Source organism: Nocardioides sp. (assembly GCF_014360585.1).
GTDB lineage: Bacteria > Actinomycetota > Actinomycetes > Propionibacteriales > Nocardioidaceae > Nocardioides.
Genome location: NZ_JACIXG010000005.1, coordinates 57,216 through 112,919 on the forward strand (window position 1 = coordinate 57,216; position 55,704 = coordinate 112,919).

Below are 55,704 nucleotides of genomic sequence, written 5' to 3' on the forward strand. Positions count from 1 at the left end.
GAGCGGGATGACCATCACCAGCTCTGCGGTGGCGGCGCCTCGTTCGTCTCGCCGCGGAGGGATCACGGTTCAGATCCCCAGGAGACTGAGCACGTGCTGGAACAGCCTGTTGAGCAGGTCGTTGCCGAGGCCGCCGGTGAGCAGCTTGTAGAGCAGACCGGCAAGCCCTGCACCGGCCGCCGTGCCCACTGCGTACTCAGCCGTCGTGATCCCCTGCTCGCCCTTCTGAAGATGTGCCTTGCTCATGATGGTCCTCTCTGGTCGATGGCCGTCCGTACGGCCGTCCAAGGACGACGATGGCCCGCGCCATCGACATTCGCGACCGCCATTCCGCGACCTGTGGACAACCCCGTCCCGAACCTGCCCTGTGGACACCAATCGGCCCGCTGACCAGGGCATACAGCAGCCGGCCGAGGCGTCATCTGACGCCTCGGCCGACGCGGGTGACGTCTCGGCAGGCTTCTCTGCGGTCAGATGCCGATGTTGGCGAGGAGGCCGCCGACGACCGGCACGACGCCCAGCAGCAGGAAGGCAGGGAGGAGGCAGATCCCGAGCGGGACGGCGGCCTTGACGCCCACTGCACGGGCGCGGTCCTCGACCTCGGCGCGGGCGTTCCTGGTCAGGTCGTCGGCGAGTCGCTCGACCGTTGTGGCGACCGGGGCGCCGGTGGCCTGAGCTCGGGCCAGCGCCCGACCCAGGGGCGCCAGGGCCGGGTCGTCCACCAGGGTGCGCCAGGTCTTCTCCGGATCGGCTCCCAGGCGGAGCCGAGAAGCCGCCGGCAGCAGCCGGGCAGCTGCCGGTCCGGGCAGCGCCGCCGCCACGGCGACCAGGGCCTCGGCAGGCGCCGCACCGGAGGAGAGCGCGGCGGAGAGGAGGCGAACCAGGGCGGGCAGCTCGGCCTTGGCCGCCTCGCGCTCGCGCCGTACGTCGGCAGGCTCGACCCGGCCGATGACCAGCCAGCAGACGGCGCCCGCCGGGGCGGCGAGCACAGCACCCACGGCGCCTCCGACGAAGGAGTAGACAGCGCCGGCGGCAAGCAGCGCCAGGAGCGGCCGCCAACGCATCATCCAGCCGCCCGGATCGTCGCGGGTCTCCTCGACGACCGCGCCTACGCCAGGAAGACGCGGGGTCGGCGCCGGCAGCAACGCTGCTGCCAATCCGAGCGCGATCGCGGCAAGCCATGGAGTCATGCCGCTTCGACCCCACGCGCGAGGCCCTCGATCCACCACAGCCCCAGCCAGCCGAGCAGCAGCCCGAGGCCGAGGCAGGCCAGGCCGACCGGCGATCCGAAGAGGAATGCCAACGGATCACCGCCGACCCCGCTGCCCATCGCCAGAGCGGCCACAGGCAGGCCGGCGATCAGACGAGCGGTGGAGCGGGCCGATCCGAGCTCGCCGTCGACCACACGCTGGGTGGCGGCGGCGGCTCGCAGGTCGAGCGCGACCCGGTCGAGCGCGTCCGCGAGACCGCTCCCGGTCTGGTGCGCGATCTGCCAGGCCGCGGCGACCACACGAAGCGATCCCGCGCCAGGAACCTCGGCGACCTTCCGCCAGGCGGCGGGGACGTCCGAACCCATCCGCTGCGCCTCCGCGACCGGCTCGATCATCGGCCACTCCGCGGCGAGCTGTGACAGCGCCGGTCCGGGAGGGTGTCCGGCTGCGAGCTCGGCCGCCATCTGCTCGCAGGCCTCGACCACGCGGTTGGCCGTACGCCCCGCCTCGATCCGCTCACAGCGGCGCCGCCACAGGGCGACCCCGCCGAAGCTGGCGATCCCGAGCAAGACAGCCGCGACGACCGCCTTGCCCGGGAAGACGATGGGGATCAGGGCGACCAGGAGGAGCGTCCACCGCGGCACCCGCCACGCGGGCGACCGCGATCCGACCGCCGCGGGTGGACGGAGCATCAGCGCGGCGGCGGCACCTGCCAGCAAGGCGACCAGCCCGAGACTCGCCCCGCTCACCGGTCCGCTCCCAGCAGCGCCTCGAGCCGCCCCGAGGCAGCCCCCGCGATCACGTCGCCGTCAGCGGTCACCGAGCAGGCGGTCTCCATCCGGACCAGCCCGTCGGCTCCGCGACACGGGACCGCGATCTCGGTCAGCACCCGGCGGCCGTCACGCCGACGCAGATGCACGACCACATCCACACCGGAGGCGAACTGGCTGTGCGCCGCCTCCCGCCCCAGCCCGGCAGCGAGCGCAAGCGCCTCGACCCGCGCCGGGACGTCGGCGGCTGAGTTGGCGTGCAGCGTGCCGCAGCCGCCCTCGTGCCCGGTGTTCAGCGCAGCGAGCAGGTCGACGACCTCGGCACCACGCACCTCCCCCACCACCAACCGGTCCGGTCGCATCCTGAGGGCCTGGCGGACCAGGGTGTGGAGCTCGACCGCGCCGGCGGCCTCGATGTTGGCCGGGCGCGCCTCCAGTCCGACCACATGCGGATGGTCCGGGCGCAGCTCGGAGGCGTCCTCCACCAGCACCAGCCGCTCCTCGGGCGGCACCAGCGACAGCAGCGACGCCAGCAGCGTGGTCTTCCCGCTGCCCGTTCCTCCCGAGACCAGGAAGGCGGAGCGCGCCAGCACCAGCCGTCGCAGGAGATCCGCGACGGTGGGAACGACCATCCCGGACGACTCCAGCTCGTCGAGCGTGAACGCCCGCGCCGAAGGGACCCGGAGCGAGATCACCGTGCCTGGTCGGGCCAGCGGAGCGAGCACCGCGTGGAACCGGCTGCCGTCACCCAGCCTGAGGTCGACGTAGGGCGAGGCGTCGTCCAGACGACGTCCGGCGCCGGCCGCCAGCCGCTGCGCCAGGCGCCGGACAGCATCGTCGTCGGGAAAGGCGACCGGCGCGGGCTCCAGGCCGGAGCCGCGGTCGATGAAGACCTGATCGGGCCCGTTGACGAGGACGTCGGTCACCCCGGGCAACCGCAGCAGCGGCTCCAACGGACCGGCGCCGACCACGTCACGACGCAGCATCTCGAAGACGCCCAGCACGGTCGCGTCACCGACGATCCGCCCCTCGGCGCGGAGCGCTTCCTGGACCCGGTGCGGGGTGAGCTCTCCCGGCGTACGCGCCAGGTGGTCGCGCACCAGGTCGACGACCTGGGGTGCGATGTCGACTGCCCCGAGAACGCCCGTCATGCCGCCACCGCCCCTGCGCGAAGGCGGCAGCGGGTCAGCACCTCGGCCGCAGCCCGGGCCAGCGGCGCCCGCTTGGAGCGGATCGGCCCCAGCCCCAGGTCGATGGCCTCGGACAGCCCGCGCTGGTCGGACAGCGCGGCGATCACCGGGACCCCGAGCGCTCGTCCGACCGCCTCCGGTTCGGCCGCGCGGCCTCGGACGACGATCCGCACCCGGTCCCGCTCGGGAAGACGGGAGATCAGACGCGCAGCCGACGCCGTGCCGGTGACGTCGGCGCGGACCACGACGAGGACGACGTCGCACCCGGTCAGCAGCGCCTCGATGCCCTCGTCCGACTCGCGTGGCAGGTCGACCACGACGAGGTCATGGCCTCGCCGCGCGGCGGCCAGCACCTCGCGCGCGACCTCCGGTCGCGGTGGGACGGCGTCGCCACCCGGCCAGCCCAGCAGGCCGAGCGAGCCGATGTGCGGCACCGCCTCGCGCAACGCCCGGGCACCCAGTCGGCCGGCGGTCTGACCGAGATCACCCCAGGTCACACCCGGGATCTCGTCGAGACCGAGCACCCGGCCGGCCCCCGGCCCGAGCCGGTCGGCATCGACCAGCAGGGTCGGCCCCCGCTCGGCGCCCAGGCTGGCCAGGGCCGCGGCGTACGTCGTCGCACCGGCGCCACCCGACCCGGCCAGGACACCGACGACCATGCCGTCGCCGCCTTCGCCGTCGCTGACGTCGGCGAGCAGGCCGGCGACCACGGTCTCGGCCGAGGGCAGCTCCAGCATCGTCTCGGCGCCGACCTCCAGCGCGGCCCGGAGCAGCGGCTCACCGGTCGCGCCCCATCCCACGACGTACACCCCATCTCTCCGGGGCGGACGCAACGACGCCACCTCCACCAGGAGATCGGCCCCCACGAGGATCAGCGGTGGTCGTTGCCATCGGCGCAGGGCGCCGACGGCGTCGCCGCACTCCTCGACGGTGACGCCGGAGGCAGCGGCCAGGCGAGCCGCCTCAGCGGCCAGCAACGAGTCCGAGGTGATGACAAGAGGTTCCGAGGTCATGACAGCAGGATCCGTCTGGGCGCCGACATTTCCACCCGCATTTCCAGAGCCTGTGGATAACCCCGTCCCGGACCCGCCCTGTGGATGGCGAACGGCCCACCCAACGGGCGTCTACGATGAGCCCATGACACGCATCGCTGCGTTCTTCGACCTCGACAAGACGATCATCGCGAGGTCGAGCACGCTTGCGTTCTCCAAGCATTTCCAGGCCGGTGGCCTGATCACCCGGGCGGCCATGATCCGCTCGGCCTACACCCAGTTCGTCTACGTCGTCGGCGGAGCCGACCACGACCAGATGGAGAAGATGCGCAAAGCGCTCTCCGAGATGGTCACCGGGTGGGACGTCGCCACGGTCAAGGCGATCGTCGCCGACACCCTCCACAACGTGGTCGACCCGCTCGTCTACGAGGAGGCCGTGCAGCTCATCGAGCAGCACCACGCCCAGGGCCACGACGTCATCATCGTCTCCGCGTCCGGCACCGAGCTGGTCGAGCCGATCGGCGCGATGCTCGGCGCCGACCACGTCGTCGCCACCCAGATGGAGATCGAGGACGGCCGCTACACCGGCGAGATCGCGCTCTACGCCTACCGCGAGGAGAAGGCCCGCGCGGTCCAGGAGCTGGCCGAACGCTTCGGCTACGACCTGGAGCAGTCCTACGCCTACTCCGACTCGGTCACCGACACCCCCATGCTGGAGGAGGTCGGGCACGCGTTCGCCGTCAACCCCGACAAGGATCTCCGCAAGATCGCCAAGGAGCGCGGCTGGGACATTCTCGTCTTCGACAAGCCGGTCGCGCTGCGCAGCCGGGTGCTCACCCCGTCGACACCGACCCTGGCCGCTCTGGCTGTCGGCGGCGCCGTGGCGATCGCCGGCGGCGTCATCTGGGCGGGCACGAAGCGTCGTCGCCTGGGCGCCTGACCCGCCCGGCACCGAGGTCGCGCAGGAGCGAAATCATCCTCCTGATCCCGCAAAAATTCCAGCCTTGAATCTCGCCGCCGATCGGCGTAGAAACGATGTCGTAACAAGACGTACACGAGCGCCAAGGCACCCACGCGGCGATCAACCCATCTGATGGGGTGCTGTAGCCGGGGAGAAATCCCGGCGCAGTGACCAGACCCTGCACGCTTGGTAACCAGACGGCCTCGTGTCCGTGGTGGCATCCGGTGTTCACAACCCACCGGGTGCCACCTTCATTTCGCCCGAGAGCTCGCGCCTGACCTACTCGGCGGCGTCCACACGCAGCGGCGAGGCCTCGGCCCCGGCGGCGTACGCCTCGGCCGCATAGAGCAGCCACGAGTGCGCCCCCGCCTGGCCGCCCTCGCGGAAGCCACGCAGGTTCGACTCGTAGGCGGCACGCAGCGCCAGGTGGCCGGCCTCCGGCACGACCAGCGACTTCTCGTCCACGCCGCGCGCGACCAGGACGAGCCGCTCTGCGGCACGCGCGACCAGACCGTTGTGGGAGGCGAACGGCGCCGACGTCGCCAGGTCGGCGTGCACGAATGCCGCCACGGCCAACGCCGGAGCCGACGTCGGGGCGAGCAGCAGGTCGGAGAGACGCCGCAACCGCTCGGCCGCGGACGAGGACCGCGGCCGCCCCAGCTCCTCGGCCTCGAGCGACGCGCCCGCCACCAGCGCGTGCATCCGCGCGAACGCCTGCATAGGCGTCTGCTTCACCACCGGCACCAGCGCGAGCAGCTCGGTCGAGAGCCGCACCGCGTCCTGGGCGATCGCGTCACCGCCGGAGGCACGCACCTCGCCGAGCGTCGACCCGGAGCCCTCCAGCACGGCGGACGCGTGTGCACCGCGCAGCAGCGATTCGGCGGTGGTCTCCGGGGACGTACGCCGCAGTCCCCGGTCACGCAGCATCACGTCGATGCCGTCGCGAGCAGCGGCGAACCCCGACGCCACGCCTTCGAGCGACACCAACCGGGCAAGCGGATCGTCCTTCACGCGTCAACCTTAAGCGCGCGTTACCCTGACCGAGATGACGGACCCAGCGAACCCCGACCCGGCACGCTCCTTCGGAGGCGTGGCGGACAGCTATGACCGCGGGCGCCCGTCCTACCCGGAAGCTGCGGTGAAGTGGCTGGTCGGCGAGGAGCCGTGCTCGGTCCTCGAGCTCGGCGCCGGCACCGGCAAGCTCACCGAGGTCCTCGTCGGCCTGGGCCATGACGTCTTCGCGACCGACCCGGACGACGCGATGCTCGACATCCTCTCCGGGAAGCTCCCCGACGTACGTGCCACCAGCGGCACCGCCGAGCAGATCCCGACCGGTGACAGTCTCTACGACGTGGTCGTCGTCGGCCAGGCCTTCCACTGGTTCGACCACACCAAGGCGCTCGCGGAGATCGCCCGAGTCCTGAAGAGCGAGGGCCGGCTGGCGATCATCCAGAACGACCGGGACGACCGCATCCCCTGGGTCCGCAGGCTCGGCAACCTTCTGGGCCACCTCGACCACGACTTCGACCACACCCAGGCCCTCGACGACTCCGGTCTCTTCTCGGCGGTCGAGTCCCAGACCTTCCGGCACTGGCAGGTCGTCGACCGCCGCACGATCCAGGACCTGGCCGTGTCCCGGTCCAACATCGCCTCGCTCGAGCCGGAAGCCCAGGACCGGAAGCGGCGCGAGGTGCTGGCCTTCTACGACGACTACGGCCGCGGCATGGACGGCATGCAGCTGCCCTACAACTGCCGCGCCTGGCACGCCCAGGTGCTCCCGCACGCCCAGGTGGTCTCGACAGGCTCGACCACCGGCGCGCACGAGGTCGACGGGGCAGACGAGGGCGACGAGACCGACGGGCCGGCGGTGCCGCTGGCCAAGCGCACCGACACCGCCGTACGCCTCCCCCGGGTCGTCACCGACCCGGAGAACGGCGACGACGACCTGCTCATCGACTTCCGGTGAGGCCCGCGCTCAGGGCAGGGGCCGCTGACGCGTGGTGAGCGCATCGCGCGTCGGGTCCATCAGGTCGAAGCTCTGGAGGATCCAGAAGATCGTGAAGCAGACCAGCAGCGAGACCTCGGTCGCTAGCAGCCAGTAGTCCCAACCGGCCAGTCCCAGCACGATACCCACCGCCAGCAGCACCACCATCGCCACGACCAGCGCCCAGTAGGTCTTGTCGAACCGCGTACGCGCCTTGTCGGCCTCCTGCGCGATCTTCCGCACGCCCCAGTCGGTGTTGAGCACCACGGCGAGCGCGAACGGCGTGAACGTGAACACGGCCGCGAGCCCGTGCGCCTTGCTCGCGAAGCCGTCCTGGTCGATCAGCAGCCAGACCACGCCGACCACCCACGCTCCGGCGACGGAGCCCAGTCCGATGGCGGCCCAGCGAGAGGGCCAGGCTCCGGCGACGGAGCGCTTGCGCAGCCCGAAGATCAGGACGACGACCCAACCGATCGCCATCACCGCCAGGTAGCTCCAGGCGTTGTTGACGATTGCCGCCTTGTCGATCTCCTGCCCGATCTCAGGCGTCGGGACGAAGCCCACCATCGGGGCCGAGAGCCCGGCGAGGTTGAGCGCGGTGTCCTCGGCGTCGGTGTAGCCCCGCAGCACCACCAGACACACGCCGAGCGCGCACAGCACAGCGGTGAAGACCGGACCTGCGGGGGTGTAGTAGTACGACGAGATGGAGGTCTGCCACTGGCCGCTCGCGACCGTCTCGGCGCCCACCGAGATCGCCAGGCCCGCGAGCAGACAGCACAACGCGAAACGGACATAGCGGTACGTCGTCACCTCGGTCGTCATGCTTCCTGAACGTAGCGGGATTCGGGCACCCCCGCGCCGCTATTCACCCGCGCGTCCGAGACCCACGCCAACCGTTCACCAAGCATTCTCAAGCACGCTCAACGTGATGAATGCCACACTCGACAACGTAAATCGATCGGGATACCTCGCCATATCGGTAAATCGTCCGTCTCCTCTCCGATATGCGCGTGAAGATGACGATCACGTGAAATCCTTCGCCCTGGGCCGCAGATGCCTTGGGATGCGCTGACGGACGCATTAGCGTCCGGAGAAAGCCGCATATCTCTGCCGTAGCCCCACCACCATCACCGCTCGGGGGATGCCTCCTGCGGAAAAGTGAGGTCGACATGTCCACCGTGACGTATCTCGAGGACGGCCCCTCCGTCCTCTCCCTGTACGAAGGTTTCTTCGCCGGTGGCGCGCGGATCCTGCACACCGCAGTCGTCCGCTCCCTCGACGCCACCACGGCTCAGCGACACAGCGTGCTGAGCCTGAGCGACCGCGTGCAGCGTGAGTTCACCGCCCAGCGGATCTCCTCGGACAACTCCTACCGGCGCCTGACCTCGGCCGGCGTGCCGGTCAGGGCGTTGAGACGTACGCCGACCGGCCCCATCACCACCAGCCAGCTCAAGCGGGTGGCGCAGTCGGTGGCGAAGGCGGACGTGGTGCTGTCCCTCAAGGAGCAGCCGCTCACGGTGCTGGGCAAGGTCGGCACGTCGGGGACCCCGCTGATCACCTGCTTGCACCGGTCCGACCCGGAGCACCAGGGGGCCGGTGTACAGGAGCTCATCGACCTCGACCGGGCCGGACTGCTGACCGCGGCGGTGTGCTGCGCGGAGTCGACCCAGCGCGCGTACCACGAGGCGACCGGCATTCCGCTGAAGCGGCTGCCGGTCTTCCCCAACGGGGTCGATCTCGACAGGTTCCGCACCGACGCCGACCTACGGACGGGCAAACGGGCCGAGCTCGGCGTGATCGGCGACGCGCCCGTGGTGATGATCGCCGCGCGCTTCGACGCGATGAAGAACATCCCGCTCTTCGTCCGCGCCGCGCGTCGGTTCGTCCAGGAGCACCCCGACGCCCACCTCGTCATGTGTGGCGCCGGGATGACGGCCGAGAACCCGGCCTTCGCGGCGCTCGTCGCCGAGGAGCTCGGCTGGTGGCCGGCTCTGGAGACCAACCTGCACGCCCTCGGGATCCAGAGTCAGATGGCGCCGCTCTACAACGCCGCCGATCTGATCACGCTCACCTCGGCGTTCGGCGAGGCCGCTCCGCTCTGCCTGCTCGAGGGCATGGCCTGCGGCGCGGTCCCGGTGACCACGCCCGTCGGGGACGCCCCGGCGATGGTCGGCGACCTCCGCCTGGTCGCGGGCTTCGACCCGGTCGAGATGGCCGAGTCCTGGAAGGCCGCCTTCGCCCAGCGCGAGGAGCACTTCGAGCGCATCTTCCGCAACCGCCATCGCCTCTCCGAGCAGCGGCTCTTCGACGCGTACGCCCGGCTCATCAAGGAGTCCGCGGACTCGGCCCTGATCCCGGTGGCGGTCTGACCCACCGCCGTCTGGCGGTCTGACCCACCGCCGTCGGTTGAGCCCGGCGAGCGCCAGCGAGCCGGTGTCGAAACCAACACGGTCCCCTGGAGCGCGACAGAACCGTGTTGGTCTCGACACGCCTCCGCCTAGCGGCTCCGGCGGCTCGACCAGCGGAGGGCTCGACCGACGGAGAGGCTCAGTAGATGTTGACGCCGTAGGCGTTGACGGCCTCGCGGACCGGCTGGAAGAAGGTGGTCCCGCCGGAGGAGCAGTCGCCGGTGCCGCCGGAGGTGATCCCGAGAGCGGTCGAGCCGGCGTAGAGCGGGCCGCCGGAGTCTCCCGACTCGGCACAGACGTCGGCCTGGATCATGCCGTGGACGGTGCCCGACCCGCGGTAGCGGACCGAGACGTCGAGTGCCTCGACCCGGCCGGAGCGTACGCCGGTGGACGAGCCTTCGCGGGTGACGCGCTGGCCGACCCGAGCGTCACCGACGGTGTAGCCGCCCGAGTGGGTGAGCGAGGAGTTGCCGTAACGCACCAGGGCGTAGTCGTTGCCCGGGAAGCTCGACTTGGTGGTCGGCCCGATCCGGGTGGTCTCGCGGGAGTTGGTGTACCACGTCCCCACCTCTTCGGCGCAGTGGCCGGCGGTGAGCAGGTAGTGGGTGCCGCCGCTGCGTACGTTGAAGCCCAGGGAGCATCGGATGCCACCGCCGTAGATTGCGTCACCGGCGCCGAGGAGCGGCTTGAACTCGCCCTTGGCGCGCTTGACCGTGATCGCGTCGGCATCGACCCCGATGGTTCGGGTCAGCCGGTTCAGCGCGTCGTCGGGGACGGCAGAGTCCGCGGTCACGACCACCTTGCCGGTGGCCTCGTCGGTGTACCACGCGATCCCTGCGAGGGCCGACCTGCTGACCGCGGAGTCGACCGCGGAGTGGACGGCCGCGAGCGCCTTCGCGCTGAGTTTCTCCTCCGGAGGTGCGGATGCCGCCGGCGCGGCTGCGGCGGTAGCCGCCAGCCCTAGCCCGACCGCTGCCGCAAGCAGACGGCTGCGTGACCTGGTGTACCCCATGCGTTCCTCCTGCGTGCCCGAACACGATCACAGTGAGTATGTCGTTGTCGGCACCTCCTCGCCAGTGCTGGGCAAAAAATCTTTCGTAACTGCAACGAAACCAGGCAACGCCACGGGGCGGAGTGGATCGATCGACCCACCCCGCCCCGCGGCATACCCGTGCTCTATCAGTAGATGGTGGCACCGTAGACGCTGAGCGCCTCGGTCACCGGCTGGAAGAAGGTCGTCCCACCGGTCCTGCAGTTGCCGCTGCCGCCCGAGGTCAGGCCCAGCGCCGTCGACCCGGAGTAGAGCGCGCCGCCGGAGTCACCGGGCTCAGCACACACGTTGGTCTGGATCAAGCCACTGACGGTCCCCTCGGCGTAACGCACGCTCGCGTTGAGCGCCGTCACGTAGCCGCTGTGGACACCGGTGGTCGAGCCGTCACGAGTCACGTACTGGCCTACCCGAGCGTTGCCCGCGGTGAAGCCGCCGCTCTTGGAGATCGACGAGCGGTGGCGGACGATGCCGTAGTCGTTGCCCGGGAAGCTCGAGCCGGCGGTCGAGCCGAGCAGCGTGGTCTGGGAGGAGTTGGTGTACCAGGTCGAGACGCCGTTGGTGCAGTGGCCCGCGGTCAGGAAGTAGTCCGCGCCGCTGACCTTGACGTTGAAGCCGAGCGAGCAGCGGGAGCCGCCGCCGTAGATCGCGTCACCAGGGCCGATGAGCGGGGTGAACTCGCCCTTGGTGTGCTTGACGGTCACAGCCTGGTCGCCCTGGCTCGTCTTCTCGGCAGCAGCCTTCTTGACCTTCGCGATCTCGGACGCGGAGACCGTCTCGTCGACGGTGACGACGACCTTGCCGGAGGCCGGGTCGGTGTACCACGACGAGCCGACCGGGGCGGACTCGTCGACAGCCGACCTGACCGAGGCGACCTCGGCCTTGCTGAACTCTGCCTTGCCGGATCCGGCATCCGCGGCAGCAGCCGGCACGGCCACAGCGGCGGAGGCCGCGAGACCCACACCTGCTGCGAGAGCGGCGATCGTGCGGGGACGGAAAGTGGTGCGATCGAACCTCATACGTCTCCTCCTGGGGGAATGGCCCGCTTGTTGCGGACTCCTGCACCCGAACCACGGGTTCCGTGGCTTACCGGGTACGGGTAACTGAGTTTCGTGTTCTTTCCTCGGCTGCGCAGCACATTCGAATCCCCAAGATTCTGCATTGCAACGACTGGCTCTTCGGCTTCTTGCAATGCAGCAACACGCACTTCTCCAGACTGCTTTCAGCATTTGCCCACCGAAGAGGATTGCGAAAGCATTGCGAAGTTGTAGGTGCCCGAGTCCTGGGCCGCGTACGGTAGGTATTTCGTGTTCATCTCGCTGCTCGAGCGAGGGATTCGGGCAGGAGATCGCCCGTCTTCCAAACCTTCGGCGTGGCGACCGGATAGATGGTAGACAAACCCCATGCCGTATCCGCCGCCCTCAGGCTCCCCCGGTTCGGGCGCGCCTGACGAGGAGCCGCAGAAGCAGCCTGCACCGTTCGACTACAACGAGCGCCTGATCGGGCTCTCCGTGGACGACGGCGGCGACCGGCCCGCGTTCAACGCCCGCAAGGAGCGCGCCGCGCGCGGTGGCCCGCTGGGCCAGGTCATGACCATCGCCGTGTCCCTCGCTCTCGTGGTGGTGTGCGGCGTGGTCGTCTACACGCTCTTCAACCGCGGGGACGACGCGGCCACGACCGCCGGAATTCCGACGGTGAGCGACGCGCCCTCGACCGGGGACGGACCGACCGACTCGGCGAGCCCCGACGGCGGGCGCTCCGACATCAGCGGCGAGTCCAGCGGCAAGCCCGGCTGGCCCGGGACGAGCTCACCGGGCGACCCCAGCGACGGCGCCACCTCGCGTTCGACCATCGGCCCCGAACGCCTCTCCAAGGCCGACGTCCCCCGCCCGTGGGAGTTCACCTACGGCGACGTCACGCTGAAGGCCCGTTACCTCAGCGGCAAGGACTACGCAGGCTGCAAGGCGACGCTCAAGCGCGTGGTCCGCGACCTCGGCTGCGACTACGCCGTCCGGGTCTCTTACAAGGCTCAGCAGAACAACGTGCGGATGACCCACTTCGTCTACGACTTCAGCACCGTCGAAGCCGCAGGGGCGGCCGCTGCGAAGATCGAGCCCAAGCACGTGATCCCGCCCACGGAGGCGTACCTGCCGGGCTACACCCAGGGCTGGTTCAAGGTGAAGGACTACGGCAAGTACGTCGTCTACACCATGGTCACCTCCACCGGCGCCATCACCGAGGCCAGGGGCAAGGAGTACACCTCCTACGGCAACACCGACCTCGGCGCGGAGATCCTCTTCCGGATGTGAGGCCGGATCAGGGGCTCGGCTGATCCGCTCCCGGCGGCGGCGCCTCGCTCGAGCCGCTCTCACCGGTGCCCGGCTGCTCCGTAGGCTCGGCGCTCGGCGTCTCCGACGCCGGGGCGCTCGGCTCCACCGGCACGGCGGGCTCAGACTGCTGTGGGGCCTGCGAGGGCTCGGTGGACGGGGTCGACGACGGCTCCGAGGTCGCGGTCTCGCCCGGCGCGGGATCCTGGCGCGGCTTGCGGTCGCGCTCGTTGGAGCCACCGCCGGTCACACCTGAGATCGTGGTTCGCTTGTCTTCGCCACCCACGATCGAGCTGACGCTGCGTCCGGCGACCAGCTCGACGATCGTGATCGCGGCGACCACGACCACGAACATCGCCAGCGAGGCCAGTCCGATCCGCTTCCAGGGCAGCGCGCGGAGACGCTCTCGCCACCCAGACCCAACCTCCGTGTCGCTGGACTCGTCGGGCGCGGCGGCAGCGATGCTCTCGGAGACGGACTCAGGAGTGGGCTTCGAACGGCCACGTGCGCCGGCGAGCCCGGCCGATCGCCAGCGGGCCAGCGCCTGGGCCCGGGCCACCTTCTCGCGGCTCTTCGCCAACCCCTGCGAATAGAGGTTGGTGCCGATCGTGGCCGCGATGCTGCCGACCGCGGCGCCCGCCAGGGTGCCCACGGCACCGAGCGTGGAGAGCAGCAGCGCGGAGGTGACCGCAGCGAGCGCGCCAGCGGTGGTCGCGAGCCAGTCGATGCCGGACCGCCTCGACTCCTGGAGATCGCTCCGATGATCACCGGAGGGTGCGCTGTCACTCATTCACTCCAGGTTAACGGGTGCCACCCGACGCAACCGGAGTCGCGTTGACGCAGGTCACCCTTGGCTCAGGTCACGCTCCAGAGCCGCGGCGCCGGACATCAGGGTCGAGACGAGGCTCGGCAGCGACGCCTTGTCGTAGCGGACGCTGGGCATGGAGATCGACATCCCGGCGACGACGTCACCCCCAGCGCCTCGGACGGGGACCCCGACGGCGACCACTCCACGCTCGGTGCGGCCGTCGTTGAAGGCGAATCCGCTGCGGCGTACCCGCTCGAGCTCGGTACGCAGCGCGTCGAGGTCCGGGCGGTCGGCCGGCTGATCGGCGTACCTGTCCCGGGAGTAGATCGAGGCGAGCTCCTCGTCTGCGATCTGAGCGAGCAGCAGGAGGCCGGCGGTGGTGCGGTGCGCGGGGAAGACCATCCCCTCGCGAGAGCCGACCTTGAGCGACTGCGGCGACTCGACCGAGGCGATGAACCGGCAGGTGTCCCCGGCGCGTACGGCGACGTTGGCGGACTCGCCGAGCAGGTCGACCAGGCGCTGCAGATGCGGCAGCGCCACCTGACGGAGCCGGGACGCGGTCGAGCGGGAGTGTGCGGCCAGCTCCAGCACGGGGCCTGCTCGGTAGACCTTGTCCTCGTCCTGGACCGCGAAGTCGCGGTAGACCAACATGGCGAGCAGCCGGTGGGCAGTGGAGCGGGCCACGTCGAGCCGAGCCGCTGCCTCGGAGACGGTCAGGCGACCTTCGACCTGAAGGATCGCCGCCAGCTCGAGCGCGTGGTCGACGCTGGTGATCGCGTACGGGGGCCGGGTCTTGATCGGCTTGTCCATCCCACCTCTTCCTGATCACACCAAACCAAGCATCTATCGCCTGGCTTCGCAGGAGATTCACGGACCTAGTTGTTCTATTGCACAGAATCATTTGTTCTGTCGGCACTGAACCAGCACTCTGTGACCATGACCATCCTGATCGACGCCACCCCGGCGCGTACGTTCGACGATTCCCGCCGCTGGATCACCGAGGGCACCGCCCTGCTGACCGGTGGCATCGACCGGCTCGAGCTCGCCGATTTCGACGGCGCCTCGCAGCTGCCGGGCTGGACCCGCAAGCACCTGATCGGCCACGTCGCCGCCAACGCCGACGCCCTCGGCAACCTGGTCTCCTGGGCGGAGACGGGCGTGGAGAAGCGGATGTACGCCTCCCCCGAGCAGCGCAACGCCGACATCGAGGCGGCTGCGACGCGACCTGCCGACGAGCTCCGGGCGTGGTATCTCCGCGGAGCCGAGGAGCTCGAAGAGGCCATGGACCGGCTGAGCCCCGAGCAGTGGGAGCACGAGGTGATCACCGCGCAGCTCGTCACCCGGAAGGCCGGCGACGTCCCGTGGATGCGTGTTCGGGAGGTCTTCGTCCACGCCGTCGACCTCGGCGTCGGGATCACCTTCGCGGACCTTCCCGACGACTTCCTGCTCGCGCTGGCCGACGAGATCCGTACGAAGCGGGCTCTCTCCGACGACGACCTGCGCGGCGTCACGGGGCCTCTGCCCGAGGTCGCCGCCTGGCTCGCCGGACGGCCGCACGGCCTGGTCGACGCGCCGGAGCTCGGCCCCTGGCTGTGACCGACGCCGGGATCAGCGCCAGCCGCCGAGCTTGTCCGGGTTGAGGACGATCCAGACGTCGGTGACCCGGCCATCGACGACCCGGAGGTTGGCGACACCGCGGTGAACGTCGCCCTCGACGAGCGTGAACCCGAGGCCGTCGGCGGTGGCCTCCGTACGGATCGTCCAGGTCGGCCGCTTCGTGAGCACGCCCAGCAGGAACCGGGCCACCTTCTCCGGCCCCTCGATCGGATTGAGGGCGGATCTGACTCGGCCACCACCGTCGGATCGGAGAGTGACCGACGGGTCCAGCAGCGACACCAACCGGCCGAGGTCACCGCCCGCGGTCGCGGAGACGAAGGCACGGACGACGTCGTCGTGCTCGGGCAGCGGGGCGACCTCGCCGCGCTGCTCGGCCACCCGGCGTCGCGCCGAGGAGGCGAGCTGCCGCACCGCCGCCGGGGAGCGACCGACCACACTGGCGATGTCACCGAACGGGACGGCGAAGATGTCATGGAGCACGAACGCGACCCGCTCGGCCGGGGTCATCGCGTCGAGCACGACGAGCAGCGCCGTGCTCACCGTGTCGTCCAGGGTCGCCCGGTCGGCCGGATCCTCGGGGGCGGCGAGGAACCCTGGCCTGACCGGCTCGGGCAGCCAGGACCCGACGTACCTCTCCCGGCGCGAATGCGCCGACTTGAGTACGTCGAGACAGATCCTGCTGGCAACGCGGCTCAACCAGCCGGCGGGGTTGTCGATCGCCGCTCGTTCGTCCTCCGAGAGGCGGTACCACCGCAGATAGGTCTCCTGGACCGCGTCCTCGGCCTCCTCGAGGGTGCCGAGCAGCCGATACGCGAGCGCGATCAGGCGACGACGCTCGACCATCGCGTCGCCCAGGTCGTCCATGTCGGTCATCGTGGCATCTCCTCCGGGTTCGTCCTGTGTGACGAGCCAGGCAGCGCGAATGTGAGGCTGCGACCTCACATTCCCCCGAGCCACCTCGTCAGTCCGGTGAGTGCCCGCGCTGTGGCGGGCCCGACCCGAAGGAACCCGATGCTCGCCCACGTGAACCTCACCAAGCTCTTCCCCGCTGCGTACCAGGCCCAGATGGCGGTCGAGGAGGCGGTCGAAGAGGCCATCACCGTCGCCGGCCTCGACCGGCTGACCGTCGATCTGGTCAAGCTCCGCGCCTCCCAGATCAACGGCTGCGCCTTCTGCCTGCGGATGCACACCGAGGACGCTCTCAAGAACGGCGAGACGACCGACCGCCTCGCCCTCGTCGCCGCCTGGTGGGAGTCGCAGTACTTCACCCCCGAGGAGCAGGCCGCGCTCACCATCGCCGAGCAGATCACCCGCATCGGCGACCTGCACACCGCAGCCGCTCCGAAGGTCGACGTCGAGAGCATCCTGGACGAGAAGCAGATCGCCGCCCTGACCTGGGTCGCGATCACGATCAACTCCTGGAATCGGATCGCCATCTCCAGCCACTACCCCGTCGCTCCCTGAGCGAGACGGGTTCGGAGGCGTAGGAGAGAATGGGGAATCACGTGGGAGTCTTTCTCCCACGTGATTCTTCACTCGCGCAGGGGGACCGATGAATACGCCGACACCGCCACCACCGCCGCCGGACGGCTATGGTGCGATGCCGCCAGCGCCGAACCTGCAGCCCGCGATCCAACAGCCTGTCCACCCGCCGAACGAAAATTCGTTCGGCCCAGCCGGGCCGCCGCCGCCCAGGCCCCGGTCGCACAACCCGTGGCCCCTCATCATCGGGATCGGCGCGATCGCCGGCGTGCTGATCATCGGCGTGATCCTCACGGCCGGCATCGTCCTCCTCAGCGGCGAGGACGATCCCACCGCCGGGCCGGGACCGCTGACCGTGACGGCGACACCGAGCACATCGCCTGATCCGTCGGCCACCGATCCCGCAGCCGGTGGGCTGGCCGCAGAGCTCTTCGAGGGCGACTGGAAGTTCAAGCTCGGCGACGTGAGCATGAACGCGACGTACGGGGCCTCCCAGGACTACCCGGACTGTGGTCCGATCGCTTCGGCGGCCCTGGACAGGAAGGGCTGCCGCTACGCCGCGATGGGGATCCACGACGCCGAGGGCGGCAAGGTCCGGATGCTCCGGATCGTCTACGTCTTCGGCAGCGAGGCGGAGGCCACGGCGGCCGCGAAGTCGGTCAAGGAGACCGACTTCGACCTACCCACCGGCAGCCTCATCGAGGACGACGTGATCGGAAAATGGGTCGCCAAGGACTCCTCCAAGGCGGTCGTCGTCGGCTTCGTGACTGCCCAGGAGGGCGTCTCGGAGAAGAGAGTCGACGACTATCTCCACTACGGCACCGCCGACATCGCGGGTGCACTGATCTTCATGGACCTGTGAGCACCCACCCACACTCCGGACGTCACTGAACCGTTCGGTCGGTGCCTGCGCCGCCGACGAGACGATCGCTGCCGGAGCCTCCGTACAGCCGGTCGGCGCCGTCGTTGCCGTAGATCCTGTCGTTGCCGGAATTTCCGTAGAGCAGGTCGTTGCCCCTGCCACCGTAGATCTGGTCGCTGCCCGCGCCACCCCAGATCGCATTGGCGCCGGAACCGCCCTTGAGTACGTCGGACTTCGCCGTGCCGCTGAGCCGCTCGACGCCACGCAACGCGTCCCGTCCGGCTCCGGTGGACTGCGGCGCAGTCGTCGCCAGCGAGACCGTCACCCGCGTGGCGCTGTCGTAGTAGGAGACCCGGTCGACGCCGCTGCCCGCTTCGACGACGTCGTTGCCGCCTCGGGGAGCGATCACGTCGTTGCCCGCGCCCGCGTAGATCGTGTTGTTTCCGTTGTTCCCGTAGAGGGTGTCGGAGTGGTTGGTGCCGGTGAGGTTCTCGAACTCCGTGATGGTCTTGTAGCCGGCCCCGACGGTGTTCTGCTGGGACCTCGCCAGGAGCGAGACCTTGACCGCCCTGGTGATGTTGGAGAACGTGATCCGGTCGGTGCCGGTGCCACCCAGTACGCGGTCCGTCCCCGTCCCGGGGAGGACGACGTCGTTGCCGCTGTCTCCAGCGATGTTGTCGTTGCCGGCGCCGCCGTCGATGAGATCGTTGCCGCCGCCGCCGAAGAGGCCATCGGCACCGGTCCCGCCGACGAGGGAGTCCTTGCCGTCGCGCGCTGTCAGCGAGTCGTTGCCGGTGCCACCGTCGAGCCTGTTGTTGCCCGCGCCACCGACGAGCATGTCGTTGCCGCCGTCGCCCCGCATCACGTCGGTCCCGTCGCTGCCGTGGAGGTAGTCGTCTCCGTCGCCACCGGTCATCGTGCTCGCAGACCCGTCGGGCGCCCACAGCTCGTCGTCGCCGACACCGCCGTGCATCGTGTCGACGCCACGACCGCCACGAAGGACATCGGCACCGTCGCCACCCTCGAGGATGTTGTCACCTGCGGTGAAGGACTCGTCCAGCCTGTCGTTCCCGGCGCCGCCGATCAGGCGGTCGTGACCGTCCCCGCCGGCGACCGTGTCGTCGTCGGCGCCGCCGTCGAGGCGGTCGTCGCCGCCGCGCCCGGCGAGGTCGTCGAGGCCCGCACCTCCGAGGAGCTGGTCAGCACCTTGGCCGCCGACGAGCCGGTCGTTCCCGGCGCCGCCGTCCAGCGTGTTGTCGCCCGCGCCCCAGTCATCCAGGCGGTCGTCGCCGTCGCCGCCGACAAGCACATCGTCGCTGGCACCTTCCAGGTCGCCGCCGTTGACCGTGTCATTGCCGGCCCCACCGTCGATGTGATCCGCCCCGTTGCCGCCCTGGAGGAAATCGGCGCCGTCTCCGCCGAGGATCGTCTTGGGATCCGTCCCTCCCGCCGCGATGTGGTCATCGCCGGCACCGCCGTCGAGAAGATCTCTGCCGTGCTCACCACCCAGGCTGTCGCGGCCGCCCTCGCCGAACACACGATCGTCGCCGTCGCCGTCGACGACCCAGTCGTCTCCCCAACCCGCGCAGACGACGTCGTTCCCGGCCCCGGCGACGATGGTGTCCGCGGCATCGGTGCCGCGGATGACGTCGTCACCGGAGGTTGCCGAGTCACCGGCAACCAGGTCGACCGTGACCGCCAGCCCCTGGCAGGTGCCGACCGCCGCGGCGGGGCTCGCCGACAGAGCAACTGCGGCGGCGGGGGCGATGAGAAGGCCACTGACGGCGTACGTTGCCAGGCTGAGACGCATGGGGACTCCCGTCCGAGTAGGTGGGTTCGCACACCTCCCGAAAGGCGCAGGACGGGAAGATAGCAGCGCTTCGCAGGTCCCGCACCGCCAATTCGTCGTGCCGAGCCGCTGACCAGGTTCCCTGGTCGTTCATCTGGGGTTTCGCGGGATTCGAACGCGTTTTGGTTGAGCGCACATGACTCGTGCCTACCGTTGAAGATGTGTCCCCCAACGCACCGTTCGCCTCGGGTTCCGCTTCGGACGGACCCGACCGGACCGACCCGCGATGGCGCGCCGGCGTCATCGCCGTCGCGCTCTGCGGCGTCCTCGCTGCCGGCCTCAGCTTCCTCGTGCCGACGACGGCGTCGGCAGGCCCGACCGTCAGGGTCGCCCAAGCCGAACCGGTCCAGCCAGGCTTCCAGCGCTTCGCCTGGCTCAACGCCTGGGCCGACCACCACACGGCACCCGGAGGCGCTGCTGCCGGCCGGCTCGACGGGGTGCCGCGGATGCGGATCGTGGTGGGTCACCTGCGGCGTACGCTCACCGACTTCGGGGTGCTCGCCGAGGTGGAGGCTCGACAGCGGGAGGCGTTCGAGTCCTTCGGCGGGGAGTTCGCCCTCGTCTCCACCCCCGATCCGACCGACGACGCGGTCTTCTACCGCCGCTCGGTGTTTCGGCTGGTCAGCAAGGACACGGTCACCATGTACTACCGCGACGGCGCGCGCGTCAGCGCACCGGTCGTGGTGCTGGAGGAACGTTCCTCGGGTCAGCGCGTCGGGGTCCTGCCGGTGCACTTCCCGGCGAGCCTCCCCTCGATCCCCGAGCAGAAGAGTTGGCGCGACCTGAACACCCGGATCGTCAAGGCCGTGGTGGCGCGCGCCGAGGTGCCGATGGTCGTCGCGGGTGACTTCAACCAGCGCAACGACATCCTGTGCGACCTCACCTCGCCCGGGACCGGTCTGGTGAGCCCGCTCGCGACGCACGACGGGTGCGCCGCCGCCCCGCGGGCACCGATCGACCAGGCGTTCCTCAGCCCGTCGCTGCGACCCGACCGCTACCGGGTCTACGCCGGGCCGTCGGCCCGTCGGGCCACCGACCACGCCGCGTTCTACCAGGTCAGGGTGCGGATCCCCGACAGCTTCTGAGCCCTTAGAAGTACGTCCGGACCAGGTCGGTCACGGTGTAGTCGAGATCCACGACCGGGATCAACCGCCACTTGTCGAACGCCGTGCACGGGTGGGAGATCCCGAAGCCGACCAGGTCGCCCGGCCTCAGCCCGGCGTCGGCGCGCAGGAAGGCGTGCTGGTCGCCCAGCTTCTCCACGGTGCCCTCGATCTCCTCCGCGGCGCCGCTGCCGTTGCCACCGCCGTTGCGCCGAACCGCGAGCGGGACGGGCAGCCCGTTGTCATAGGGCGCGTCTCGTCTGCCCATGCCCACGATCACCAGCCCCTCCTCGGGGGCCGAGAGCACCTGGGCCCAGATCTCGATGGCGGGTTCGAGGCTTCCCTCGATCCGGTTGAAGGGCGTCTTGTCGGCATAGAGGCTGTGGTCGTGGGTGATGTACGCACCGCTGCGGAGCACCTTGCGAGGTGTCATCCCGTCCGGCCAGCCCGTCGACCAGCGCTCGGCGAGCACGTCGAAGTAGGAGCTCCCGCCTGCGGAGACGATCGCATCAGCAGCGACCAGACCCTCGGTGAACAGAGTCGAGGCGAGCTCCTTGAGGCGGTCGAAGTAGTCACCGACAGCCGCCGCCGTCCCCAGCCCACCCTCGTAGCCGGCCACACCCGCCAGGAGTACGCCCGGCGTGGAGTCCACCACCCGCGCGAGCTCGACGGCCGCCTCGACGGAGCGGCAGCCGGTGCGCCCGCCCGGGAAACCCAGGTCGATCAGCACCGCCAGCGGCCGGTCCTCGTCGCCCACCAGGACCGAAGCCTCGGCCGCGGCCTCGACGCCCTCGAGCGAGTCGACCCAGTGCAGGTGGAGGAACTCCGGATCGGCCGCACGCTCGGAGGCGACCCAGCTCAGCGCGCTGTGGTCCAGGATCTCGTTGGCGACCAGGACCCGGCGTACGCCGGCGTGGCGGGCGACCAGGGCCTGGCTGGGTGAGGCGACGGTGATCGCCCACGCGCCGGCGTCCAGCTGGCGCCGATAGAGCGACGGGGCCATCGTGGTCTTGCCGTGCGGGGCGAGCAGCAGGTCGTGCTCCTCCGCGAAGGCCGCGAGGGTCGCGATGTTGTGCTCCAGCGCACTCTTCTTGAGCGCCATCACCGGCCAGGTGAACGAGCCGTCGAAGAGATTGCGGCCAGAGGCTGCGTACGCAGTGAGATCGACGGCTTCTGCTGGCACCCAGAAGCCCTTGTCCGCCCAGGTCACGTGATCATCCATCGGGACAGAACCTACCGACGGGCCAAGCGCGAGACACCGGGTTTCAAGAAAACGTGGAAATCCCCAGGGAGGTATCGACGTCGCTTATCGTGACGCCATGGCCAACCTCCGCGCAGCTCAGAGGGCGATGACTCGCCAGCTCCTGCTGGACGCGGCGATGGACCGGTTCGTCGCGAGCGGCTACGCGGCCACGACGATCGATGAGATCGCCTCGGCGGCAGGCACCACCCGGGTGACGTTCTATGCCTACTTCGGCTCGAAGTCCGAGGTCATCAAGGCCCTGATCGCCGAGCGCCTCGAGGAGGAGCTGGCCCAGCTCCGCTCCCCGCAGGGAAGCTCGCTCGGCGGCCTCGCCGATGCGGTGGCGGCCGGCACCCATGAGCAGCTGGGAGCCTGGATCCGGCAGGCCGTGGCCCAGTGGCCGGGGGTGCGTCCGATCATCACGATCGCCCGGGCCGCTCAAGCCGTCGATCCCGATCTCACCCACATCGTCGACGCGTGGACGGACGAGACGATCGAGGACGTCAGCGCGGGTCTGGACAAGGCGGGCCGGTTCGACGCCGACAGCCGTCGGCTCCGCGGCGCACTGGCGGTCGGCCAGCTCGACTACCTGTTCCAGCGCTGGGCAGACGGGTTCTGGGGTGTCGAGCAGGACCGTATGTGCGACCTCGTCACCGAGAGCTGGGTCATGCTCCTGGGCGACCCGGCCTGAGCCGGCGGGTCACAGGAACGTCTGGCCCTCGCCGCGGTAGGTCGGCGCGACGGTGATGATCGAGTCGCCCTCGATCAGCTGGAGGACGTCGAGCCGCTCGCAGACCTCACCGGCCTTGGCATGGCGGAACCAGACCTTGTCTCCGATCGCGAGCTGGGCGGCGGCATGCCCGCGCAGCGGCGTCTGGACCTCCCCGGCGCCTTCGGTTCCGACGTACTCCAGCCCGAAGGGGTAGGTCGGGGTCGGGACCCGGTCGTGCCCGGGCGGGCCGGAGGCGATCCAGCCGCCGCCGGCGACGGTGACGATTCCGGCCGCGGGGCGCCGGACGACACTCAGCCCGAAGTAGGCCGCCGGATGGGGCGTGAAGGCATCGTAGCGGTCGAAGAGGGTCGGCCCGTAGAGCCCGGACCCGGCCGCGATCTCGGTCACCGAGAGGTCGGCGCGGGTGGACTCGATCGAGCCCGTGCCGCCGCCGTTGACGAACTCGAGGTCCGCCAGCGAGCGCACGGCGGCGACGATCTTCCCGCGCCGCTCGGCGATCTCGGCGATGGCGGCCCTCTTCATCCTTCTGATGACGGCCGCGGGCGGGTTGCCGCCCAGCGGACGGTCGACGGCGCCGGCGACCTGACCCTCGTAGGCCATCAGCCCGACCAGCTGGAAGGCCGGATCCTCGGCGACGATCCGGGCGAGGGCGACGGCGTCCTCGGGCGTGCGCACCGGGGAGCGGCGGGCACCGAACCAGATGCGGTGCGCGATGACCAGGGCGGCGTCGAGGTCGATGGCGACGCGTACGGGAGCGGCCGGAGTACCGATCTCGGCCTTGACCAACGCCAACCCCTCGGCGCTGTCGACCATCAGCGTGATCCGGGCGAGCTTCTCCTCGTCGTTCGCGAGGGCCGCGAGCCCGGCGCGGTCCGCGGTCGGATAGCCGATCACGATGTCGTAGTGCGTCTCGGCCAGCCACAGCGCCTCGGCCAGCGTGAACGCCAGGATCCCCTCATATCCCTCGCGGGCGAGCACGCGGTCGATCAGCGCCCGGCAGCGTACGGACTTGCTCGCCACCCTGATCGGGGTTCCGGCGGCGCGGCGCACAAGGTCGTCGGTGTTGGCGTCGAAAGCCTGCAGGTCCACCACCCCGACGGGCCCGTCGAGGCAGGCGGTCGCGCGGTCGAGTCGTTCGTGCTGCTGGGCCGAGAGATGGTGGGAGCGTTGGATAGAGGGCTTAACCACGACGCACGTGTCTATGCCCCGCGCGGCACCCGCGTCAACGTCCTTCGGGCAACTGTTCCGCCCGGCGGCCAAAGCGTTGACCTCCCCGCCGACGTGGGCTAGGCGGCGGCCGGCTCCGGCTCGTCCTCGCGCGGGAAATGGGCCTGCTTGAAACGTACGGCCATCCTGGTCGACGGACCCATGCCGGCCGCGGCGACGACGATGATGGCGGCGATGACGACCCAGCCGGCGCCGCTGTAGAAGTCGGGATGCCAGCCCATGGCGAGGAACGTGAACAGCGCCGGGGCCCAAGCGCCGCCGAGCTGGCGGCCGATGCCGGCGACGCCTTGGTACTCACCGCGCCGGTCGGGGTCCATGAGCTCGGCCTGGAACGCCCACGAGGCGGAGCCGACGGCGAGCTCGGCGCCGGTCACGGCCACATGGCCGACCCAGACCAGGAAGATGGTGAGGAACCCGCGGGTGTCGTGGGTGACCAGCGTGATCGCGCACGCGGCGACGAAGAACGCACTGCTCCACCACACCCGCCGCAACGCGTCGCGGACGTTGCGGACGCCCTTCGAGGTGTAGGCCGGAAGGATGATGCACAGCACCGTGTTGGTGGCGAAGAGCCAGGCCAGGAGCCAGCGCGGCGAGTCGGTGTACTCGACCAGCCACAACGGGATCACGGTGTGCAGCAGCACCTGGTTGGACCACAGCGTGCCGGTGAAGGTCGTCACCAGCAGCCAGCCGACGTTGCGCAGCGCACCCGGCCCCGGCAGCTTCTCGACGATCTCGCCCGCGGCGCGACGTACGTCGTGGGGAGCCATCGGCAGCCGGGTGATCCAGACCGAGTTGGCGATCCCGATGGCCAGCGCGAAGAACGGCACGCCCCACTTGAGGACCGTGTCGGTCTCCATCGCGAGCGCGATACCGGCGATCAGGGCGCCGATGGTGAAGCCGAGGTTGAGGCTGGAGTACATGAACGCCTGGGTCTGGACCCGCTCCTTGTCGGGGAGGACATCGAGGACGTACGCATTCCGGCCGGCGCCGCCCGCGTTGTTGACCACCTCGAAGACGACGATGACGCACAGGTAGGCCCAGAAGCCGTGGATGAACGGCATGGTCGCGAACATCAGTGCGCTGATCAGCGCACTGATCGCCCAGACCCGCTTGGGACCGATCAGGTCGGCCAGCTTGCCCATCGGGTAGGCGGTGAGGAACGACGCGATCCCCGCCACCGTCAGGCCCACACCGATCTGCGCCGGGCTCAGGCCGACGAACGCGACCAGGTAGAACGCGGCCGCGGTGTTGAAGGTGCCGTCCCCTGCCGCGAAGAGCAGCGACTGCGTCGCCAACCGCCGCGACAACGGCGTCGGCGGGATCAGGTTCTTGAGGAAGGCTGGCATGCCTGGCACCGGCTGATTCCATCACTGCACCCGGGCCGTTGACACCTTGTTTTAGGCGAGACGTCACCCCCGTCGGCCGAGACGTCAGGCGCGTCGGCCGAGGTGGCATCGGTGTGACGCCTCGGGCGACGTACGTGACGCCTCGACTCAGGGGAAGCGGCGGGAGGCGAGGGCCTCGACGGCATCGCGGGCGGTGGCAGCGACGGCGAGGTCGACGTCGTTCTGGATCCGGGCCGTACGGTCGGAGTCGGTGAGGGCGGCGATGGCGACTCGGCCACCGGGGTGGGTGACGACGGCGATCTCGTGGCGCAGGGTGAGGAACCCACCGGTCTTGCCGGCGAGCTGGATGTCGTCGGCGAGGAGATCGGCGGCGATCCGATGGGTGAAGACCTGCTTGCCCATCGTCTCGCGCAGCATGGCGGTCGCCTCGGGCTTGGCGATCTCGTCCCGCCAGACCCGCTCGAGCAGGTCGACGCAGGCGCGCGGCGAGCCGACGGTGGCGCGGTCGACGTCGAGGGAGTCGATCACGTGCCGGCCGCCCGGGCGACGACCCTCGACCGCGAGCTGGGTGGCGAGGGCGAAGTCGTGGCCGGCGAGGCGGGTGGCGTAGTCGTACATCGGCTGCATCCGGTGGCGCACCCGCAGCCCCTCCACACCCCACTCGGCGAGCTGCTCGTCGACCTCGCGGGGCAAGACCTTGTCGAAGAGCGCATCGGCGGCGGCGTTGTCGCTGAGACTGAGCATCATCAGCATCAGGTCGGCGACGGAGCAGGTCACGTCGTGGGTGAACGCCGAGAAGCCGAAGGGCCCATAGCTCCGCCCGTCGGCGGTCAGCGTCACCTTCGCGGCAGGGTCGATCTCGCCGCGGGCGATCCGGTCGGCGACGACCAGGGCGAGCGGCACCTTGGCCACCGACGCCAGCGGCAGCTGGCGGTCGACGCCGACCCCGACCTCCTGACCGGTGTCGATGTCGCGGGCCAGGAACGCGATCCTGACCTGGAGGTCCCGGAAGCGCTCCTCGGTGGCCTCGGCGAGGTCGATCAGTCCTCGGTCGCTGCCGATCAGCGGGCTCATCCGCGCCCCTCCTCAGGTGCGCCGACGCACGCGCCGAGAAGGGCGAGCGCCTGCGCTCGCACCTCGCCTGCAGCCAACGGCCCCGGCACCGGCTGCAGCTCCGCCAGCCGATGACCGCGAGCCACCGGGTCGATGAAGGGCGACCAGCTCAGTCCGTACGTCACCGCCTCGTGTCGTGCGCAGACCATGGTCCCGCGCCCCGCCAGGGTCTCGGCCACCGCGAGCTGGTGCGGCGTACGACGCAGGGCGGTCGGGCCGATGCCCGCGCCGTCCGCCAGCCGCCGCAGCCGGCCGGCGGGGTCGTCCAGGTCTCGTGGGAGAGCCAGCACCTGCGTACGCTCCCCGCCTCTGCGGGGGCGCAGGGAGCCCAGTGACACCGGCGGCGGCGTGTCCCCGGTCGCGGCAGGCAGGTTCTCGGCGGGCCGAGTCGCGGCGCCGAGCGGGGTGACCCAAGTGGCCGCGTCGGGGTCGCACGCGTCGACCAGCCAGGCGGACGACTCGGGCGCCTCCTCGCCGTCGCTCGCGAGGCGTACCTCGACGCCTTCCGTCTCCAGCAGGGCGACCAACCGGGCCAGCGGGGCCGGGTCGCACCCGGACGGCACTCCGACCACGAAGCGCTCCCGGTCATGGCGGCGGATGCTCCGCAGCAGATGGTCGGCCTGGTCGAGGAGATGCCGGGCGCGCGGGAGCAGCGCGTGCCCGGCCGGGGTGAGCGCGATCCGACGGCGGCTGCGATCGAGCAGCTCGACGCCCAGCTCCCGCTCCAGCGCACGGAGGCGACGGCTGAGCAGCGGCTGGTCGACGCCCAGCTCCAGGGCGGCCTCCGAGACGCTCATCTCGTCGGCGACCGCGGCGAAGCCGCGCAGATGAAGCAGTAGGTCCACGCGTACAGGATGTCCGATCGGCCGCAGAACGTCCCATGTCACCAGCGCATACGTCCATGTCGGATCGTCCTTGGACGCCGTCGCCGCGGCGGCGGCACGATTCCCGCACCACCTCAGGAACGACCTCCAGCAAAGGACTCCCATGACTCACCCGAACCTCAGCCGCCGCGCCGTCCTGGGCGGAGCCGCCGCTGCGGCCGCCGTCGCCGCGACCGCAACTGCGACCGCCGGCGGTGGCTCGATGGCGTACGCCGCCGGCAGCGCCTCGATCGCCGCCCTCGAGCAGAAGCACGGGCGTCTGCTCGGCGTCTGGGCGAAGAACACCAGGACCGGACGCACGATCGAGCACCGTGCCGAGGAACGCTTCCCGATGCTGTCGACCTTCAAGACCCTGCTCGCCGCGCAGATCCTGCGAGACCTTCCCGCGCGTACGCTCCAGCAGCGCCTGACCTGGGACCCGAGCGACGTCGTCGCCAACTCGCCGATCACCTCGCTCACCACCCGCAACGGCCTGACGGTGGCGCAGCTCTGCGAGGCGACCGTCACCCGGTCCGACAACACCGCGGCCAACGTACTGATGCGTCTCGTCGGCGGGCCGGCCGGCGTCACCGCCTTCGCCCGCTCCCTCGGCGACGACGTGAGCCGCTTGGACCGCTGGGAGCCCGACCTCAACAGCGCGATCCCCGGCGATGTGCGCGACACCACCACGCCGCACGCGATCGCCCGGTCCTACACCAAGCTGCTGCTCGGCAACGCCCTCGATCGCAGGGATCGCGACCAGCTGACCACCTGGATGCTCGCCAACCAGTCGACCGTGACCCGGTTCGGTGCCGGGGTCCCCGCCTCCTGGCGCCTCGCCGACAAGACCGGCGGCGGCGAGTACGCCACGCGCAACGACGTCGGCGTCACCTGGACCCCCGACGGTGCCCCGATCGTCATCGCCGCGCTGACTCGCTCCGACGACGCCGCCGCAGTCCCCCTCGACACGCCGCTCGCGGACATCGCGACAACGGTCTGCTCCGAGCTCGCCTGACCCGCGACGGCGGCCACGCGACGTGTAACACGTCGTTTGTAGGACTACTCGCCCGTTATAACGACCGGATAGACCTACAAACGACGTGTTACACGCCCGGCGTCGGCCTGAGCTCGGCCAGCTCAGGCTCCGTACACCTTCTCCGGCACCGGCGCCTGCGCGAGGAGCTTGCGCAGCGCCGGGCCGACGTCGGCGGCCTCCCACCGGGCGCCGGCGTCGGCCGAGGGGCCGTGGGCCCAGCCGTTCTCCACGGTGATCTCGGTCCCGTCGATCTCGATGACCCGGCCGGTGATGTCACGGGCGTCCTCCGAGGCGAGCCAGGCGACGACGGGGCTGTTGTCCTCGGGGAGCGCCATCGCGGAGGTGTCGAAGGCACCCTCGGTCATCCGGGTCTTGGCGACGGGCGCGATCGCGTTGACCGTGACGCCATGACGAGCCATCTCGGCGGCGGCGACGAGCGTCAGCCCGGCGATCCCGGCCTTGGCGGCGGAGTAGGTGCCCTGCCCGATCGAGCCCTGCAGGCCCGCGCCGGAGGAGGTGTTGATGACCCGAGCGGCCCGCTGGCGGCCCTCCTTGGACTCCGCCCGCCAGTACGCACCCGCGTGCCGCAGCGTCGCGAAGTGGCCCTTCAGGTGCACCCGGATCACCGCGTCCCACTCCTCCTCGGAGGTGTTGACGAGCATCCGGTCGCGTACGAATCCGGCGTTGTTCACGAGGATGTCCAGACCGCCGTACGCCTCGATGGCCTGTCGCACCATCGCCTCGGCAGCCGCGAAGTCAGCCACGTCGGCGGAGTTGGCAACCGCCTCCCCACCTGCGGAGACGATCTCCTCGACCACCTGCTCCGCGGGAGAGTCGCCGGTGCCCTCACCCGCCAGAGAGACGCCGAAGTCGTTGACGACGACCTTCGCGCCGTGGCGGGCGAGCTCGAGCGCGTGCGCCCGGCCGATGCCTCGCCCCGCTCCGGTGACGATCGCGATCCGGCCTTCGAGCAGTCGAGCCATGGTGGCGTCCCTTTCCAGTCTTGCGTTCAGAAACCAAGCAACTGCTAGGCTACCAAGCAATCGCTAGGTTAGGAACGGTCCATGGGCATCTCCACCGAGGTCACCGACGAGCAGATCGCCGTCGTCACGATGAACCACCCACCGGTCAACGCGCTGCCGGTGAAAGGCTGGTTCGAGGTCGCCGACGCCGTCACGACCGCCGCCCACGACGGCGCCCGGGTCGTGATCATGCGCGCCGAGGGCAAGGGCTTCAACGCCGGCGTCGACATCAAGGAGATGCAGCAGATCGAGGGGTTCGAGGGCATCCTCGGCGCCAACCGCGGCTGCTACGCGGCCTTCAAGGCGATCTACGAGTGCCCCGTCCCCGTCATCGCCGCGGTCAACGGCTTCTGCCTCGGCGGCGGCGTCGGCCTGGTCGGCAACGCGGACACGATCGTGGCCAGCGACGACGCCTTCTTCGGCGTACCCGAGGTCGACCGCGGAGCCCTCGGCGCCGCCACCCACCTGAGCCGGCTGGTGCCACAGCACATGCTGCGTACGCTCTATTTCACCGCTCAGACCATCACCGCCCAGCGCCTCCACGAGCTCGGCTCCGTCCACGCCGTCGTCCCCCGCGAGGAGCTCGACGAGGCCGCCCTCGAGGTCGCGCGCCAGATCGCCGCCAAGGATCCGCGGGTCATCCGCGCCGCCAAGGCCGCGCTCAACGGCATCGACCCGGTCGACGTCAACGCCTCCTACCGCTTCGAGCAGGGCTTCACCTACGAGCTCAACCTCGCCGGCGTCGCCGACGAGCGCCGCGACGCCTTCGTGAAGGAGGGGCGATGACCACCGCCCCCACCTTCCGTACGCCGCTGACCGAGCTCACCGGGGTCGACCACCCCATCGTCCAGACGGGGATGGGCTGGGTCGCCGGCCCGCGTCTCGTCTCGGCCACCGCCGAGGCGGGCGCGCTCGGCATCCTGGCCTCGGCCACGATGACCCTCGACCAGCTCGAGAAGGCGATCGTCGAGGTCAAGGGCCGGACCGACAAGCCTTTCGGCGTCAACCTCCGTGCCGACGCCTCCGATGCCCCGGACCGCTGCCGGCTTCTGATCGACCACGGCGTCAAGGTTGCGAGCTTCGCGCTGGCCCCCAAACCCGAACTCATCAGCAAGCTCAAGGAACACGACGTCGTCGTGATGCCGTCGATCGGCGCGGCCAAGCACGCCAAGAAGGTGGCTGGCTGGGGTGCCGACATGGTGATGATCCAGGGCGGCGAGGGCGGCGGCCACACCGGCGCCGTCCCGACCACCCTGCTCCTCCCGAGCGTCCTCGACGCCGTCGACATCCCGGTCGTCGCCGCGGGCGGCTTCTTCGACGGTCGCGGTCTCGCCGCCGCACTCTCCTACGGCGCGGCCGGCATCGGCATGGGCACCCGGTTCCTGCTCACCGCCGACTCCGCGGTCCCGGAGGACGTACGCCGCCGCTATCTCGACTTCGGCCTCGACGGCACCGTCGTTACGACGAAGGCCGACGGCATGCCGCATCGTCTGCTCCGCACCGAGTTCATCGACACCTTGGAGAAGGAAGGGGCGACCGCGAAGCTGCTGCGGACCCTCAAGCGCACGCTCCAGTTCAAGGAGATGTCCGGTTCGAAGTGGTCGACGCTCTTCAAGGACGGTCGCGCGATGGTCCACGGCGGCGACCGGACGTGGGCCGAGGTGGTCCTGGCCGCCAACACCCCCATGCTCCTCCGCGCCGGGCTCGTCGAGGGCGACACCAACGCCGGCATGCTCTCCAGCGGCCAGGTCGTCGGCCTCCTCGACGACCTCCCCACCTGCGAGGAGCTGGTCGACCGCATCGTCGCCCGGGCCGCCGACCGCCTCAAATATCTGGACGAGGCCCGAATCTGAACCTCAGGGTGGACCCATGACGATCGAGGTTCGCGCGGCAGAGGTCTTCGACGACGTACGCACCCTTGTCGGCCCCAAACGCGACGACGCCAGCGTCTGCTGGTGCCTGAGCTACCGGATCCCCTCGACGGTCAACAACAAGATGCGCGGCCAGGAGCGCGGGGAGTTCGTCCGCGACCTGCTCGCCTCCGGGCCGCTCGGCGTGCTGGCCTACGAGGGCGACGAGCCGGTCGGCTGGGCCGCCGTCGCCCCGCGTGCGGACACCACCTTCGCCCGCAACCGGAAGATCCCCCACGTCGACGACCTGCCGGTCTGGTCGGTGTGGTGCATCCGCGTCCGGCCGGGCTACCGCGGCAAGGGCATCTCGCACGCGCTCATCGAAGGTGCCGTCGACTTCGCGCGCGACCGCGGCGCTCCGGCCATCGAGGCCTACCCGCTCGACAACCAGGGCGCCAAGGTCGACGTGACGATGGCGTACGCCGGGATCCGCAAGAACTTCGAGGCCGCGGGCTTCACCTGGGCCGCCGACACCACCTCGGTCCTCGCGGGCCACCCCCGCATCCTGATGCGGCGCGACCTGAGCTGAGGCCCCGGTTGGCCCGGATCGGTACAGTGGACGTCGTGAAGGACGAGACGAGCCGCGTGCGCGTAGCGCTGGTCGCACTTTTCACGCTGATGCTCCCGGCGCTGCTGAGCGTCGACCTCGAGCACGCGGTGCTGACCATCGCGGTCTCGACCGCGCTCGCGGCGCTGGCGGTGGGAGCGCTCCACAACGCCGGATCGTTCGCCCTGGTCAGGGCACGTTCGACGGTCCGTCGGGACGTCTCCGACGGACCTCGTCATCTGGCTGCCCGGGTCACCGACCCGGTGTGCTCCCCGTGCCGCCCGCGCGCTCCTGAGCAGTTCTGACCGCTCGCCCACCGGCGAGCTCCGTCAGGCCTACCCACTCGTCTCAGGAGCACACCCATGTCCGTTCTCGCCCCGCTGTCGCATGCCCTCGCGGCCGTCCTCGCTGGCGCCCACCACGTCCTCTCCGCCATCGGCCCCAACGCCAGCTGGCTGCTCGCCATCGCGGCCCTCGTGGTGCTGGTCCGGCTCGCCCTCCTGCCGCTCACGGTCCGCGGCGTACGCCACGCCCACGCCTCCGCCCGGGCCCGCCCACAGCTACAGTCGCTGACGAAGAAGTACACCAAGAAGAACTCCTCCGGCAGCCCGAGCCAGGCCGACGTGATGGCGATGATGGCGGAGCGGCGCAAGATCAACGAGGAGCACGGCGTACCCCGCTTCGCGATGCTCGCCGCTTTCGCTCAGCTGCCGATCTTCCTGGCGCTCTACCACCTGCTCTCCGACGTCAGCCGGGACACCGCGGTCGGCGCGATGAGCGACTCCCTGGTCGCCTCGCTCGGGGCGGCGACCTTCCTCGGCACGCCGCTGACCGGCCACGGCTACCTCTCCGGCGACACAGCCCATCTGGTCATCACCCTCGGCCTCGCCGCGACCGCCGCCCTGGTCAGCTATCTCAGCCAGCGGCTGTGGGTCCTGCCCAACATGGTCATGGCCGACATGCCCGAGACGATGGTGCGCGTCCAGGAGCTCATGCCGGTCATCTCCGCCGCCGGCATGCTCCTCGCCGGCAGCAGCGTCCCCCTCGCCCTGCTGGTCTACTGGGTCATCAGCGGTCTGTGGACCGCCGGCCAGGCCGCGGTCATCCACCGCTGGTTCCCCACCCCCGGCTCCCCCGCCGCTGAGCGCCGAACGCTGAAACTGCAGCCGGCCTGACCCAGCCGGCGCGGGAGCTGTGAAGCTGAGAGTGGTCTATAGGCCACGCTCAGCTTCACAACCGCGAGATCAGAGTCGCTCGATGATGGTGACGTTGGCCTGGCCGCCGCCCTCGCACATGGTCTGCAGGCCGTAGCGCCCGCCGATGCGCTCGAGCTCGTTGAGGAGTGACGTCATCAGCCGGGCACCGGTGGCGCCGATGGGGTGGCCGAGGGCGATGCCGCCGCCGTTCACGTTCACCTTCGAGTGCGGGACGTCGAGCTCCTTCATCCACGCCAGGACGACGGAGGCGAAGGCCTCGTTGCACTCGAAGAGATCGATGTCCTCGATCGACAGGCCCGTCTTGGCCAGAGCGTGACGGGTCGCCTCGATCGGGCCGGTGAGCATCCAGACCGGGTCGTCGCCGCGTACGGAGAGGTGGTGGATGCGGGCGCGCGGGGTGAGGCCGTGGTCGCGGACGGCCGCCTCGGAGGCGACCAGCAGAGCCGAGGAGGCGTCGCAGATCTGCGAGGCGACGGCCGCGGTGATCCGGCCACCCGGAGCGAGCGGGTCGAGGCCGGCCATCTTCTCCAGCGAGGTCTCACGCGGGCACTGGTCGACGGCGAAGTCGCCCACCGGCACGATCTCCCGGTCGAACCGGCCCTCGGCGATCGCGGTCTTGGCGCGCTGATGGGAGGCGAGCGCATAGGCCTCCATCTCCTCGCGCGAGATGTCCCACCTCTCCGCGATCATCTCGGCGGAGCGGAACTGGGAGATCTCCTGGTCGCCGTAGCGCTTCACCCAGCCGGGTGACTCGGCGAAGGGCGTCGTGTAGCCGTACTGAGCACCGACCAGCATCGCCGCCGAGATCGGGATCGCCGACATGTTCTGCAGTCCGCCCGCGACGACCAGGTCCTGCGTCCCGGACATCACCCCCTGAGCGGCGAAGTGGATCGCCTGCTGCGAGGAGCCGCACTGCCGGTCGATGGTCACGCCAGGTACGTGGTCAGGCAGCCCCGCCACCAGCCAAGCCGTCCGCGCGACGTCGCCTGCCTGCCCGCCGATGGTGTCGCAGCACCCCATGATCACGTCGTCGACGGCGCCCGGGTCGATCCCGGTGCGGTCGACGAGCGCGGCGAGCGAATGGGCGCCGAGGTCGGCCGGGTGGACGCCCGCCAGCGCTCCTCCGCGCTTCCCAACCGGCGTACGAACGGCGTCGATGATGAATGCCTCAGACAATGTTCCTACTCCTTGACCCACGTCGGTCGAGCCGACGTCGTGAGGTACGAGCGACGTCGTGTCGAGACCAAGACGGTCCCTTCGGCGCTCGGTGGGGCTGTGTTGGTCTCGCCACGCTCGGCCATCGGGGTGCTGCTACGCATGCTGACTCGAGACGGAAAGCACCTCGCCGGTCATGTAGGACGAGTAGTCCGAGGCGAGGAAGACCATGACGTTGGCGACCTCCCACGGCTCGGCGGCGCGACCGAAGGCCTCGCGGCCCTTGAGCTCGACGAGCAGCTCGGGCGACGTCACCTTCTCCAGGAACGGGTGCATCGCCAGGGACGGCGAGACCGCGTTGACCCGGATGCCGTGCGGGGCGAGATCGGCGGCGGCCGAGCGGGTCAGAGCCATCACGCCGGCCTTCGCCGCGGCGTAGTGCGCCTGCCCTTCCTGCGCCCGCCACCCGATCACGGAGGCGTTGTTGACGATGACGCCGCGCTTGCCTGCCGCGACGAACCGCTGCCCGACCGCGCGAACGCACCGGAACGTCCCTGTCAGCGTGATGTCGAGGACCTTGGACCACTGGTCGTCGGTCATCTCGAGCACCGACGCGGTCCCGCCGAGGCCGGCGTTGTTGATCATGACGTCGACCCCACCGAACGGCTCGGCCGCGTCGAGCAGCGCCTGGACCTGGTCCTCCTGCGTGACATCGCAGGTCACCGCCGTGATCCGATCCTCCCCGAACTCCTCGGCGAGCGCGTCGCGCGACTCCTTGAGCCGCCTCTCGTGAGTGTCGGAGACGACGACCGCCTTCGCGCCCTCCTCGAGCACCTTACGCACCACCGCCGCGCCGATCCCAGCACCGGCGGCAGCGGTCACCACGACGACGCGCCCTTCCAAGAGAGAGTGGCCCGGGACGTACGCGGGGGCGGGCTGTTCTGGATTCATGCACGGGCCTCTCGTGGCAGGCCGAGCACGCGCTCGGCGATGATGTTCCGTTGGATCTCGTCCGAGCCGCCGTAGATCGTGTCGGCACGGGAGAAGAGGTAGAGCGACTGCAGCCGGTCGAGCGCGTAGTCCGCGCCGGTGGTCAGACCGGCGAGCCCGACGACGTCCATCGCCAGGTCCCCGAGGTCGCGGTGCCAGCGGGCCCACAGCAGCTTGGAGACGCTCGCCTCGGGGCCCGAGGATCCGGAGTCGTACGCAGAGAGCGTCCGCAGCGCGTGCAGCCGGAGCACCTCCAGCCCGACGTGAGCCTGGGCGAGGCGCGAAGAGATGTCGGGGTCGTCGATGGTGCCGTTCGACCGGGCGGCCGCCTCGACCGACTCCAACTCGCGCGCGAACCCGACCTGCTGGCCGATCGTGGAGACCCCGCGCTCGAACCCGAGGGTCGCCATCGCGACCTTCCAGCCGTCGCCGGGCTCACCGACCACCAGGTCGGCCGCGGTCACGGCGCCGTCGAAGAAGACCTCGTTGAACTCGGAGGTGCCGGTCAGCTGCTGGATCGGCCGCACCTCGACGCCAGGCTGCTTCATCGGCACCAGCAGGTAGGACAGTCCGTGGTGCCGGGAGGACCCCGGCTCGGTCCGGCACACCACGAAGCACCAGTCGGAGAGGTGGGCGTTCGATGTCCACACCTTCTGGCCGTCCACCACCCACTGGTCGCCGTCCAGCCGGGCGCGGGTGCGCACCCCGGCGAGATCCGACCCGGCGCCGGGCTCGGAATAGCCCTGGCACCACAGCTCCTCCACGGCCACGATCTTCGGCAGGAACCGCTCCTTCTGAGCGTCGGTCCCATGGGCGATCAGGGTCGGCCCGAGCAGCTCCTCGCCGAGATGGTTGATCCGCACCGGGGCGTCCGCGCGGGCGTACTCCTCGTGGAAGATCACCTGCTGGAACAGCGGCAGGCCGCGCCCGCCGTGCTCCTCGGGCCAGCCCAGGCAGGTCCAGCCGTGCTCGGCGAGGTAGCGGTTCCACGCCAGCCGTCCCTCGTACGACTCGTGGTCGCGCCCGTTCCCACCGGTGCCGCGCAGCGCCTCCCACTCGCCGACCAGGTGATCGGCCAGCCACTCGCGCACCTCGGCACGGAACGCCTCGTCCTCGGCGGAGTAGGTCAGGTCCATGCCGGACAACCTACCAAACCAAGCACTTGTTTGGTAGCGTTGAAGCATGAGCGCCACTCCCGCCGAGACCAGTGTCGTGACGTACGAGACCCACGGACCCGTGGCGGTGGTCCGGCTGAACCGCCCCGAATACCGCAACGCCCAGAACTCGAAGGTGACCTACGCGCTCGACGCGGCCTTCACGCGGGCGACCAACGATGACGAGATCAAGGTGATCGTCCTCGGCGGCAACGGCAAGCACTTCTGCGCCGGGCACGACATCGGCACCCCGGGCCGCGACATCGACGAGAGCTTCGAGCGCAAGGCCGTGATGTGGTGGGACCACGTCGGCAAGGAGGGCGTCGACTCCCGCTTCGCGCGCGAGTCCGAGGTCTACCTGGGCATGTGCCGCCGCTGGCGCGAGCTGCCGAAGCCGACGATCGCGATGGTGCAGGGCGCCTGCATCGCCGGCGGTCTGATGCTGGCCTGGTCCTGCGACTTCATCGTCGCCTCCGACGACGCGTTCTTCTCCGACCCGGTGGTCAAGATGGGCATCCCCGGGGTCGAGTACTTCGCCCACCCATGGGTCACCAACCCCCGCGCCGCCAAGGAGATGCTCTTCACCGGCGGCCGGTTCTCCGCCGAGCAGGCCGAGCGCTGGGGCATGGTCAACCATGTCGTACGCCGCGACGACCTCGAGTCCGAGACGCTTGCCCTCGCGGAGCGGATCGCCGAGATGCCGCGCCTGGGGCTCGCGCTGGCCAAGAAGGCGGTCAACCAGGCCGAGGACCTGATGGGGATGCGCGCCGGGATGGACTCGGTCTTCGGCCTCCACCACGCCGCCCACGCCCACAACGCCGAGGTCGGTCAGGATTCGCTCGCTGGGATGAACGCGAGGTCGATGAAGTCGTGACGCTCGAAACCAGCCTGCTTCGGCCGACGCACGCCCCGTGTAACACGTCGTTCGTAGGACTACTCGCCTTTTATAACGACCGGAAAGACCTACGAACGACGTGTTACAGCGACCAAGGAGCGCAATGAGCACGCTCGAGTTCACCGAGGCCGAGGAGGCGTTCCGCCTCGAGGCCCGCGACTGGCTCGCCGCCAACAACCCCGGTCGGCTGCCCTCGATGGACACCGCCGAAGGCGCCGCGGCCCACCGGGAGTGGGAGCGCACCCTGGCCTCCGGTCGCTGGTCTGTGGTCGCCTGGCCCGAGAAGTACGGCGGGCGTGACGCTTCGCTGACCGAGTGGGTCATCTTCGAGGAGGAGTACTACCTCGCCGGCGCCCCCACCCGGATCAGCCAGAACGGCATCTCGCTGCTCGCGCCGATCGTCTTCGGTCACGGGACGGAGGCGCAGAAGGAGCGCTACCTGCGCGACATGACCGACGGGACGCTCGTCTGGGCGCAGGCATGGTCCGAGCCCGAGGCGGGCTCCGACCTGGCCTCGCTCCGCGCGACCGCCACGCGGGTCGATGGCGGCTGGAGGCTCAACGGACAGAAGACCTGGAGCAGCCGGGCGCCGTTCGCCGACCGCGGCTTCGGCCTCTTCCGCTCGGATCCGGCGGCCGAGAGACACCGGGGCCTGACGTACTTCCTCTTCGACCTCTCCGCCAAGGGCGTCGCTGTCCGCCCGATCGACCAGCTTGACGGCACCCCCGGATTCGCCGAGATCTTCTTCGACGACGTCTTCGTGCCCGACGACGACGTGCTCGGCGGCGTCGGCGATGGCTGGAAGGTCGCGATGTCGACGGCCGGCAACGAGCGCGGCCCGTCCCTTCGCTCCCCCGGGCGGTTCTGCGCGGCGGCGGAGCGGCTGGTCGAGCTGTATCGCGAGGGTGGTCTCGACCAGCTCGACCACCGGGGGTCGAAGGTCGTCGACGCCTGGATCGGCGCGGAGGCGTACCGCCTCTACACCTGGGGCACCGTCACCCATGTCGAGGCCGGCGGCTCGGTCGGCGCCGAGGGCTCGATCAACAAACTCTGGTGGTCCGACCTCGACCTCTCGCTGCACGAGACCGCGCTCGAGCTGCTCGGCGTCGACGCCGAGCTCGAAGGCCCCTGGCTCGACGACTACCTCTTCTCGCTGTCCGGTCCGATCTACGCCGGCACCAACCAGATCCAGCGCAACATCGTCGCCGAGCGAGTGCTCGGACTGCCGAGGGGTAGCCAGAAAGGTGGGGCACAGTGAGATTCGGACGTACGCCGGAGCAGCATGCCTTCTCCGAAGCACTCGACGACCTGCTGGCCGCCGCCGATGTGGTTTCCTCGTCCCGCGCCTGGGCCGCCGGCGATCACTCGCCCGGCCTGAAGCTGTGGCAGCGGCTTGCCGAGCTCGGCGTCACCGGACTCCTGGTGCCGGAGGAACACGGCGGCGTGGGAGCGACGCCGGTCGACCTCGCCGTGGCCTTCGAGCGGCTCGGCTACCACGGCGTGCCCGGGCCGTGGATCGAGTCCGTCGCCGTCGCGCCGGCTCTGCTGGCCGGTACGCCCGACTCGGACATTCTCCAGCGGCTGGCCTCCGGCGAGGCGCTGGTGTCGGTGGCGCACGCCACTCGTGCCCTGGATGCCGATGTCTCCGAGCGTACGTACGCGGTCAGCGACCGTGTTGGTCTCACTGCGTCTGATTCAGCGGGGCCTCCGCCTAGCGGCTCCGGCGGCTCGACCAGCGGTGCTCCCTCGCTGGTTGAGCCCGCGAGCGAAGCGAGCGGTGTCGAAACCAACACAGCCGCGTCCGTGACCCTCCTCCACGCGGTTGTCGGCGCCGAGCGGAAGTCGGTCGACCCGACCCGGCGGCTGTTCGACATCACTCCCGGCGAGGAGGTTGCGGCGGCGGTCGACCCGGGGGCGATCGACCTCGGCACCCTCGCCTGCTCGGCGATGCTCCACGGCGCGGGGCTCCGCCTGCTCGACGACTCGGTCGCCTACGTGAAGCAGCGGACGCAGTTCGGGCGTCCGATCGGTGAGTTCCAGGCGGTCAAGCACCTGCTCGCCGACGTACGCGTCGCCCTGGACTTCGCGGCGCCGCTGGTGCACAACGCGGCCGTCGAGCTCGAGGCGGAGGCGCCGACGGCGGCGCGCTCGGTCTCGGCCGCCAAGGTGGCCGCAGGCGACGCTGCGTACCTCGCCTCGCGCACCGCCCTCCAGGTCCACGGCGCGATCGGCTACACCCGCGAGTTCGACTTGAGCCTGTGGATCCTCAAGGTCCGCGCGCTGGTCGGCGCGTGGGGCACCCCGGCCGAGCACCGCGCGCGGATCCTCGAGTCGCTGGTCGCGACCGCCGGGGAGGGCGCCTGATGAGGTTCGCGCTCACCGAGGAGCAGTCCGACCTGGTCGCGACGGTGCGTACGCTGGTCGCCAAGCGCGCGACCTCGATGGATCTGCGCGCCGCGATGGCCACACCCGAGGGCTATGACACCACGCTGTGGCAGACGCTCACCGAGCAGATCGGGGTGGCGGCGCTGGCGATCCCGGAGGAGCACGACGGGGCCGGCTGCACCTACCTGGAGGCGCACCTCGTGCTCGAGGAGCTCGGCGCCGGACTCACCCCGTCGCCGCTCCTGGGCGTGCTGCTCGCCACCGAGGCGCTCCTGACCGGCGGCAGCGACGAGGCCAAGCGGCGGCTCCTCCCGCAGATCGCGGCCGGCACTACCGCGGCGCTCGTCCTCGACGACGATCTCGTCCTCGACGCTCCCGGCGCCGAGATCGTGCTCGCGCTCGATGGCGACCAGCTGCTCGAAGTCACCGACGCCGAGATCACCGCCGTCGATGGTCTCGACCAGACGCTTCGCTTCGGCAGGGTCCGCTTCGACAGGGCGAACGCGATCTCGATCGGCACCGCCAACGCGGCCAGGATCGACGCCGTCGGCGCGACCGCGATGACCGCCCTCCAGGCCGGCGCCGCCGCACGCGCACTCGAGATCACGGTCGCCTATCTGAAGGAGCGCCACCAGTTCGGCCGCCCGCTCGGCTCGTTCCAGGCGTTGAAGCACCGGTGCGCCGACCTGCTGGTCCAGACCGAGACCGCACGCACGATGTCCTGGGCGGCGGCCTGGTCCGTGGGACAGCCCGAACAGGGCGTACGGGCGTCGTTGGCCAAGGCCTGGTGCAGCGACGCGTTCTCGCAGGTCGCGGCCGAGATGGTCCAGCTCCACGGCGGCGTGGCCATCACCTGGGAGCACGACGCCCACCTCTACTTCAAGCGCGCCCACGCCACCGCCCAGCTCTTCGGCCGAGCGGCCGAGCACCGGCGCGCGGCAGCAACCCACCCCACCACCATCGAGGGAGCCCGATGATCGACAAGACCCTGCCGCTGTGCGAGGTGACCAGCAAGATCGAGTCCGGCATGACGGTCGGGATCGGCGGCTGGGGCTCCCGCCGCAAGCCGATGGCGCTGGTGCGCGAGATCCTGCGCAGCGACATCACCGACCTGACCGTGGTCGCCTTCGGTGGTCCCGATGTCGGCCTCCTCGCCCGCGCCGGCAAGATCCGCAAGCTCGTCTACGGCTTCGTCTCGCTCGACTCGATCCCGCTCGACCCCAATTTCACCCGCGCCCGCGAGCGCGGCGAGATCCCGGAGACGAGCGAGTACGACGAGGGCATGTTCGTGGCCGGGCTCAAGGCGGGTGCCAACCGGCTCTCGTTCCAGCCGATCCGCGCCGGCCTCGGCAGCGACGTACTCATGATGAACCCGGACCTGAAGACGGTGAAGTCGCCCTATGACGACGAGGAGTACGTCGCCGTCCCCGGTCTCCGCCTCGACGTCTCGCTCATCCATCTCAACCGCGCCGATGCCGCGGGCAACGGGCAGTACCTCGGCCCCGACCCCTACTTCGACGACCTCTTCGCGATGGCCGCCGACACCACGATCATGTCCGTCGAGCAGGTCGTCTCGACCGCCGACCTCACCACCAAGGCCCCGCCCCAGACGCTCCTGGTCCCGCGGATCTTCGTGAACCACGTCGTCGAGACCCCGGGCGGCGCCCACTTCACGCTCTGCGAACCGGACTACGGCCGCGACGAGGCGTTCCAGAAGGCGTACGCCGCGGCAGCCAAGTCCGACGAGGACTGGGCCGCCTTCGAGCAGCGGTTCCTCTCCGGGGACGAGGCGGCCTACCAGGCAGCCGTTGAGACGTTCACAAATGAAGGAGACACCAAGTGACCACGCTGACCGCGACCCGGGCCGACGTCTGCGTCGCCGCCGTCTCCGACGCCTTCAAGAACTCCGGCGAGGTGCTCGCCCACGCCGTCGGGATCGTCCCGGCCATCGGCGTACGTCTGGCGAAGGCCACCCACACCCCCGAGCTCGCGCTCTCGGACGGTGAGGCGTTCATGATGTCCGAGGCTCCCCCGCTCCTGAAGACCGCCGCAGCCGGCGGCACTCCCGAGGCGTGGGTGCCCTTCCGCAGCATCTTCGACATCGTCGCCAGCGGCCGCCGGCACTCGATGATGGGCGCCAGCCAGATCGACCGCCACGGCAACCAGAACATCTCCTCGATCGGCGACTGGCGTCAGCCGAAGCGGCAGCTGATCGGCGTACGCGGCGCTCCGGGTAACACCGTCAACCACCGCGTCGACTACTGGGTCGCCAAGCACTCCGCCCGGATCTTCGTCGACCGCGTCGACGTCGCCAGCGGCATCGGCAACGACCGCGCCACCGGGACGGCCGGACGATTCCACGACCTAGGCGTCGTCGTCACCAACCTCGCCGTCTTCGGCTACGACGATTCGGGGCTGATCAAGGTCGACTCGATCCACCCCGGCGTCACCCCCGAAGAGCTCCAGGAAGCCACCGGCTTCGAGATCGACGCCGCCGATGCGCCGCTCACCCGCGATCCGTCGTCAGAGGAGCTGGCGATCATCGAGGCAGAAGACCCCAAGGGTCTCCGCTTCAAAGAAGTCCCCGCCTGACCCGCTGGTCGAGCCGCGAGGCTGGCCCCGCTGGTCGAGCCGCCGGAGCCGCTAGGCGGAGGCGTGTCGAGACCAACACCGTCCTATCGGCGCTCGACAGGACGGTGTTGGTCTCGACACGCTCGGCCGCAGGCGGCCTCGCGGCTCGACCAGCGGGGTCGGTCGACTGCTCGACCAGCGGGGCCGGCCCACGCTCGACCAGCGAGCGAGTCAGGCGAGGATGCCGGCGTGGAGCAGCTTCAGATACTGCTCCGCGAGCGTCTCGGGGGTGTGCCGACCCCCAGGCCGATACCAGGAGACGGTCGACCACACGCCGTCCCGGATGAACCGGTAGGTCAGCGCCGGGTCGAGCGAGGCCTGGAAGACGCCGGAGGCCTGGCCGGCCTCGATCACCCGGATCCACAGGGCCTCGTTGTCGCGCGAGCGCTCGGCGACGAACTCGAAGCCCTCGACGGTCGCCAGGAACGAGGCCTCGTTCTGGTAGAGCGCGACCGAGAGGCGCTCGCGATGGATCGTCCTGAACGACTCGGCGATCAGTCCGTCCAGGTCGGCCTGTGGGTCGACGCCGGCCTCGACGATCTCGGTGAACCGCGCGTTGAGCCCGTCGAGGAACCCGGACAGCAGCTCGGTCAGCATCGCTTCCTTGGAGCGGAAGTGGTGGTAGAGCGAGCCGGAGAGGATCCCGGCGGCATCGGCGATGTCACGTACGGTCGTCTGGGCGAACCCCTTGGTCGCGAACATCTCGGCCGCCAGCGTGAGCAGCTCGGCTCGTCGCGACGAGCCCGATGCCGTCCCCCGCCTTCGCGGCACAACCCCCGTGTCAGTCATGGACGAAGCCTACCAAACAAGCAGTTGCTCAACTACGCTTGGCAGGATGACCCCGCGCACGATCCCCGCCCTGATCGAGAGGGCCAAGCAGACCTACGCCGACCACCCGGCGATCGTCGACGGCCCCACGACGCTCACCTACACCGAGCTCGCCGACGCGGCGGACAAGGCTGCGCGCGCCTTCCTGGCCGGCGGCGTACGCAGCGGCGACCGCGTCGCGATCTGGGCGCCCAACCGCTGGGAGTTCCCGGTCGCGGTTCTCGGCGCGCAGACCATCGGGGCGACCGTGGTGCCGCTGAACACCCGCTACCGGGGGCATGAGGCCCGCGAGATCCTCGAGCGGTCCAGGGCCACGGCGCTGGTCACGGTCAACGGCTTCCTCGGCACCGACTACGTCCAGATGCTGCACGACGCCGGACCACGCCCCGAGCACCTGCTCACGATCGTCGACCTCGCCGGACAGACGGCCTCGGGCGCCGACTCGGCCATCGGCTGGGACGAGTTCCTCGCCAACGGCCAGGAGATCTCCGACGAACGGCTCGAGGGCGCCAGGTCGACCGTCACCCCCGACACCCTCGCCGACCTGCTGTTCACCTCCGGCACGACCGGGAAGCCGAAGGGCGTGATGAGCGCTCAGCGCCAGACGATCGGCATCGCAGATGTCTGGGCGCGAGGCGCCAAGCTCACCCCAGAGGACCGCTACGCCATCGTCAACCCGTTCTTCCACGGCTTCGGCTACAAGGCGGGGTTCCTCGCAGCCCTCACCTCGGGCGCGACGATCTACCCGATGGCGACCTACGACCCCGCGCAGGCGCTGAAGCTGATCCAGGACGAGCAGATCACGGTCCTCCCGGGCGCTCCCACCATCTTCACCACGCTCATCAACCACCCCGACCTGAAGGCGTACGACCTCTCCTCGCTGCGCTTCGCGATCGCCGGTGCCGCGAGCGTGCCGGAGAGCCTCTTCGCCGACATGCGCGAGGTCCTCGGGATCGACGAGGTCAAGGGCGCCTACGGCCTCACCGAGTGCCTGGTCGCCACCACCACCCGCCCCGGCGAGGACCCTGAGCACGTGGCCAAGGTGGTCGGACCCGCGGTCGAGGGCGTGGAGATCCGCACCGTCACCGCCGCCGGCGAGGACGCGGAGCCGGGCGAGGACGGCGAGGTCTGGCTCCGCGGCGACAACGTCATGCTCGGCTACTTCGAGAATCCCGATGCCACCGCCGAGGCCATCGACGAGGATGGCTGGCTCCACACCGGCGACGTCGGCTTCCTGGACGAGCACGGCTGCCTGAAGATCACCGACCGCATCAAGGACATGTTCACCGTCGGCGGTTTCAACGTCTATCCCGCCGAGGTCGAGAACGCTCTCGCCGATCACCCCGGCATCGTCGAGGCTGCGGTCATCGGCGTCCCCGACGCACGCCTCGGCCAGGTGGGGAAGGCCTTCGTCGTCGTACGCGACGGCCTGACCGCCGACGCGATCGACGCCTGGCTCAAGGACCGACTCGCCAACTACAAGCAGCCGCGGGCGTACGTCCTGGTCGACAGCCTTCCGCGCAACGCCAGCGGCAAGGTCCTCAAGACCGATCTGCGCGACAGCTCGAGATAACCCCGAAATTGGTGAGACACCATCCGGGGCAGGGTGTAGGTTTCCGGAGCCCATCTTTACTTCCCCCACGGAGGCTTCAATGCCCCGACGCGCCAAGATCGCGTCCATCTCAGGCATCATCCTCGTCGTCGGTGCCGCGACCGCGGTCGCGCTGCCGACCACGTTCGACCTCGACCTCACCCGCCCCGGATCGAGCACGACCAGCTCCCTGGCCGCCTTCCAGGCGGCCTCGTCGAAGCCGGCGACGCTCCCGGACGGCCCGGTACAGGCCCACGTCGACGAGATCGACCTGACCACCAAGACCGGCGAGAAGACCGGCGGCACCACGCTGGCGACCGAGCCGCGCCGGACCGTCCTCACCAGCGTCCCCCAGGACGTCACCGGCTTCGGTGTCGTCGGCATGACCTGGTCCCCGGACAGCGACGTCGACCACGACACCTTGAAGGCCAAGGTCCGCACCAAGACCGACGGCGAATGGTCGAAGTGGCGGCCGATGGAGGTCCACCCCGACGAGCACGGACCCGACGCGGGCAGCGCCGAGGCGAAGGGGAGCCGCGAGGGCACCCGGGAGTTCCTCGTCGGTCACGTGGACAAGGTCCAGACCCGGATCGTCGTCCCGGCGAAGGCCGAGGTCCCCGAGGATCTCGAGCTCGCCGTCATCGAGCCCGGCAAGCCCGCCGACACCGTCGAAGAGCTCCCGCAGATCGACACCGGCGAGGGCACGGCCAAGGCCCCGTCCACCCACAAGAAGAAGACCGACGCCGACCTCGAGCTCGCGGCCAGCACCTACACCCCCAGCCCCAGGATCTACAGCCGCGCCCAGTGGGGTGCCGACGAGTCGCTCCGCGAGCAGGTCGCGCCGACCTACCGCACGATCCGGGGCGGCTTCGTCCACCACACCGCCGGCACCAACGACTACACCGCGGCCGACGTGCCTGGGATCATCCGGGGGATCTACGCCTACCACGTACAGACCAACCGCTGGCGCGACGTCGGCTACAACTTCTTCATCGACAAGTTCGGCCGCATCTGGGAGGGCCGCAACGGTGGCGTCGCGAGGCCGGTCGAGGGTGCCCACACCTCCGGCTACAACACCGACAGCTTCGCCGCCTCCGCGCTCGGCAACTTCGAGACCGTCCAGCCGACCCCCGAGCTGATCCAGGCCTACGGCGCCCTCTACGCCTGGAAGCTCTCCCTCCACGGTGTCAGCGCCGGGGCCACCAACGTCAAGATCAACAACACGACGTTCTCGCACGCCATCAAGGGCCACCGCGACGCGGGTAACACCCTGTGCCCCGGGGCGAACCTCTACGCCAAGATCCCCGCGATCCGTACGCTGTCCGCCAGCCTCCAGAAGAGCTGGGCCGGACGCGACCTGGAGTCCAACATCGCCGGCACGAGCCACTCCGACCTCGTCGCGCGACGGAAGTCCGACGGCAAGGTGTTCACGATGCGTACGGGTGGGTTCGCCGGCTTCAACAGCACCAAGAAGTCGACGACCTTCGGCAGCACGGTCCGCGCCCAGCTCGTCACCCCGGACATCACCGGCGACGGCAAGGCCGACCTGGTCCTGGTCCGAAAGAACGGCTCGGCGGGCATCCGCAAGGGACGTGGCAACGGCACCTTCGCGCCGGTCTACAAAAACCTCCCCTCCACCAAGTTCCGGGGCGTATCGCTGATCACCGCGGTCGGCAACATCGGTGGCACCCGGCACAACGACCTCGTCGGCAAGTCGTCGTCAGGCAAGCTCGTCCGCTTCCTCGGCAACGGTCGCGGCGGCTTCGAGCGGAAGACGACCACCCGTTCGCTGAGCGGGTTCGGGCTCCTGGCCGCGACCGGAGACGTCAACCGCGACGGCAGGCGCGACCTGATCGGCCGCAAGTCCGGGGCGCTCTACTACATCAAGGGCACCGGCCGAGGCACCTTCACCACCGCCGTACGCCTCCCCGCCCGTAGCCCGTCGTGGTCGTCGCTGGTCCAGATCAGCGGCTACGGCGACTTCACCGGCGACGGCCGTGGTGACCTCATCGGTCGCGACAGGTCCGGCCGCGGCTGGGTCTACCCCGCCAGCGGATCCGGCTTCGGCAAGCCGCTGGGCCCGTACGCCGGGGTGAACCGCACGCTCCTCGGGGCTGCCAACCTCACCGGCAACCGCCTGCCGGACCTGATGATGAAGACCGGCTCGACGCTCTACGTGAAGCCCAACAACGGTCGCCTCAACCTCGCCAAGCCGATCTACTCCGGACTGCGGCTCACCTCGGCCAGGATCCTGATGAACGCCGGCGACTGGAACCGCGACGGCAAGGGCGACCTCCTCGCCAAACTCTCCGACGGCACGCTGCGGCTCTACCGCGGCAACGGCAGCGGCGGCTTCTCCAGCGGCGTCGTGATCGGCAGCGGGCTCGGCTCCGTCGGCGTGCTCGACGCCGTCGGCGACGTCACCGGCGACGGTTACCCCGACGTGATGGGCCGCACCTCCGACGGGCGGATCAGGCTCTGGCCGGGCAAGGGCACCAGCAAGGTCGGCGCCTCGATCGTGATGCGTTCCTCCGCCTCCGGCACCCGTCTGGTCGGGGTCGGCCGCTGGAACTCCGGCAACACCCCGGACGTGCTCTTCGTCAACGGCACCTCCCTGGTCGTCCACGAGAGCAACGGCCCCGGTGGCCTGGTCTCCTACCGGACCCTGTCGGTCAACCTCTCCGGCTACAACGCCGTCCTCGGCGTCCGGGACCTGCGCGGTGGCGCCGGTGGCGACCTGCTCGCCCGTTCGGGTGGCTACCTCTACGCCTTCCAGCGTGGGGCCGGCGGCACGAGCGTGAGCCGCACCTACCTCGGCGAGGTGTCGACGGGCTACGACCTGCTCGGCTGAGCAGCAGACCAGCAGACGTAGCAGGGCCCGGGCGGTGACGCCCGGGCCCTCGTACGTTCTCGGCCGTCAAGGCGTTGCCCGGCGCTCCTGGTTGACCCGGAGCGCCTTGTCGGCGAGGTCGGAGCCGGCGGAGGCGTACAGGTTCAGGACGGCGTGGGCACCACGCTTCTTGAGCTCGTCGCGCTCCTCGGGGCGCATGGCGATGGCAGCCACGGTGCCTTCGAAGCCGAGCTTGTCGAGCAGATCCATGGCGAGCAGGTTGTCGCCGTGGAAGGGCATCGTGAGGACGACCAGCTCCATGCCGGCACCCTTCTTGACGCGCTCCCAGAAGTCTTGGTCGGTCGCGTCGGCCTCGACGACAGCGAAGCCCTCCGCCTTGAGCGAGTCGGCCCGCAGCGAGTCGTGCTCGATCCCCAGCACCTGGTAGCCCTGGGTCTCGCACAGCTTCTCGTAGGTCGTACGTCCCACCCGGCCCATGCCGACCACCAGCGCCTTGGCGCCGTCGAGGTGGATCGGCCGGTCGGCCTCCTGGAGCCGCGCGGACTTCCGCTCCGGCAGCACTCGGTTGAGCAGGTTGACGAACCTCGCGGCGTACGCATTGAAGACCGCGGCCACCAGGAACGAGAGCGAGGTGGCCACCGCGAGCACGGTCTGCCACTCGGCCGACGCCATCCCGGTCGCGGAGGCGATGACGATCACGATCAACCCGAACTCGGAGTAGTTGGTCAGCGTGAACGAGGCCAGGGTCGCGGTGCGGTAGCGCAGCCCCATGAACGCGAAGATCACGATGTAGGCGGCGGCCTGGAGCGGCAGCAGGATCTGCAGCACGGCGGCGAGCGCAAGGTCCTCGAGCGATGGCACCCCGGTCAGCCCGATGCTCAGGAAGAACGCGATGAGCAGGAGCTCCTTGATGCTGAACAGCACCTTGGTCAGCGCCGGCGCCTTGGCGTGCGACCCGAGGAGTACGCCGATCACCAGCGCCCCGAGGTCGCCCTTGAGACCGACGGTCTCGAAGAGCCAGTAGCCCGGCACGAGCGCCATCGCCAGGCCGAAGAGCGCGGTCAGCTCGGTGGAGGTGATCCGGTCCCACATCCGGTGGGCCAGCCAGGCGCCGGGGAGGAGCAGCACCAGCGCGAAGACCCACGGCGAGGGCCAGTGACCCTTGGAGATGGTCAGGAACGCCACCGCGACGATGTCCTGCATGATCAGCACACCGATGGCGATCCGGCCGTAGAGGGTGTTGTTGTCGTGACGCTCGTCGAGGACCTTGATCGCGAAGACGGTCGAGGAGAACGAGAGGACGAAGGCGATCAGCGCCATCTCGCCGAGGTCGGCGTCGGTGAGGAGCGCGAAGCCGAGCGGCGCGATGCCGGCCAGCAGGCCCACACCGATGATCATGCTGAAGCCCAGGTGGGCGAAGGTGCTCAGCCACACGTCCGGCCGGAGCAGCGATCGGACGTCGAGCTTGAGGCCGATGCCGAACAGGAGCAGCGTGACGCCGAGGTCGGCCAGCGTCTCCAGCCCGTCCAGCTCGCCGACGCCGGCGGCGTGCAGCCCGAAACCGGCGGCCAGGAAGCCGACCAGGGGCGGGAGCCTGAGGAACATCGCGACCAGCCCCGCTCCGAGTGCGACGAGCAGATAGAGCGCGGTCAGCGACATCTTGGACTTCCCCCAGGCTGAAACTCGACGTTTCCGACGAGCGAACGATACCGCGTGATACCACCACCGGTTACGCTGGGTCCATGGCAATGACTCTGCGACTCAGCGAGGCCGACGACCGGCTGCTGTCCGACCGCGCGCGTACGGAGAACCGCTCCAAGCAGGAGATCGCCCGCGAGGCCATCCGGGCATACCTCAACGACCACGACCGGCGCGTCGAGGACCTCGAGGACGATCTCGCCATCGCGCGCTACTCCCTGCGCCGCGAGCTCGGTGAGGTCAGCTACACCCCGCACACCGAGGCTCGCCGTGCCCTCGGCCTCGACCGCCCCGTCGGCCAGTGACCTGCCGGTGACCTACCAAGTCGTCTGGGCCGACGAGGCGTTGCGGTCGGCCGAGGCGTACGTCGACAACGACCCCATCGGCCTGATCCAGGTCTTCGACACCATCGACACCCTGGCCGAGACCCCTCGTGATGTGGGCGCCTACGCGTGGGGCAAGGACCGCTACCGCCTCCGCGTCGGCCGCTACCGGATCGTCTACGTGATCGAGGAGCGCCACATCACGGTTGCCGTCATCCACCTGGGGCGCCGGAGCGCCTGACCCCGCTGGTCGAGCCGCCGGGCCCCGCCCCGCTGGTCGAGCCGCCGGAGCCGCTAGGCGGAGGCGTGTCGAGACCAACACGGTCCTGTCGAACGCGGAGGGGACCGTGTTGGTCTCGACACGCTCGCTGGCGCTCGCGGCTCGACCGACGGGGGCAGGTCAGCTCAGCCGCTCGATCACCAGAGCCATGCCCTGGCCGCCGGCGGCGCACATCGTCTCCAGGCCGTAGCGGCCGCCGGTCTCCTGAAGCCCGTGGAGAAGCGTGGTCGCGAGTCGCGCTCCGGTGGAGCCGAAGGGGTGACCGAGGGCGATCGCGCCGCCGTTGACGTTGACCCGCTCGGGGTCGAGACCGATCTGGGCGATGCTGGGCAGCACCTGGGCGGCGAAGGCCTCGTTCATCTCGACCAGGTCGATGTCATCGGCGGTGAGCCCGGCGCGAGCGAGCGCCTGGCGGGACGCCTCGACCGGCCCGAGCCCCATGATCTCGGGCGAGAGCCCGGAGACTCCGGTCGACACGATCCGGGCCATCGGCGTGATCCCTAGCTCGGCGGCGCGGGAGTCGCTCATGATCACCAGCGCGGCCGCGCCGTCGTTCAGTGGGCAGCAGTTGCCGGCGGTGATGGTGCCGTTCTCGCGGAAGACCGGTTTGAGGCCGGCGACCTTCTCCAGCGTCACCCCGGCTCGCGGCCCGTCGTCGGTGGAGACGACCTCACCGGAGGGCAGCGTCACCGGCGTGATGTCCCGCTCCCAGAAGCCCCGGGCGGCGGCGGCCTCGGCGCGGTTCTGGGAACGTACGCCCCACTCGTCCTGAGCCTCCCGCGTGACGCCGCACATCTCGGCGACGTTCTCGGCGGTCTCACCCATCGCCAAGTGGTAGTCGGGAAGCTCGCCGGCCGCGCGAGGATCGGTCCAGGCCGTGCCCGCGGCCACCCGGGCGGCTCCACGCTCGCCCGCCGCGAGGAACTCCGGGGCCTTGGTGTCCGGCATCCCGTCTGCCTTGCCGCGCTCGTAGCGGGACACGCACTCCACGCCGGCGGAGACGAAGGCGTCCCCCTCGCCCGCGCGGATCGCGTGGAAGGCCATCCGAGTGGTCTGCAACGACGATGCGCAGTAGCGGTGGACGGTGGTGCCGGGAACGGCGTCCAGACCGAGGCGTACGCCGACGACCCGGCCGATGTTGTAGCCCTGCTCCCCCGCGGGCTGGGCGCAGCCCATCATCAGGTCGTCGATCCGCGCCGGGTCCAGCTCCGGAACGGCAGAGAGCGCGCTGCGTACGATCTGCTCGGCCAGCTCGTCGGGACGCAGGTCCTTCAGCGATCCCTTGAAGGCGCGGCCGATCGGTGAGCGGGCGGCCGAGACGATGACTGCTTCGGGCACGGTTTCTCCTCAGGAGTTGGGGGTGTGCTGGAGGAAGGCGGGCCACTCCCCGCCGCCGTCGACGGCGAGGACCGCGCCGGTGATGTGCGCGGCGAGCGGCGACGCGAGCATCAGGCAGGCGTCCCCGACCTCCTCGGGGGTCGCGAAGACCCCGCGCGGGATGGTCGCGGCGACCGCCGCCCGCTGCTCCGGGCTGCCGTAGTGGTCCTCGGAGCCCGGGGTGGCGACGATCCCGCAGGAGACCGCGTTGACGCGTACGTCGGGCGCCCATTCCACCGCGATCGACCCGGTCAGGCTCTCGACAGCGGCTTTCGCCGCCCCATAGATCGCGGTGCCGGGGCTGGGGCGCCGTGCCGAGATCGAGCTGATGTTGACGATGGACCCGCGCGAGGCCTTCAGGGCGTCGTATGCCGCCTGGCAGACGTAGGCGGTGGCCAGGAAGTTGATCGCGGAGATCTTCTCGTGGAAGCGCGGGGACGCGGTCGCGAAGTCGGCGTAGGGCGCGCCACCGGCATTGTTGACGACCACGTCGAGCCGCCCGAGCCGCGCGGTGATCGCGGCGATCCACGCCGCGACCTGCTCGGGATCGCGCACGTCGACCTGGGAGAACACCGGCGTGCGCCCGTCGACGACGGGAAGCTCCTCGGGCTCGGAGCGCCCACAGATCTCCACCTCCGCGCCGGCCTCCAGGAACCGCGCGACGATCCCGGCACCCACACCACGGGCGCCGCCGGTCACCGCGACCACCTGGCCGCTGAAGTCGATCTCGACTGCCATGCTCGGCAGTCTAGAGCGGCTACCAAGCAAATGCTAGGTTGATATCCCGGTGACCGGTTCCGAGGATCGTGACGTCAGACGCAGTGCACGTCGACCCAGTAGGTGTGATCACCGTTCATGTGCTTCTTGACCTGCACCGGGACGGCGACAGAGCCGTTCGCGTTGGGCAGGAAAGTCCGCCCGGCGTAGTGCACGTCATCGATCTCGCAGCCGGCCTGATCGGTCACGGTGATCTTGTGCAGCCCTGCCTCCGCCGCCTCGACGTGCGCCTCATGGAAGGCGAGAACCGCCGGGTTGTACTCGGAATACTTCACGTTGTGCGCACCCAGCGTGTCGGTCCACTCGGCAGCCAGGCCGTCGATGAACGGCCCGCCGTGCCGCGAGAACCGGGTGTCGATCTCGACGATCGCCCGGGCCCGGACCTTGAAGTTGTCGGTCTTGCTGTCGGCCGGGACGAAGCCGTGCCGGCTGCCCGGAGCGGTGGAGTCGAGCGCGTCGTACGGAGTCAGCCAGACCTTGTACTCGCCACCGTTGTTCGGGGTGTCGAGGAAGGGGAACAGCTGCACGGTGATGCCGGCGTCCTCCGCGTCGGTGCCGGTCGCGTGAGCGCAGTCGCCGCTCGGCGCGACACTGACGAAGCGGCCGCTGGCGTCGACCTCGACCCGGCGGCAGGCGACTGGATCGGTGGAGAGCAGCGACTTCCCGGAGGGATCGGTCACCTGGAAGGCGTAGATCCCGGCAGGCAGGCCGGCCGCGTCATCAGGCGCGTTGATGCCGGGACCGCCGTTGAGATAGACGTCCTGTTTGGCGGCGTAGTGGTTGAGGTTGACGGGCGCACCGGACACGTCGGTGGTGAAGATCGCGCCGGAGAGCTGCAGCAAGGGCGCAGACGAGGCCGGCATCGACCAGAGCGCCGCCGCGGCGACCCCCGCCGCGACCGCGCAGACGAGCTTTCGGATCATGGGTTTCCCCCTCAGATAGGTCGGACCTCGAGTCTTCGTCGCGCCGCGGCAAAGGCCTCCGTCCGATCCCCGGGTATCACCCGAACCGGGTAGGACCTGGGACTGTGGGATCGGCCACCTTCGCACCGCCCTCGGAATACCGGAGAGTCCCTCCGTCTTTTGTCAGGAGTGGATCGAGGCGATCAGCCTCGGCAGACCTGAGAGGACCTTCTTGTGACCACGACCGCCGTCGACACCTTCACGGACGTGATCCGTTCGCGCCGTTCTGCGCGAGCGTTCCTACCCGACCCGGTGCCCGCCGACGACATCCGCGGTGTGCTCGAGGACGCCCAGCGCGCCCCGTCGCACAGCAACACCCAGCCGTGGGAGGTCCACGTCTTCTCCGGCGACGCCCGCGAGCGCCTCAGTGAGGCGATGCTCAAGGCGTTCGAGGCTGGCCAGATGAGCCCCGACTTCACCACGACGTACGGCGACGACGACAGCGTCCACGTCCAGCGCTCACAGCACGCCGGGGCCACCCTCTACGGCGCCCTGGGCATCGCCCGGGACGACCAGGAAGGACGCGCCAAGGCCGTCGCCGAGAACCTTCGCTTCTACGGTGCGCCCCACGTGGCCCTGCTCTTCGTGCCTCAGCTCGGCGACGTCGTACGCGCCGCCAACGACGTCGGCATGTACGCCCAGAACTTCCTGCTCTCCCTCACCGCCCGCGGCTACCACGGCGTCCCCCAGGGCATGCACGGCCTCTTCGCCGACACCGTCCGCGCCCACCTCGGCCTACCCGCCGACCGCAAGCTGCTCTACGGCATCTCGTTCGGCACCGCCGACCCCGACGCCTCGGTGAATCGCGTCGATATCGGCCGCGCACCGCTCGACGAGCACATCGTGCTGCACGACACCTCGCTCTGAGCCTCCGCGCCGAGCTGTAACACGTCGTTCGTAGGTCTACTCGCCTTTTATAACGACCGGATAGTCCTACGAACGACGTGTTACACGTGCCCCACACCGGCACCGCTCAGGCAGAAACCGCCGCCCCACGGATCTCCGCCACCGACGTACGCTGCGCCCGCCCGGCCGCGAAGACGCTGACCGCGAGCGCCAGCAGGAGCCAGAGCACCAGGCCGGGGAGCGAGGCACCCACCGCCGCTCCGCTCTGCGCGACGGCGACCCCGCGCAGCGCCTCGGCGGCGAGCGGGACCGGAAGGATCCCGGCGAGTGCGTCGAACGGCCCCGGCGCCGTGGTCACCGGCAGCAGTCCGCCGAGCGAGACCAGCTGCAGAGCGAGGAAGGCCAGCGAGATCAGCCAGCCCCGACGCTGACCGGCGAGCGCGACCGCAGCCTGGTGCACCGCGACGAACACCGCCGCAGCGAGCATCGCGATCCCAGCCGTGGCGACAGGCTGGGATAGGTCGGCGCCGAGCGCACCGACCACGACGACGATGAGCACCGCCTGCACCAGCCCGACTGCCACGGCGGGCCACAGGCCGAGCAACGCGAGGCGACGTGCCGGGAGCGCCTCCCGCAGCCGCCTGACCGGGAAGGCCGAACGCAGCAGATAGATCGCGAACGCACCCAGCCACAGCGCCAGCGCGATCACCGCCGGCGCCAGCCGGGTCGCCCCCGAGGTGGTGGTCTCCGAGGCGACCGAGACCTGCACCGGGTCGGCGACGACCTCGGCCTGCTTCTCACCCGGGACCGCGATCTGCGAGGCACCCTCGTCGAGCCCGGAAGCCAACGAGGACGCGCCCTCGGTCAACGAGGAGGCCCCGGCGGACAGATCGTCAGCGCCCGTGGCCAGCGACGCCGACCCGCTCTCGAGCTGCTTGGTCCCGGAGGCGAGCCGGTCGGCACCGGAGGCCAGCGAAGAGGCGCCGTCGCCCGCCTTGCCGAGACCGCTCTCGAGCTCACGCGCCCCCGCAGCGAGCCGGGCGTTCGCGTCGGCGACCTGCGAGGCCCCGGACGCGACCTTCTCGGCCCCGTCCGCCGCCGTCGAGATCCCGCCGGCCAGCTCGGGAGCCGCCTGCGACAGCGCCGATGCTCCTGAGGCGACCGAAGCCGCACCGGCGGCGAGCTGGTCGGCCTGCCCACCGCCGGGTCCGACCGCCGCGCCGGTGGCGCCGCACAGCTGCGGCTTGGAGGCCGCGAGCAGCGGGTCGCTCGCGCACGCCTGCGCCCAGCCCTTGGCGAGCTGGGTGTAGCCGTCCACTCCGTCCGACACCTGCGCGGCGCCGGTCGCGAGCGCCGAGGTCTGCGCCGGGAGCTCCGCGGTCGAGCTCTCGAGCCGACCGAGACCACCAGCGAGCGAGTCGACTCCGGCGGCCAGCGAGGAGGCCCCCTTCGACGCCTTCCCCGCACCCCTCGCCAACGAGCCCGCCCCGCTCTCGAGCCGGCCGAGACCACCGGCGAGCGAGTCGACCCCGCCCGCGACCTGCGCGGCGCCATCGGCTGCCCCGGAGGCACCAGAGCTGAGCGACCTGGCGCCGTCGGCGACCTTCCCCGCCCCCGAGTCGGCGGCAGAGGTGCCGTCGGCGAGCTGGTCGGCACCGTCAGCGGCCGAGGTCAGGCTGGACTTGAGCTTCCCGGTCTGGTCGCGGACCCCGTCGAGATAGGTGGTGGTGACCGTACGACCCAGGGTCGATGCCGACTGCCGCGCGACCTGCCGTGCGATCTCGGCGGTCAACTCGCTCGAGGCGTCGGACGCCTCCACGCTCACCCGGCCGGCGCCGGGGTCGCTCCCCTGAACCCCGGACAGCGTCTTGGACAGATCCTCCGGGATCGTGATCACCGCCGCGTACGTCCCGTCGGCGTAACCCGAGCGCGCGTCCTCCTCGTCGGTGAGCTCCCAGCCGAGCGTGGGGCTAGACGACCCCGAGGAGGAGACGAGGTCGGCGGCCAGCGCTCTCCCGGCGTAGATCGTCTGCTTGTTCTTCCCACTGCCCGTCGTCACCGGTTCGTCGAGGTTGACGACGGCGGCGGGGAC

The 55,704-nt window shown here is 70.2% G+C and carries 55 protein-coding genes (2 of these 55 running past the window's edge); 26 read left to right on the forward strand and 29 right to left on the reverse strand.

Features of this window, described 5'->3' with window-relative positions; all coding sequences use genetic code 11:
- From H5T77_RS03020 to ssd, 6 genes are all read right to left on the reverse strand, one after another.
- Positions 1 to 66: the 5' portion of a TadE/TadG family type IV pilus assembly protein gene (locus H5T77_RS03020; RefSeq protein ID WP_292644843.1), read on the reverse strand. Its footprint begins 309 nt before the window's first position; the window shows 66 of its 375 coding nt (coding positions 1–66); it begins with the start codon at positions 64 to 66; its stop codon lies off the left edge, out of view.
- A 3-nt stretch (positions 67 to 69) separates the two neighbouring features.
- A complete protein-coding gene (locus tag H5T77_RS03025) occupies positions 70 to 246 on the reverse strand; it encodes a DUF4244 domain-containing protein (protein WP_292644845.1) in 177 nt (58 codons plus the stop codon).
- A 224-nt stretch (positions 247 to 470) separates the two neighbouring features.
- Complete coding sequence (locus H5T77_RS03030) at positions 471 to 1,190, reverse strand: type II secretion system F family protein (RefSeq protein WP_292644848.1); 720 nt, start codon at positions 1,188 to 1,190, stop codon at positions 471 to 473.
- Positions 1,187 to 1,960, reverse strand: coding sequence for a type II secretion system F family protein (locus tag H5T77_RS03035; RefSeq protein ID WP_292644851.1), 774 nt, complete (start codon positions 1,958 to 1,960; stop codon positions 1,187 to 1,189). The genes H5T77_RS03030 and H5T77_RS03035 overlap by 4 nt, the downstream gene beginning before the upstream one ends.
- Positions 1,957 to 3,132 (reverse strand): TadA family conjugal transfer-associated ATPase, encoded by a 1,176-nt coding sequence (locus tag H5T77_RS03040; RefSeq protein WP_292644854.1) that lies wholly within the window; start codon positions 3,130 to 3,132, stop codon positions 1,957 to 1,959. Before H5T77_RS03040 ends, H5T77_RS03035 begins: the two co-directional genes overlap by 4 nt.
- Positions 3,129 to 4,184 carry a septum site-determining protein Ssd gene (ssd, locus tag H5T77_RS03045; protein WP_292644855.1) on the reverse strand — a complete coding sequence of 352 codons (1,056 nt, stop codon included), beginning with the start codon at positions 4,182 to 4,184 and terminating at the stop codon, positions 3,129 to 3,131. The genes H5T77_RS03040 and ssd overlap by 4 nt, the downstream gene beginning before the upstream one ends.
- Before the next feature lie 124 nt (positions 4,185 to 4,308).
- On the opposite strand from ssd, the gene H5T77_RS03050 reads away from it, so the two are divergent.
- Entirely contained in the window at positions 4,309 to 5,103 is a 795-nt protein-coding gene (locus H5T77_RS03050) for an HAD family hydrolase (protein ID WP_292644857.1), read from the forward strand.
- Between the two features lie 300 nt (positions 5,104 to 5,403).
- Here H5T77_RS03050 and H5T77_RS03055 read toward each other — a convergent pair whose 3' ends face one another.
- Positions 5,404 to 6,135, reverse strand: a complete 732-nt coding sequence (locus tag H5T77_RS03055; protein WP_292644858.1) for a Fic family protein — start codon at positions 6,133 to 6,135, stop codon at positions 5,404 to 5,406.
- A gap of 34 nt (positions 6,136 to 6,169) precedes the next feature.
- Between H5T77_RS03055 and H5T77_RS03060 the strand changes: the two genes are divergently transcribed.
- The gene (locus tag H5T77_RS03060) at positions 6,170 to 7,090 is read left to right on the forward strand and encodes a class I SAM-dependent methyltransferase (protein ID WP_292644861.1); all 921 of its coding nucleotides are present in this window, start codon (positions 6,170 to 6,172) and stop codon (positions 7,088 to 7,090) included.
- A gap of 9 nt (positions 7,091 to 7,099) precedes the next feature.
- Here the strand turns inward: H5T77_RS03060 and H5T77_RS03065 are convergent, their stop codons facing one another.
- The gene (locus tag H5T77_RS03065) at positions 7,100 to 7,930 is read right to left on the reverse strand and encodes a hypothetical protein (protein WP_292644862.1); all 831 of its coding nucleotides are present in this window, start codon (positions 7,928 to 7,930) and stop codon (positions 7,100 to 7,102) included.
- 347 nt (positions 7,931 to 8,277) lie between these two features.
- Between H5T77_RS03065 and H5T77_RS03070 the strand changes: the two genes are divergently transcribed.
- Positions 8,278 to 9,477: a glycosyltransferase gene (locus tag H5T77_RS03070; RefSeq protein WP_292644865.1), complete on the forward strand. Its 1,200-nt coding sequence runs from the start codon at positions 8,278 to 8,280 to the stop codon at positions 9,475 to 9,477.
- A gap of 178 nt (positions 9,478 to 9,655) precedes the next feature.
- Here the strand turns inward: H5T77_RS03070 and H5T77_RS03075 are convergent, their stop codons facing one another.
- Both H5T77_RS03075 and H5T77_RS03080 read right to left on the reverse strand, forming a co-directional pair.
- Positions 9,656 to 10,528 (reverse strand): S1 family peptidase, encoded by an 873-nt coding sequence (locus H5T77_RS03075; protein WP_292644868.1) that lies wholly within the window; start codon positions 10,526 to 10,528, stop codon positions 9,656 to 9,658.
- Between the two features lie 167 nt (positions 10,529 to 10,695).
- On the reverse strand, positions 10,696 to 11,583 hold the full coding sequence (locus H5T77_RS03080; RefSeq protein WP_292644870.1) for a S1 family peptidase: 888 nt from the start codon (positions 11,581 to 11,583) through the stop codon (positions 10,696 to 10,698).
- A 384-nt stretch (positions 11,584 to 11,967) separates the two neighbouring features.
- Between H5T77_RS03080 and H5T77_RS03085 the strand changes: the two genes are divergently transcribed.
- On the forward strand, positions 11,968 to 12,873 hold the full coding sequence (locus tag H5T77_RS03085) for a hypothetical protein (protein WP_292644872.1): 906 nt from the start codon (positions 11,968 to 11,970) through the stop codon (positions 12,871 to 12,873).
- 7 nt (positions 12,874 to 12,880) lie between these two features.
- On the opposite strand, the gene H5T77_RS03090 is transcribed toward H5T77_RS03085, so the two are convergent.
- Both H5T77_RS03090 and H5T77_RS03095 read right to left on the reverse strand, forming a co-directional pair.
- Positions 12,881 to 13,681, reverse strand: coding sequence for a hypothetical protein (locus H5T77_RS03090; RefSeq protein ID WP_292644875.1), 801 nt, complete (start codon positions 13,679 to 13,681; stop codon positions 12,881 to 12,883).
- A gap of 54 nt (positions 13,682 to 13,735) precedes the next feature.
- A complete protein-coding gene (locus H5T77_RS03095) occupies positions 13,736 to 14,509 on the reverse strand; it encodes an IclR family transcriptional regulator (protein WP_292644877.1) in 774 nt (257 codons plus the stop codon).
- A 126-nt stretch (positions 14,510 to 14,635) separates the two neighbouring features.
- On the opposite strand from H5T77_RS03095, the gene H5T77_RS03100 reads away from it, so the two are divergent.
- On the forward strand, positions 14,636 to 15,295 hold the full coding sequence (locus H5T77_RS03100; RefSeq protein ID WP_292644880.1) for a maleylpyruvate isomerase family mycothiol-dependent enzyme: 660 nt from the start codon (positions 14,636 to 14,638) through the stop codon (positions 15,293 to 15,295).
- A gap of 12 nt (positions 15,296 to 15,307) precedes the next feature.
- Here the strand turns inward: H5T77_RS03100 and sigJ are convergent, their stop codons facing one another.
- Positions 15,308 to 16,189, reverse strand: coding sequence for an RNA polymerase sigma factor SigJ (gene sigJ / locus H5T77_RS03105; RefSeq protein WP_292644883.1), 882 nt, complete (start codon positions 16,187 to 16,189; stop codon positions 15,308 to 15,310).
- Positions 16,190 to 16,327: 138 nt separating this feature from the next.
- Between sigJ and H5T77_RS03110 the strand changes: the two genes are divergently transcribed.
- On the forward strand, positions 16,328 to 16,780 hold the full coding sequence (locus tag H5T77_RS03110) for a carboxymuconolactone decarboxylase family protein (RefSeq protein WP_292644886.1): 453 nt from the start codon (positions 16,328 to 16,330) through the stop codon (positions 16,778 to 16,780).
- Between the two features lie 88 nt (positions 16,781 to 16,868).
- Positions 16,869 to 17,660 (forward strand): hypothetical protein, encoded by a 792-nt coding sequence (locus H5T77_RS03115; RefSeq protein WP_292644889.1) that lies wholly within the window; start codon positions 16,869 to 16,871, stop codon positions 17,658 to 17,660.
- A 22-nt stretch (positions 17,661 to 17,682) separates the two neighbouring features.
- On the opposite strand, the gene H5T77_RS03120 is transcribed toward H5T77_RS03115, so the two are convergent.
- Entirely contained in the window at positions 17,683 to 19,470 is a 1,788-nt protein-coding gene (locus tag H5T77_RS03120) for a calcium-binding protein (RefSeq protein ID WP_292644893.1), read from the reverse strand.
- A gap of 200 nt (positions 19,471 to 19,670) precedes the next feature.
- On the opposite strand from H5T77_RS03120, the gene H5T77_RS03125 reads away from it, so the two are divergent.
- Entirely contained in the window at positions 19,671 to 20,594 is a 924-nt protein-coding gene (locus H5T77_RS03125) for an endonuclease/exonuclease/phosphatase family protein (protein ID WP_292644896.1), read from the forward strand.
- Between the two features lie 4 nt (positions 20,595 to 20,598).
- Here the strand turns inward: H5T77_RS03125 and H5T77_RS03130 are convergent, their stop codons facing one another.
- Positions 20,599 to 21,834: an alanine racemase gene (locus H5T77_RS03130; RefSeq protein WP_292644898.1), complete on the reverse strand. Its 1,236-nt coding sequence runs from the start codon at positions 21,832 to 21,834 to the stop codon at positions 20,599 to 20,601.
- A 97-nt stretch (positions 21,835 to 21,931) separates the two neighbouring features.
- Here H5T77_RS03130 and H5T77_RS03135 point away from each other — a divergent pair, with 97 nt between their 5' ends.
- The gene (locus tag H5T77_RS03135) at positions 21,932 to 22,546 is read left to right on the forward strand and encodes a TetR/AcrR family transcriptional regulator (RefSeq protein WP_292644901.1); all 615 of its coding nucleotides are present in this window, start codon (positions 21,932 to 21,934) and stop codon (positions 22,544 to 22,546) included.
- A gap of 9 nt (positions 22,547 to 22,555) precedes the next feature.
- On the opposite strand, the gene H5T77_RS03140 is transcribed toward H5T77_RS03135, so the two are convergent.
- The 4 genes from H5T77_RS03140 to H5T77_RS03155 form a co-directional block, all read right to left on the reverse strand.
- The gene (locus H5T77_RS03140; RefSeq protein ID WP_292644903.1) at positions 22,556 to 23,776 is read right to left on the reverse strand and encodes an amino acid deaminase/aldolase; all 1,221 of its coding nucleotides are present in this window, start codon (positions 23,774 to 23,776) and stop codon (positions 22,556 to 22,558) included.
- Between the two features lie 98 nt (positions 23,777 to 23,874).
- A complete protein-coding gene (locus H5T77_RS03145) occupies positions 23,875 to 25,161 on the reverse strand; it encodes an MFS transporter (protein ID WP_292644906.1) in 1,287 nt (428 codons plus the stop codon).
- A 147-nt stretch (positions 25,162 to 25,308) separates the two neighbouring features.
- Entirely contained in the window at positions 25,309 to 26,235 is a 927-nt protein-coding gene (locus H5T77_RS03150) for a serine hydrolase (RefSeq protein WP_292644909.1), read from the reverse strand.
- Entirely contained in the window at positions 26,232 to 27,119 is an 888-nt protein-coding gene (locus H5T77_RS03155; protein WP_366816606.1) for a LysR family transcriptional regulator, read from the reverse strand. Before H5T77_RS03155 ends, H5T77_RS03150 begins: the two co-directional genes overlap by 4 nt.
- Before the next feature lie 142 nt (positions 27,120 to 27,261).
- Between H5T77_RS03155 and bla the strand changes: the two genes are divergently transcribed.
- Positions 27,262 to 28,152 carry a class A beta-lactamase gene (gene bla / locus H5T77_RS03160; protein ID WP_292644913.1) on the forward strand — a complete coding sequence of 297 codons (891 nt, stop codon included), beginning with the start codon at positions 27,262 to 27,264 and terminating at the stop codon, positions 28,150 to 28,152.
- A gap of 122 nt (positions 28,153 to 28,274) precedes the next feature.
- Here the strand turns inward: bla and H5T77_RS03165 are convergent, their stop codons facing one another.
- Positions 28,275 to 29,156, reverse strand: coding sequence for an SDR family oxidoreductase (locus tag H5T77_RS03165; RefSeq protein WP_292644916.1), 882 nt, complete (start codon positions 29,154 to 29,156; stop codon positions 28,275 to 28,277).
- A gap of 81 nt (positions 29,157 to 29,237) precedes the next feature.
- On the opposite strand from H5T77_RS03165, the gene H5T77_RS03170 reads away from it, so the two are divergent.
- The 5 genes from H5T77_RS03170 to yidC are packed head-to-tail and all read left to right on the forward strand — an operon-like array spanning position 29,238 to position 32,827.
- The gene (locus tag H5T77_RS03170) at positions 29,238 to 29,981 is read left to right on the forward strand and encodes an enoyl-CoA hydratase family protein (RefSeq protein WP_292644919.1); all 744 of its coding nucleotides are present in this window, start codon (positions 29,238 to 29,240) and stop codon (positions 29,979 to 29,981) included.
- Positions 29,978 to 31,048 carry an NAD(P)H-dependent flavin oxidoreductase gene (locus H5T77_RS03175; RefSeq protein ID WP_292644922.1) on the forward strand — a complete coding sequence of 357 codons (1,071 nt, stop codon included), beginning with the start codon at positions 29,978 to 29,980 and terminating at the stop codon, positions 31,046 to 31,048. The genes H5T77_RS03170 and H5T77_RS03175 overlap by 4 nt, the downstream gene beginning before the upstream one ends.
- Positions 31,049 to 31,064: 16 nt before the next feature.
- A complete protein-coding gene (locus H5T77_RS03180) occupies positions 31,065 to 31,634 on the forward strand; it encodes a GNAT family N-acetyltransferase (protein WP_292644924.1) in 570 nt (189 codons plus the stop codon).
- Positions 31,635 to 31,669: 35 nt separating this feature from the next.
- Positions 31,670 to 31,957, forward strand: coding sequence for a hypothetical protein (locus tag H5T77_RS03185; RefSeq protein WP_292644926.1), 288 nt, complete (start codon positions 31,670 to 31,672; stop codon positions 31,955 to 31,957).
- A gap of 57 nt (positions 31,958 to 32,014) precedes the next feature.
- On the forward strand, positions 32,015 to 32,827 hold the full coding sequence (gene yidC, locus H5T77_RS03190; RefSeq protein ID WP_292644929.1) for a membrane protein insertase YidC: 813 nt from the start codon (positions 32,015 to 32,017) through the stop codon (positions 32,825 to 32,827).
- Between the two features lie 69 nt (positions 32,828 to 32,896).
- Here the strand turns inward: yidC and H5T77_RS03195 are convergent, their stop codons facing one another.
- The 3 genes from H5T77_RS03195 to H5T77_RS03205 form a co-directional block, all read right to left on the reverse strand.
- Positions 32,897 to 34,045, reverse strand: coding sequence for an acetyl-CoA C-acetyltransferase (locus H5T77_RS03195; protein WP_292644932.1), 1,149 nt, complete (start codon positions 34,043 to 34,045; stop codon positions 32,897 to 32,899).
- A gap of 135 nt (positions 34,046 to 34,180) precedes the next feature.
- Positions 34,181 to 34,975 carry an SDR family oxidoreductase gene (locus H5T77_RS03200; protein ID WP_292644935.1) on the reverse strand — a complete coding sequence of 265 codons (795 nt, stop codon included), beginning with the start codon at positions 34,973 to 34,975 and terminating at the stop codon, positions 34,181 to 34,183.
- Positions 34,972 to 36,150 (reverse strand): acyl-CoA dehydrogenase family protein, encoded by a 1,179-nt coding sequence (locus H5T77_RS03205; RefSeq protein ID WP_292644940.1) that lies wholly within the window; start codon positions 36,148 to 36,150, stop codon positions 34,972 to 34,974. Before H5T77_RS03205 ends, H5T77_RS03200 begins: the two co-directional genes overlap by 4 nt.
- Positions 36,151 to 36,196: 46 nt before the next feature.
- On the opposite strand from H5T77_RS03205, the gene H5T77_RS03210 reads away from it, so the two are divergent.
- The 6 genes from H5T77_RS03210 (at position 36,197) to H5T77_RS03235 (ending at position 42,040) form a co-directional block, all read left to right on the forward strand.
- Positions 36,197 to 37,042: an enoyl-CoA hydratase gene (locus H5T77_RS03210; RefSeq protein WP_292644943.1), complete on the forward strand. Its 846-nt coding sequence runs from the start codon at positions 36,197 to 36,199 to the stop codon at positions 37,040 to 37,042.
- 124 nt (positions 37,043 to 37,166) lie between these two features.
- Positions 37,167 to 38,321 (forward strand): acyl-CoA dehydrogenase family protein, encoded by a 1,155-nt coding sequence (locus H5T77_RS03215; RefSeq protein ID WP_292644946.1) that lies wholly within the window; start codon positions 37,167 to 37,169, stop codon positions 38,319 to 38,321.
- Positions 38,318 to 39,427 carry an acyl-CoA dehydrogenase family protein gene (locus tag H5T77_RS03220; RefSeq protein ID WP_292644949.1) on the forward strand — a complete coding sequence of 370 codons (1,110 nt, stop codon included), beginning with the start codon at positions 38,318 to 38,320 and terminating at the stop codon, positions 39,425 to 39,427. The genes H5T77_RS03215 and H5T77_RS03220 overlap by 4 nt, the downstream gene beginning before the upstream one ends.
- Positions 39,427 to 40,425 carry an acyl-CoA dehydrogenase family protein gene (locus H5T77_RS03225; protein WP_292644952.1) on the forward strand — a complete coding sequence of 333 codons (999 nt, stop codon included), beginning with the start codon at positions 39,427 to 39,429 and terminating at the stop codon, positions 40,423 to 40,425. Before H5T77_RS03220 ends, H5T77_RS03225 begins: the two co-directional genes overlap by 1 nt.
- On the forward strand, positions 40,422 to 41,291 hold the full coding sequence (locus H5T77_RS03230) for a CoA transferase subunit A (protein ID WP_292644955.1): 870 nt from the start codon (positions 40,422 to 40,424) through the stop codon (positions 41,289 to 41,291). The genes H5T77_RS03225 and H5T77_RS03230 overlap by 4 nt, the downstream gene beginning before the upstream one ends.
- Positions 41,288 to 42,040 (forward strand): CoA-transferase subunit beta, encoded by a 753-nt coding sequence (locus H5T77_RS03235; protein ID WP_292644958.1) that lies wholly within the window; start codon positions 41,288 to 41,290, stop codon positions 42,038 to 42,040. Before H5T77_RS03230 ends, H5T77_RS03235 begins: the two co-directional genes overlap by 4 nt.
- Before the next feature lie 210 nt (positions 42,041 to 42,250).
- On the opposite strand, the gene H5T77_RS03240 is transcribed toward H5T77_RS03235, so the two are convergent.
- A complete protein-coding gene (locus tag H5T77_RS03240) occupies positions 42,251 to 42,868 on the reverse strand; it encodes a TetR/AcrR family transcriptional regulator (protein ID WP_179660300.1) in 618 nt (205 codons plus the stop codon).
- Between the two features lie 46 nt (positions 42,869 to 42,914).
- Here H5T77_RS03240 and H5T77_RS03245 point away from each other — a divergent pair, with 46 nt between their 5' ends.
- Positions 42,915 to 44,480: an AMP-binding protein gene (locus tag H5T77_RS03245; RefSeq protein ID WP_292644964.1), complete on the forward strand. Its 1,566-nt coding sequence runs from the start codon at positions 42,915 to 42,917 to the stop codon at positions 44,478 to 44,480.
- A 79-nt stretch (positions 44,481 to 44,559) separates the two neighbouring features.
- Complete coding sequence (locus tag H5T77_RS03250; RefSeq protein ID WP_292644967.1) at positions 44,560 to 47,349, forward strand: FG-GAP-like repeat-containing protein; 2,790 nt, start codon at positions 44,560 to 44,562, stop codon at positions 47,347 to 47,349.
- Positions 47,350 to 47,415: 66 nt separating this feature from the next.
- Here H5T77_RS03250 and H5T77_RS03255 read toward each other — a convergent pair whose 3' ends face one another.
- Positions 47,416 to 49,008: a cation:proton antiporter family protein gene (locus H5T77_RS03255; RefSeq protein WP_292644970.1), complete on the reverse strand. Its 1,593-nt coding sequence runs from the start codon at positions 49,006 to 49,008 to the stop codon at positions 47,416 to 47,418.
- Positions 49,009 to 49,091: 83 nt separating this feature from the next.
- Between H5T77_RS03255 and H5T77_RS03260 the strand changes: the two genes are divergently transcribed.
- Positions 49,092 to 49,352: a ribbon-helix-helix protein, CopG family gene (locus H5T77_RS03260; RefSeq protein WP_292644973.1), complete on the forward strand. Its 261-nt coding sequence runs from the start codon at positions 49,092 to 49,094 to the stop codon at positions 49,350 to 49,352.
- Between the two features lie 7 nt (positions 49,353 to 49,359).
- The gene (locus tag H5T77_RS03265; protein WP_292644975.1) at positions 49,360 to 49,611 is read left to right on the forward strand and encodes a type II toxin-antitoxin system RelE family toxin; all 252 of its coding nucleotides are present in this window, start codon (positions 49,360 to 49,362) and stop codon (positions 49,609 to 49,611) included.
- A gap of 159 nt (positions 49,612 to 49,770) precedes the next feature.
- Here the strand turns inward: H5T77_RS03265 and H5T77_RS03270 are convergent, their stop codons facing one another.
- The 3 genes from H5T77_RS03270 to H5T77_RS03280 all read right to left on the reverse strand — a co-directional run bounded on the left by H5T77_RS03270 (position 49,771) and on the right by H5T77_RS03280 (position 52,727).
- On the reverse strand, positions 49,771 to 50,988 hold the full coding sequence (locus H5T77_RS03270; protein ID WP_292644977.1) for an acetyl-CoA C-acetyltransferase: 1,218 nt from the start codon (positions 50,986 to 50,988) through the stop codon (positions 49,771 to 49,773).
- 9 nt (positions 50,989 to 50,997) lie between these two features.
- On the reverse strand, positions 50,998 to 51,765 hold the full coding sequence (locus H5T77_RS03275; RefSeq protein WP_292644979.1) for an SDR family oxidoreductase: 768 nt from the start codon (positions 51,763 to 51,765) through the stop codon (positions 50,998 to 51,000).
- A 74-nt stretch (positions 51,766 to 51,839) separates the two neighbouring features.
- Positions 51,840 to 52,727, reverse strand: a complete 888-nt coding sequence (locus tag H5T77_RS03280) for a hypothetical protein (protein WP_292644982.1) — start codon at positions 52,725 to 52,727, stop codon at positions 51,840 to 51,842.
- 213 nt (positions 52,728 to 52,940) lie between these two features.
- Between H5T77_RS03280 and H5T77_RS03285 the strand changes: the two genes are divergently transcribed.
- Positions 52,941 to 53,633 (forward strand): nitroreductase, encoded by a 693-nt coding sequence (locus H5T77_RS03285; RefSeq protein ID WP_292644983.1) that lies wholly within the window; start codon positions 52,941 to 52,943, stop codon positions 53,631 to 53,633.
- 106 nt (positions 53,634 to 53,739) lie between these two features.
- Here the strand turns inward: H5T77_RS03285 and H5T77_RS03290 are convergent, their stop codons facing one another.
- Positions 53,740 to 55,704 carry the 3' portion of a YhgE/Pip domain-containing protein gene (locus tag H5T77_RS03290; protein ID WP_292644987.1) on the reverse strand. The gene runs 123 nt beyond the window's last position, so only the last 1,965 of its 2,088 coding nucleotides appear in the window; the start codon falls outside the window, past its right edge; it ends in the stop codon at positions 53,740 to 53,742.

Coding starts and splice junctions, on each gene's coding strand:
- H5T77_RS03025 (WP_292644845.1), bottom strand. CDS start 246: ATGAGCAAGGCACATCTTCAGAAGGGCGAGCAGGGGATCACGACGGCT.
- H5T77_RS03030 (WP_292644848.1), bottom strand. CDS start 1,190: ATGACTCCATGGCTTGCCGCGATCGCGCTCGGATTGGCAGCAGCGTTG.
- H5T77_RS03040 (WP_292644854.1), bottom strand. CDS start 3,132: ATGACGGGCGTTCTCGGGGCAGTCGACATCGCACCCCAGGTCGTCGAC.
- ssd (WP_292644855.1), bottom strand. CDS start 4,184: ATGACCTCGGAACCTCTTGTCATCACCTCGGACTCGTTGCTGGCCGCT.
- H5T77_RS03050 (WP_292644857.1), top strand. CDS start 4,309: ATGACACGCATCGCTGCGTTCTTCGACCTCGACAAGACGATCATCGCG.
- H5T77_RS03060 (WP_292644861.1), top strand. CDS start 6,170: ATGACGGACCCAGCGAACCCCGACCCGGCACGCTCCTTCGGAGGCGTG.
- H5T77_RS03065 (WP_292644862.1), bottom strand. CDS start 7,930: ATGACGACCGAGGTGACGACGTACCGCTATGTCCGTTTCGCGTTGTGC.
- H5T77_RS03070 (WP_292644865.1), top strand. CDS start 8,278: ATGTCCACCGTGACGTATCTCGAGGACGGCCCCTCCGTCCTCTCCCTG.
- H5T77_RS03075 (WP_292644868.1), bottom strand. CDS start 10,528: ATGGGGTACACCAGGTCACGCAGCCGTCTGCTTGCGGCAGCGGTCGGG.
- H5T77_RS03080 (WP_292644870.1), bottom strand. CDS start 11,583: ATGAGGTTCGATCGCACCACTTTCCGTCCCCGCACGATCGCCGCTCTC.
- H5T77_RS03085 (WP_292644872.1), top strand. CDS start 11,968: ATGCCGTATCCGCCGCCCTCAGGCTCCCCCGGTTCGGGCGCGCCTGAC.
- H5T77_RS03090 (WP_292644875.1), bottom strand. CDS start 13,681: ATGAGTGACAGCGCACCCTCCGGTGATCATCGGAGCGATCTCCAGGAG.
- H5T77_RS03095 (WP_292644877.1), bottom strand. CDS start 14,509: ATGGACAAGCCGATCAAGACCCGGCCCCCGTACGCGATCACCAGCGTC.
- H5T77_RS03100 (WP_292644880.1), top strand. CDS start 14,636: ATGACCATCCTGATCGACGCCACCCCGGCGCGTACGTTCGACGATTCC.
- sigJ (WP_292644883.1), bottom strand. CDS start 16,189: ATGACCGACATGGACGACCTGGGCGACGCGATGGTCGAGCGTCGTCGC.
- H5T77_RS03110 (WP_292644886.1), top strand. CDS start 16,328: ATGCTCGCCCACGTGAACCTCACCAAGCTCTTCCCCGCTGCGTACCAG.
- H5T77_RS03115 (WP_292644889.1), top strand. CDS start 16,869: ATGAATACGCCGACACCGCCACCACCGCCGCCGGACGGCTATGGTGCG.
- H5T77_RS03120 (WP_292644893.1), bottom strand. CDS start 19,470: ATGCGTCTCAGCCTGGCAACGTACGCCGTCAGTGGCCTTCTCATCGCC.
- H5T77_RS03130 (WP_292644898.1), bottom strand. CDS start 21,834: ATGGATGATCACGTGACCTGGGCGGACAAGGGCTTCTGGGTGCCAGCA.
- H5T77_RS03135 (WP_292644901.1), top strand. CDS start 21,932: ATGGCCAACCTCCGCGCAGCTCAGAGGGCGATGACTCGCCAGCTCCTG.
- H5T77_RS03145 (WP_292644906.1), bottom strand. CDS start 25,161: ATGCCAGCCTTCCTCAAGAACCTGATCCCGCCGACGCCGTTGTCGCGG.
- H5T77_RS03150 (WP_292644909.1), bottom strand. CDS start 26,235: ATGAGCCCGCTGATCGGCAGCGACCGAGGACTGATCGACCTCGCCGAG.
- bla (WP_292644913.1), top strand. CDS start 27,262: ATGACTCACCCGAACCTCAGCCGCCGCGCCGTCCTGGGCGGAGCCGCC.
- H5T77_RS03165 (WP_292644916.1), bottom strand. CDS start 29,156: ATGGCTCGACTGCTCGAAGGCCGGATCGCGATCGTCACCGGAGCGGGG.
- H5T77_RS03170 (WP_292644919.1), top strand. CDS start 29,238: ATGGGCATCTCCACCGAGGTCACCGACGAGCAGATCGCCGTCGTCACG.
- H5T77_RS03175 (WP_292644922.1), top strand. CDS start 29,978: ATGACCACCGCCCCCACCTTCCGTACGCCGCTGACCGAGCTCACCGGG.
- H5T77_RS03180 (WP_292644924.1), top strand. CDS start 31,065: ATGACGATCGAGGTTCGCGCGGCAGAGGTCTTCGACGACGTACGCACC.
- yidC (WP_292644929.1), top strand. CDS start 32,015: ATGTCCGTTCTCGCCCCGCTGTCGCATGCCCTCGCGGCCGTCCTCGCT.
- H5T77_RS03200 (WP_292644935.1), bottom strand. CDS start 34,975: ATGAATCCAGAACAGCCCGCCCCCGCGTACGTCCCGGGCCACTCTCTC.
- H5T77_RS03205 (WP_292644940.1), bottom strand. CDS start 36,150: ATGGACCTGACCTACTCCGCCGAGGACGAGGCGTTCCGTGCCGAGGTG.
- H5T77_RS03210 (WP_292644943.1), top strand. CDS start 36,197: ATGAGCGCCACTCCCGCCGAGACCAGTGTCGTGACGTACGAGACCCAC.
- H5T77_RS03215 (WP_292644946.1), top strand. CDS start 37,167: ATGAGCACGCTCGAGTTCACCGAGGCCGAGGAGGCGTTCCGCCTCGAG.
- H5T77_RS03225 (WP_292644952.1), top strand. CDS start 39,427: ATGAGGTTCGCGCTCACCGAGGAGCAGTCCGACCTGGTCGCGACGGTG.
- H5T77_RS03230 (WP_292644955.1), top strand. CDS start 40,422: ATGATCGACAAGACCCTGCCGCTGTGCGAGGTGACCAGCAAGATCGAG.
- H5T77_RS03240 (WP_179660300.1), bottom strand. CDS start 42,868: ATGACTGACACGGGGGTTGTGCCGCGAAGGCGGGGGACGGCATCGGGC.
- H5T77_RS03245 (WP_292644964.1), top strand. CDS start 42,915: ATGACCCCGCGCACGATCCCCGCCCTGATCGAGAGGGCCAAGCAGACC.
- H5T77_RS03250 (WP_292644967.1), top strand. CDS start 44,560: ATGCCCCGACGCGCCAAGATCGCGTCCATCTCAGGCATCATCCTCGTC.
- H5T77_RS03255 (WP_292644970.1), bottom strand. CDS start 49,008: ATGTCGCTGACCGCGCTCTATCTGCTCGTCGCACTCGGAGCGGGGCTG.
- H5T77_RS03260 (WP_292644973.1), top strand. CDS start 49,092: ATGGCAATGACTCTGCGACTCAGCGAGGCCGACGACCGGCTGCTGTCC.
- H5T77_RS03275 (WP_292644979.1), bottom strand. CDS start 51,765: ATGGCAGTCGAGATCGACTTCAGCGGCCAGGTGGTCGCGGTGACCGGC.
- H5T77_RS03280 (WP_292644982.1), bottom strand. CDS start 52,727: ATGATCCGAAAGCTCGTCTGCGCGGTCGCGGCGGGGGTCGCCGCGGCG.